Annotated in this window: 42 protein-coding genes (1 of these 42 running past the window's edge); 28 read left to right on the top strand and 14 right to left on the bottom strand. The window is 43.4% G+C overall.

Annotated elements, in window-relative coordinates:
* The first annotated feature begins 20 nt into the window (after window positions 1-20).
* Genes DV872_RS04235 through DV872_RS04170 form a run of 14 tightly spaced genes read left to right on the top strand, consistent with a single transcriptional unit; the run spans window position 21 to window position 16,167 of the window.
* A complete protein-coding gene (locus DV872_RS04235) occupies window positions 21-1,583 on the top strand; it encodes a glycosyltransferase (RefSeq protein ID WP_114628598.1) in 1,563 nt (520 codons plus the stop codon).
* Between the two features lie 4 nt (window positions 1,584-1,587).
* A complete protein-coding gene (locus tag DV872_RS04230) occupies window positions 1,588-3,828 on the top strand; it encodes a glycosyltransferase (protein ID WP_114628597.1) in 2,241 nt (746 codons plus the stop codon).
* Window positions 3,829-3,845: 17 nt separating this feature from the next.
* Window positions 3,846-4,841, top strand: a complete 996-nt coding sequence (locus DV872_RS04225; protein WP_199563425.1) for an SIS domain-containing protein — start codon at window positions 3,846-3,848, stop codon at window positions 4,839-4,841.
* A gap of 25 nt (window positions 4,842-4,866) precedes the next feature.
* On the top strand, window positions 4,867-5,700 hold the full coding sequence (locus DV872_RS04220) for a 3-deoxy-manno-octulosonate cytidylyltransferase (protein ID WP_114628596.1): 834 nt from the start codon (window positions 4,867-4,869) through the stop codon (window positions 5,698-5,700).
* Window positions 5,700-6,338 (top strand): histidine phosphatase family protein, encoded by a 639-nt coding sequence (locus DV872_RS04215; RefSeq protein ID WP_114628595.1) that lies wholly within the window; start codon window positions 5,700-5,702, stop codon window positions 6,336-6,338. The genes DV872_RS04220 and DV872_RS04215 overlap by 1 nt, the downstream gene beginning before the upstream one ends.
* Before the next feature lie 34 nt (window positions 6,339-6,372).
* Window positions 6,373-7,158: a 3-deoxy-8-phosphooctulonate synthase gene (gene kdsA, locus DV872_RS04210; RefSeq protein ID WP_114628594.1), complete on the top strand. Its 786-nt coding sequence runs from the start codon at window positions 6,373-6,375 to the stop codon at window positions 7,156-7,158.
* Between the two features lie 25 nt (window positions 7,159-7,183).
* Window positions 7,184-7,876 (top strand): ABC transporter ATP-binding protein, encoded by a 693-nt coding sequence (locus tag DV872_RS04205; protein ID WP_114628593.1) that lies wholly within the window; start codon window positions 7,184-7,186, stop codon window positions 7,874-7,876.
* Window positions 7,873-9,324 carry an ABC transporter permease gene (locus DV872_RS04200; RefSeq protein ID WP_114628592.1) on the top strand — a complete coding sequence of 484 codons (1,452 nt, stop codon included), beginning with the start codon at window positions 7,873-7,875 and terminating at the stop codon, window positions 9,322-9,324. Before DV872_RS04205 ends, DV872_RS04200 begins: the two co-directional genes overlap by 4 nt.
* A gap of 1 nt (window position 9,325) precedes the next feature.
* Complete coding sequence (locus DV872_RS04195; protein ID WP_114628591.1) at window positions 9,326-10,615, top strand: FtsX-like permease family protein; 1,290 nt, start codon at window positions 9,326-9,328, stop codon at window positions 10,613-10,615.
* 34 nt (window positions 10,616-10,649) lie between these two features.
* Entirely contained in the window at window positions 10,650-11,633 is a 984-nt protein-coding gene (locus DV872_RS04190; RefSeq protein WP_114628590.1) for a hypothetical protein, read from the top strand.
* An 18-nt stretch (window positions 11,634-11,651) separates the two neighbouring features.
* Window positions 11,652-12,389, top strand: a complete 738-nt coding sequence (locus tag DV872_RS04185) for an outer membrane lipoprotein-sorting protein (protein ID WP_114628589.1) — start codon at window positions 11,652-11,654, stop codon at window positions 12,387-12,389.
* Between the two features lie 9 nt (window positions 12,390-12,398).
* The gene (locus DV872_RS04180) at window positions 12,399-13,190 is read left to right on the top strand and encodes a hypothetical protein (protein ID WP_114628588.1); all 792 of its coding nucleotides are present in this window, start codon (window positions 12,399-12,401) and stop codon (window positions 13,188-13,190) included.
* A complete protein-coding gene (locus DV872_RS04175) occupies window positions 13,187-14,605 on the top strand; it encodes a hypothetical protein (RefSeq protein ID WP_114628587.1) in 1,419 nt (472 codons plus the stop codon). Before DV872_RS04180 ends, DV872_RS04175 begins: the two co-directional genes overlap by 4 nt.
* 32 nt (window positions 14,606-14,637) lie before the next feature.
* Window positions 14,638-16,167 carry an MAC/perforin domain-containing protein gene (locus tag DV872_RS04170; RefSeq protein ID WP_147283094.1) on the top strand — a complete coding sequence of 510 codons (1,530 nt, stop codon included), beginning with the start codon at window positions 14,638-14,640 and terminating at the stop codon, window positions 16,165-16,167.
* A gap of 13 nt (window positions 16,168-16,180) precedes the next feature.
* Here the strand turns inward: DV872_RS04170 and DV872_RS04165 are convergent, their stop codons facing one another.
* Together DV872_RS04165 and DV872_RS04160 are read right to left on the bottom strand one after the other, a co-directional pair.
* Window positions 16,181-16,885: a hypothetical protein gene (locus DV872_RS04165; protein WP_114628585.1), complete on the bottom strand. Its 705-nt coding sequence runs from the start codon at window positions 16,883-16,885 to the stop codon at window positions 16,181-16,183.
* A 12-nt stretch (window positions 16,886-16,897) separates the two neighbouring features.
* A complete protein-coding gene (locus DV872_RS04160; RefSeq protein WP_114628584.1) occupies window positions 16,898-17,659 on the bottom strand; it encodes a glycosyltransferase family A protein in 762 nt (253 codons plus the stop codon).
* A gap of 576 nt (window positions 17,660-18,235) precedes the next feature.
* Here DV872_RS04160 and DV872_RS26475 point away from each other — a divergent pair.
* The 6 genes from DV872_RS26475 (at window position 18,236) to aroE (ending at window position 23,480) form a co-directional block, all read left to right on the top strand.
* A complete protein-coding gene (locus DV872_RS26475) occupies window positions 18,236-18,928 on the top strand; it encodes a sensor histidine kinase (RefSeq protein WP_158546823.1) in 693 nt (230 codons plus the stop codon).
* Window positions 18,906-19,523 (top strand): response regulator transcription factor, encoded by a 618-nt coding sequence (locus tag DV872_RS04150; RefSeq protein ID WP_114628582.1) that lies wholly within the window; start codon window positions 18,906-18,908, stop codon window positions 19,521-19,523. The genes DV872_RS26475 and DV872_RS04150 overlap by 23 nt, the downstream gene beginning before the upstream one ends.
* A gap of 145 nt (window positions 19,524-19,668) precedes the next feature.
* Window positions 19,669-20,082 carry a MarR family winged helix-turn-helix transcriptional regulator gene (locus DV872_RS04145; RefSeq protein ID WP_114628581.1) on the top strand — a complete coding sequence of 138 codons (414 nt, stop codon included), beginning with the start codon at window positions 19,669-19,671 and terminating at the stop codon, window positions 20,080-20,082.
* Window positions 20,075-21,481, top strand: coding sequence for an MATE family efflux transporter (locus DV872_RS04140; protein WP_199563424.1), 1,407 nt, complete (start codon window positions 20,075-20,077; stop codon window positions 21,479-21,481). Before DV872_RS04145 ends, DV872_RS04140 begins: the two co-directional genes overlap by 8 nt.
* Window positions 21,482-21,533: 52 nt before the next feature.
* Window positions 21,534-22,025, top strand: coding sequence for a hypothetical protein (locus DV872_RS04135; RefSeq protein ID WP_114628580.1), 492 nt, complete (start codon window positions 21,534-21,536; stop codon window positions 22,023-22,025).
* Window positions 22,026-23,480: a shikimate dehydrogenase gene (aroE, locus tag DV872_RS04130; protein ID WP_114628579.1), complete on the top strand. Its 1,455-nt coding sequence runs from the start codon at window positions 22,026-22,028 to the stop codon at window positions 23,478-23,480.
* Between the two features lie 6 nt (window positions 23,481-23,486).
* Here the strand turns inward: aroE and DV872_RS26470 are convergent, their stop codons facing one another.
* Complete coding sequence (locus DV872_RS26470) at window positions 23,487-23,651, bottom strand: hypothetical protein (RefSeq protein WP_158546822.1); 165 nt, start codon at window positions 23,649-23,651, stop codon at window positions 23,487-23,489.
* Window positions 23,652-23,893: 242 nt separating this feature from the next.
* Here DV872_RS26470 and gcvT point away from each other — a divergent pair, with 242 nt between their 5' ends.
* From gcvT to gcvPB, 4 genes are all read left to right on the top strand, one after another.
* Window positions 23,894-24,994 (top strand): glycine cleavage system aminomethyltransferase GcvT, encoded by a 1,101-nt coding sequence (gene gcvT, locus DV872_RS04125; RefSeq protein ID WP_114628578.1) that lies wholly within the window; start codon window positions 23,894-23,896, stop codon window positions 24,992-24,994.
* An 87-nt stretch (window positions 24,995-25,081) separates the two neighbouring features.
* Entirely contained in the window at window positions 25,082-25,456 is a 375-nt protein-coding gene (gene gcvH / locus DV872_RS04120; RefSeq protein ID WP_114628577.1) for a glycine cleavage system protein GcvH, read from the top strand.
* A 46-nt stretch (window positions 25,457-25,502) separates the two neighbouring features.
* Window positions 25,503-26,831 (top strand): aminomethyl-transferring glycine dehydrogenase subunit GcvPA, encoded by a 1,329-nt coding sequence (gcvPA, locus tag DV872_RS04115; RefSeq protein ID WP_114628576.1) that lies wholly within the window; start codon window positions 25,503-25,505, stop codon window positions 26,829-26,831.
* Window positions 26,831-28,285: an aminomethyl-transferring glycine dehydrogenase subunit GcvPB gene (gcvPB, locus tag DV872_RS04110; RefSeq protein WP_114628575.1), complete on the top strand. Its 1,455-nt coding sequence runs from the start codon at window positions 26,831-26,833 to the stop codon at window positions 28,283-28,285. The genes gcvPA and gcvPB overlap by 1 nt, the downstream gene beginning before the upstream one ends.
* Window positions 28,286-28,295: 10 nt before the next feature.
* Here gcvPB and DV872_RS04105 read toward each other — a convergent pair whose 3' ends face one another.
* The 8 genes from DV872_RS04105 to DV872_RS04075 all read right to left on the bottom strand — a co-directional run bounded on the left by DV872_RS04105 (window position 28,296) and on the right by DV872_RS04075 (window position 40,110).
* Window positions 28,296-30,302, bottom strand: coding sequence for a hypothetical protein (locus DV872_RS04105; protein ID WP_114628574.1), 2,007 nt, complete (start codon window positions 30,300-30,302; stop codon window positions 28,296-28,298).
* Window positions 30,299-31,972: a DNA repair helicase XPB gene (locus tag DV872_RS04100; RefSeq protein ID WP_114628573.1), complete on the bottom strand. Its 1,674-nt coding sequence runs from the start codon at window positions 31,970-31,972 to the stop codon at window positions 30,299-30,301. Before DV872_RS04100 ends, DV872_RS04105 begins: the two co-directional genes overlap by 4 nt.
* A gap of 54 nt (window positions 31,973-32,026) precedes the next feature.
* Entirely contained in the window at window positions 32,027-33,016 is a 990-nt protein-coding gene (locus DV872_RS04095) for an ABC transporter ATP-binding protein (RefSeq protein ID WP_114628572.1), read from the bottom strand.
* Complete coding sequence (locus tag DV872_RS26920; protein WP_230391385.1) at window positions 33,013-34,029, bottom strand: ABC transporter ATP-binding protein; 1,017 nt, start codon at window positions 34,027-34,029, stop codon at window positions 33,013-33,015. The genes DV872_RS04095 and DV872_RS26920 overlap by 4 nt, the downstream gene beginning before the upstream one ends.
* On the bottom strand, window positions 34,026-35,099 hold the full coding sequence (locus DV872_RS26915; protein ID WP_230391384.1) for an ABC transporter permease: 1,074 nt from the start codon (window positions 35,097-35,099) through the stop codon (window positions 34,026-34,028). Before DV872_RS26915 ends, DV872_RS26920 begins: the two co-directional genes overlap by 4 nt.
* On the bottom strand, window positions 35,096-36,175 hold the full coding sequence (locus tag DV872_RS04085; protein WP_114628571.1) for an ABC transporter permease: 1,080 nt from the start codon (window positions 36,173-36,175) through the stop codon (window positions 35,096-35,098). The genes DV872_RS26915 and DV872_RS04085 overlap by 4 nt, the downstream gene beginning before the upstream one ends.
* Window positions 36,172-38,019: an ABC transporter substrate-binding protein gene (locus DV872_RS04080; protein ID WP_114628570.1), complete on the bottom strand. Its 1,848-nt coding sequence runs from the start codon at window positions 38,017-38,019 to the stop codon at window positions 36,172-36,174. The genes DV872_RS04085 and DV872_RS04080 overlap by 4 nt, the downstream gene beginning before the upstream one ends.
* 63 nt (window positions 38,020-38,082) lie before the next feature.
* Window positions 38,083-40,110: a sensor histidine kinase gene (locus DV872_RS04075; protein ID WP_147283093.1), complete on the bottom strand. Its 2,028-nt coding sequence runs from the start codon at window positions 40,108-40,110 to the stop codon at window positions 38,083-38,085.
* Between the two features lie 89 nt (window positions 40,111-40,199).
* On the opposite strand from DV872_RS04075, the gene DV872_RS04070 reads away from it, so the two are divergent.
* Complete coding sequence (locus DV872_RS04070; protein ID WP_114628568.1) at window positions 40,200-41,522, top strand: UDP-glucose/GDP-mannose dehydrogenase family protein; 1,323 nt, start codon at window positions 40,200-40,202, stop codon at window positions 41,520-41,522.
* A 58-nt stretch (window positions 41,523-41,580) separates the two neighbouring features.
* Here DV872_RS04070 and DV872_RS04065 read toward each other — a convergent pair whose 3' ends face one another.
* Entirely contained in the window at window positions 41,581-43,524 is a 1,944-nt protein-coding gene (locus DV872_RS04065; RefSeq protein WP_114628567.1) for an ABC-F family ATP-binding cassette domain-containing protein, read from the bottom strand.
* A gap of 60 nt (window positions 43,525-43,584) precedes the next feature.
* Window positions 43,585-44,958, bottom strand: a complete 1,374-nt coding sequence (locus DV872_RS04060) for an SH3 domain-containing protein (protein WP_114628566.1) — start codon at window positions 44,956-44,958, stop codon at window positions 43,585-43,587.
* 107 nt (window positions 44,959-45,065) lie between these two features.
* Here DV872_RS04060 and DV872_RS04055 point away from each other — a divergent pair, with 107 nt between their 5' ends.
* From DV872_RS04055 to DV872_RS04045, 3 genes are all read left to right on the top strand, one after another.
* Complete coding sequence (locus tag DV872_RS04055) at window positions 45,066-46,181, top strand: ROK family protein (RefSeq protein WP_114628565.1); 1,116 nt, start codon at window positions 45,066-45,068, stop codon at window positions 46,179-46,181.
* 90 nt (window positions 46,182-46,271) lie between these two features.
* Entirely contained in the window at window positions 46,272-48,380 is a 2,109-nt protein-coding gene (locus DV872_RS04050; RefSeq protein ID WP_114628564.1) for an ankyrin repeat domain-containing protein, read from the top strand.
* 540 nt (window positions 48,381-48,920) lie between these two features.
* The gene (locus DV872_RS04045; RefSeq protein ID WP_114628563.1) at window positions 48,921-49,388 is read left to right on the top strand and encodes a toxin-antitoxin system HicB family antitoxin; all 468 of its coding nucleotides are present in this window, start codon (window positions 48,921-48,923) and stop codon (window positions 49,386-49,388) included.
* 4 nt (window positions 49,389-49,392) lie between these two features.
* Here DV872_RS04045 and galU read toward each other — a convergent pair whose 3' ends face one another.
* Window positions 49,393-49,892: the 3' portion of a UTP--glucose-1-phosphate uridylyltransferase GalU gene (galU, locus tag DV872_RS04040; RefSeq protein ID WP_199563423.1), read on the bottom strand. The gene runs 427 nt beyond the window's last position; the window shows 500 of its 927 coding nt (coding positions 428-927); the start codon falls outside the window, past its right edge; the stop codon is at window positions 49,393-49,395.

Genomic DNA, 49,892 nt, shown 5'->3' with positions numbered 1-49,892 from the left:
GATAATATCAGGAGTTTTAGTTGAAAAATTATATACATTGTCATCAAGGTTTTGATTTAAATAAGGGTGGTACTGTTGGGTATTTATCTAGCTTGTTTTCAGGTATGCAAGAAATAGAAAATTGCAGAGGTGACAATGATCTTCTTCATTCATTTCTATTTCCAGATATATTGCCTAATGAAAAATTGTCTAATCAACTTATTAAAGATTTAAAATATAATTCACCATTTGAAGAAATATATGATTACTTACCTAATGATACAAGGCCATTAATAACAGCAAAAAAGGATTGGTTTCATTCAATCATTCCAACACAAGAATTACTTAAGATCAATTTTTCACGAATAAGCTCAATTCATATACATGGAGCTTATAATTTTCTACCGATATATAACACTTTACGTATGTGTGGAATTGAAAATGATGTTTTGAAAATTCTAACAACACACAATCCTATTAAACCTGAATTAGAAGATATTGAATTGATGAAAAAATTTAATGTTCATACTGATGAGCAGATAGAGGAAATAAGATATTTCTATAGGATGAGAGATTATTATGCTTTTAAGTATGCAGATGTAATTTTTGCACCAACAGAAGAAAGTCTCAGTGCATATTACGAAGTAGATCCTGAGTTTACTAAATTATTAAAAAATAAACCGATATATTATTCATTGACTGGAACAGAGAAGTTAAATGTTAATTTATCTAATGAATTATTAAGAGCAAAGTATCATATTCCTTTGACTGCTAAAATCTTTATTCATTTAGGAAGATTTGCTAATGTTAGAGGTTATGATGTATATGTTGATGCTGCAAAAAAGATTTTAGCAAAAGAAGAGAATATTTATTTTTTCGCAATTGGTGAAACTCAGAAAGTTCCATCTATAAATCATCCTCATTGGATAGAAGTTGGTTATACTAAGAATCCAGGTGATTATATAAATATGGCTAATGCCAGTATTATTGCAAGTAGGCAGAACTATTTTGATTTAAGTATGATTGAAAATCTTTCATTAGGTTGTCCATTGATATGTTCAGCGGTAGGAGGTTTAAATTACCTTAAAGGAAAAACATCAGGGGTCCTTTATTTTGAACCTGAAAATTCAGATGATTTAGCAAAACAGATTATTAAAATGTATAATACTAGTGATAATGATATTAAAAAAATGAAAATGGAGAATATTGATTTATATAGAAATAAAATGACATCCAAATGTTTTGCTGCTGGTTATATAAAAACTATTAATAAAATATATAAAGACTTTAACATCAGTGATACTGATAGAAAAATAATTCGTGTTCCCATTTCTATAGATCCAGTATTTATTGAAAAAAAACTAGATCAAGCTTCCATTCCTGCAAAACCATTATTTAATGAAACAAAATTAGATGAAACACAGAAAAAATATGATAACAGAAATATTCGTCTTGGAGACTTAGGTTTAATCGATTTAATTTCTAAATATATAGAAGTAACAGATTTTAAGAAATGGCATCCGATATTATGTAATTCGCCAATATACTACTTTGGTAGACTTCTCTATAGAATGAGAAAGAAAAGAATAAATATTAGGAAATAATTTTATGAATATTAATAGTAAAATTTCTGTAATTATTCCTGTATTTAATGTTGAAAAATATGTTGAAAATGCATTGAATTCATTATTTAATCAATCTTATGATAAATTAGAAATAATAATAATAAATGATGGATCTACTGATAATTCATTAAATATTATTAATGAAGTAACAGTAGGTTTTCCTAATTGTAACATTATTACAACAAAAAATAGTGGTTATGGAAAGGCCTGTAATGTTGGTTTAAAGATAGCTACAGGAGATTATATCTCCATTTTTGAACCTGATGATATCCTTTTTAATGATTTTTATATAAAGCTTATTAACATAGCTATTGAAACAAATGTTGATATTGTTAAATATAATGGTCTCTATACTTATGAATCTATATCATTAACAAATAGAGGTCATTATATCTCTTCGGAATATTGTGATCGTTTAATTCAAGCCCCGGATATTCTTCTTGATCTTTGGAAAAAACACCCAGCCGTATTTAATGGTATATATAAAAGAGAGTGGATTGAAAAAAACAATATTCGATTCGTTGAAACACCAAGTGCATCATATCAGGATGCTCAGTTTCTTATCTCGCAATACTATTCAGTTAATAGCATGTATATTATTGATGAAACTCAATATTATTACAGGCAGCATGAAAACCAATCCGTAGCAGATGCAGATAATAAAATTGTTGCAATTATTGCCGGATGGAATCTTCAAATGGATTGGATGATAGTTCAAGAGAATAAAGACACTAGCTTCTTTATATTCAGTTCATTCAGGCAAATGCTTACATTAGTAGAAAGAAGACTAAACAAAAATATAAATAAATTACTACTCATGCAGGGTTTCAAAATCCTTCGCAAAAGGATAAAAAAAGAAAAACTACAATATAATCTAAAATATTTCTCTAGGAGAGAATATAGAATTTATATGGTTCTTATTATGAACCCAATACTGTTTCTTCTATTGTTTCCAATTTTTAAAGCAAAAAGAATTGGCATTGAGCATTTAAGTAATAATTTTTCTAAAATTAGTAATAGAGTGAAATCGTTTACAATAAGACTTATCAAAAAAAAATTAGTTAATTTTATCAACGAGTATAAATCTCTTCGAAATCTCAGTTTTGAAACTCAATTTAAAAGGAATACTGAACAAATACTTACAATTAGTTATATTTGGGATGGTCTTATAAATAAATCAAAATATCCATTAATCAGACTTTCAGATATGAATTCATTTTCAGTATTTTTCAAATCTGGGCGACTAATATCAGTATTTTCAGATGAATTTGAAAGAAGGTTACAAAAAACGGATCTGCTTTTATTCTGGGGACTTTTCCGGGATAAAAAAGTTCTTAGTATGCTTGATGAAGCTGTAATGCGTAATATCCCCCATTTATTTCTGGAAGATGGTTTTATACGTTCAATAACGCCAACGCCAGATAAAAAATATCCATCTTGTTATAAGCAGAGTTTATCCCTTTCTGCTGATTTTAAAACAACCTCTTTTGATGTCACTCGTCCATCAATGCTTGAAGATTTGCTTAATTCTGAAAAATACTTATCTGAACAGGAAATACATAGAGCAAAATTCCTTATTGAAAAGATTATTAGTAATCATTTAACAAAATATAATCATCAACCAATTATTACTCCGGTAATTGGGCGTAATGAGAAAAAAAAGATTCTTGTTGTTGATCAGGCGTATAATGATTGGTCAATTATTAAGGGTGCAGCAAATGACAATACATTTAAGATTATGCTTAATATTGCAATTTTAGAGAATCCTGATTCAGATATTATCATAAAAGTTCATCCAGATATGATTGCAGATAATAGTCGTGGAGGCAGTAATACAACCGGTTATTATGGGAATATTCTGGCTAATGAGAGTCTTTTTATTTGCAGTGAGAATATTAATCCTATCTCTATGATTAATTACGTTGATAAAGTCTATGTGTGCTCATCACAAATGGGTTTTGAAGCTTTGATGTGTAACAAAGATGTAGTAATTTTCGGTGCTCCATTTTATGCAGGATGGGGTGTAGGGGATGTTCGAAATGATAGCCCACATCTTCAGAGAAGAATAAAGAAAAGATCAGTAGAAGAAATATTCTATTTTATGTATTTGGAATATACAAGATATATAAATCCTGAATTGATGCAAGAATGCCAATTAGAAGAATTCCTAGATATTATGATTAAAAACAGAAACGATTTTTTCATTAAATATAATATTTCATAGACCACTAAGGAGAATACATGAGTAGTATAACTAATCAAGAAAGTTTTATTAGTATAATGAACATAGATTTGCTAAATCCTGTTTTAAGTAATGTTCGTGACGTTTTTGATTCAGAAATAAATAGTTTAATACTTGTAAAGGATAGACTGGATAATAGTATTGTGAATGCAGTTAAATTAATCAGTACAAAAACAGGTAAAGTGATTATTACTGGTATTGGTAAATCAGGAAGAATAGGTGAGAAAATAGCCGCAACACTTTCCAGTGTCGGGAGTAAAAGTGTTTTCATTCATTCGACAGAAGCAATTCATGGTGATATGGGTATTGTTAGTTCTGAAGATATTGTTCTGGCTATATCATATTCAGGAGAAACAGATGAAGTTCTTAGAGTAGTTTCATATTTGAATAAAAAAGTTGATGTAATATCAATAACAGGAAATCCGGAATCAACATTAGCAAAAAAATCACAGATCCACCTGAATATAAATGTTGGAAAAGAAGCATGCCCCCTAAACCTTGCCCCGACAAGTTCTACTACAGCTACATTAGTTCTTGGAGACGCTTTAGCCATAGCACTTATGAAGGAAAGAAAATTCCAGGATATTGATTATGCAGAATTTCACCCAGGGGGGAGTCTAGGACGTAAACTATTATGTCATGTTGCAGATGAGATGTATAAAAAAAATCTGCCTACAGTTACAAATGGAATATCTGTTTTGGAAGCATTACCTGTAATGAGTTCAGGAAAGTTAGGGCTTGTTTTACTTTTAGACGAGAATAATCGAGTTGAAGGCATTTTTACTGATGGTGATTTAAGACGTTTAATTGAATCAGGTAATTCTTTCCTGGATAAGAAAATCAGAGAAGTCGTTACTAGTACTCCGCGAAGTGTTAAAGCTGATATGAAAATGATTGATGCTGAAGAACTAATGAAAAGGCACAAAATAACATCATTGATTGTAGAAGGGGACAATGGTTTAGAAGGTATATTGCAAATATATAATATTAACTAAAACCGCGAGAATATGAGGAAAAGTAATGAGTAATAAAGTTGCAATAATTATTCCAGCTAGGTATGCATCAACAAGATTACCAGGAAAACCATTGGTAAAAATATTGGGTAAAGAAATGCTTTTACATGTATGGGAAATAGCCAATAGTATCCAAATTAACAACGATTATGTTAAAGCATTTGTAGCTACAGATGATGAAAGAATTCGTGTCTTTTGTCTGCAAAATAGTATTAATTGTATAATGACTTCTGAAACTTGTAATACAGGTACAGAGCGTGTAGCTGAAGCTGTTGAAAAGATATCTCATAATGGATTTACTCCCGAATTTATCATTAATCTACAAGGTGATAATCCCTTATGTCCAACCTGGTTTCTTCAGGAATTGATAAATGAGTTTAACAGAAATGAATCAATTGAAATTGCTACAACGGTTGTAAATCTTACCTGGGAAGATCTGGATACTATGAGAGACAATAAGGTTTCAACTCCTTTTAGCGGTACCTGTGTTGTTTTTGATGCAAATAGAAATGCAATGTATTTTTCAAAAAACATAATTCCTGCAATTAGAAAAGAAGAAAACGTCAGATTAAAAAGTTCATACTCCCCAGTATATCGACAACCAGGTTTGTATGGTTACAGTCTTAAATCACTAAGGAAAATCAAGATTTTAACTGATGGTTTTTATGAAAAATATGAGGGTTTGGAACAGTTGAATTTCCTAGAAAATGGTTTGAAGATCAAATGTGTTGAAGTTGATTATAAAGATTTCAATAAACTAAATTCAATCAGTGGTATTGATAGTCCAGAAGATGTAGTTCGGGCAGAAAATATTTTGAAAGAATATAAAAAGATTTATTAATGGCTATAAAATTAATAGTCGTAAGGCATGGAAATACTTTTAGATCTGGTGATGTTATTACTCGAGTTGGTGCTGGAACCGATCTTCCTTTGGTCGAAAAAGAAAAAGGACGAAATATCGGGAAGTACTTAAAATATAATAATTTGATTCCGGATGCTGTATTTTCTGGACCATTAACACGACATATACAAACTGCAAAACTTGCAATGGATGAAATGTCTATTCAGGGAGAGCCAATACTTTTGAACTCTTTTAATGAGATTGATTATGGTCCAGATGAAAATAAACCAGAGGATGAAGTAATTAAGAGAGTCGGGGAGAATGCAATTACTGAATGGGATGAAAAAGGAATTGTTCCTGATGGCTGGCTGGTTGATCCTGATCAATTAAAAGAGTCTTGGATTAATTTTAGCCATTTTTTGGAAGAGCAGTACAATAACCAAACTGTTCTAATTGTTTCAAGTAATGGAATCATTCGTTTTGCACCTTTTTTAACCTCTGATTTTGAGTCTTTTGCATATGGAAATGGATTAAAAGTTTCCACAGGATGTCTATGCATCTTTCAAAAGGAACTTAATGATCACTTTTGGGATTGTAAAGTATGGAATCTAAATCCTAAGAAATTATTAAATATCTAAATAGCAACAATGAATAAACCTAAAGGGAGTAAAGATGAACTCATATGAATTATATAATGAATTGAAGAAAAATAGATTTATTATTTCAGGACCTTGTGTTATTGAAAATGAGACAATGATTATGAAGCTAGCTGAAATCATTAAAAGAATATCAATAGAGCATGGTTTTATATATGTTTTTAAGGCTTCTTTTGATAAAGCTAATAGAACTTCATTAGATAGTTTCCGAGGACCTGGTATTGATGAAGGTTTAAAAATCCTAGAGAAAGTAAAAAAAGAATTTGAATTACCTATTACGACAGATATTCATGAATCATCCCAAGCTGCAGTTGTATCTGATGTTGTTGATATTATACAAATCCCAGCATTTTTATGCAGACAGACTGATTTATTGGTAGCTGCAGCAAAAACCGATCGAATTGTTAACATAAAGAAGGCACAATTCCTTGACGGTAAAGATATGCTTTATCCAATTAATAAAGTGAAGGACAGTGGTAATGATAAAATTATGCTGACTGAACGTGGTTCTATTTTTGGTATGGGGAATCTAGTTGTTGACTTCAGACAACTTATAGATATGAAAGATTTTGGGTATCCAGTAATAATGGACGTAACTCATTCAACGCAAAAACCAGGAGGACTTGGTGGAAAAAGCGGTGGTGACTCTTCATATAGTCCTTATATGGCAAAGTTAGCAAATGCTATTGATGTAAATGGCTTTTTCTTTGAGGTACATGAAGATCCAACAAAGGCTCTCAGCGATGGTCCTAATATGATTACTCCATCACAACTAGAAAGTATTTTAGATAAAATTAAGTAATCAAAAATTAGGATAATCAAATATTATGATCAAACTTAATAACATAAGCCGTACCTATCCCATGGGGAGTGTAGAGGTACATGCCTTGAAGGGTGTGAACCTGCATGTTTTGCAGGGTGACTTTGTGGCCGTGGTGGGGCCCTCTGGGGCTGGTAAGACTACCATTATGAATATAATAGGTCTTATTGATGATCCCTCATCCGGTGAGCTTTGTATCGGAGGGGAGTCTGTTGCGGGTTTGAACGACAGGCAGAAAACAAGGCTTCGCCGGGAGAGTCTCGGCTTTATCTTTCAGTCCTTTAACCTCTTGCCCGTGCTCTCTGTTGAAGAGAACATCGAACTGCCTCTGATGCTGGGGGCCAAACCCCCTGCCAGGGTGGAACGGAGGGATCGGGTGTCGGAACTGGTGGCTCAGGTCGGGCTTAAAGAGTGGCGGCACCATAAACCCTCAGAACTTTCCGGTGGACAGAGACAGAGAGTTGCCATTGCCCGGGCCCTAATCACCAGGCCCAAGATTGTCATTGCCGATGAACCCACAGCCAACCTGGACTCAGGAACATCCGATGACATATTGGGTTTGATGAAAGAGATCAATACCGTTTATAGAACCACCTTTATCTTCTCCACCCATGATCCTGTTATTCGGAATATGGCTAATCATGTGGTGTACCTGAAAGACGGCCTTATTCAGAATGAAGAGAGATATACCGGGAAATGATCGAAACCATCGCTTTTCGTAACATCATCAGAAAAAAGAAGCACTCTATCATCATCTTCTCCCTCTTTGCCCTCTTGATTGCTTTGTTCTTTATGGGGAATTCCCTGATTGCAGAGTCTGGGAATGGATTAAAGAGAAGTTACAGGGATAACTTCACGGGTGACCTGGTCATAAGGGCTCCCGGGACCATGGATGTCAGCCTTTTTGGTGCCTTAACACCCTCTTTTGAAGAGTTTTACACAATGCCTGTCTTGCAGAATGTAGATGAAATTCTCTCTATTATCGATGAATCCTCTGAGATCACTCATAGGACAGGACTGACCTACGGGGCTGCCTTATTGGAGATGAATGGGCAACGCATGCCAACACCACTGTTTGGAGTGGAAGGGGAGAACTATTTTTCTCTTTTTCCGGACCTCAACATCCTTGAAGGGGAGAGTCTCAAGTCAGGGGAACACGGTGTGATGCTCCCCCTGGAGCTTTATGAGAGGATTTCAAGAGAGAGCGGAAAGAGTATTTCTATTGCTGATCCCGTACTCCTCAGCATAGGAGGAACCAGAGGCTTTAAGATAAGGGAAGTCCCCTTGAGGGGAGTATTCTCCTATGATACGAAAGACCCTCAGCTGGACCGGATTGTAATCTGTGACATGCAGACAATACAGGCTCTCAACTCCCTGGCCCTTAGCGAAAGCAATACCGAAGATATAGAAGAGGAGGAGATGGAGTATCTGGATGAGGATCTGGAATCTCTATTCTCGGAAGACCTCTTTGTGAATGAAGATCTCTTTGAAGCGGATGAAAAGGTTTCGGTGGGGAATGTTATCGGGATGAGGGATGAACTTGATAATAGCGATGCTGCATCGGGGGATTGGCATTTTATCCTGATGAGGCTGGAAGAAAGTGTGAGTTTAAAGAGCTTTTCCTCCAGCCTTGGACATTTACTGGAAGACGCCGGGCTGGACCTGGTGATCATGGACTGGAAAGAGGCTGCCGGATTGTCCGCCAGGATGGTATTTTTACTGCAGATCCTCTACAACGCCGGTTTTGCCCTTGTTCTCCTCGCCGGGGGAATCGCCATAGTCAATATTCTCCTGATCTCTGTTTTCGACAGATATTCAGAACTGGGAACACTCCGGGCCATGGGCGCCGAAAAAATATGGATTTCATCTCTTGTGTTGATGGAAAATTTATTTCTTGCCTGCACCGGAGGCCTCAGCGGAATAGGGATAGCCGTTCTCATAATCAACTGGATCAACAGCCTCAATATAGGTATCGATAATGTACTCGTACAGACACTCTTTGGTATGACAGAGCTTCACATCGGCTTTCATTTAAACTGGGCCCTGGGCTCCCTGCTGGTTTCTTTTATCCTGGGACTCCTGGCCTCGTGGATACCCGTAAGAAAGGTTTTATCCATAGCACCCACAGCAGCACAGGAGAAGCATTGATATGGCAGCTCATCATACCCTCACGCTCTCCATCTCCTACTTCAAAAAGCACCTGAACAGATATATTTTTCTGCTTATCTCACTGAGCATCGGGTTTGCAGTTATTACCATAATGTCTTCCCTCTCCATGGGAATGACAGACACACTACACAACTCCGCCCGGGGTCATTACGGAGGAGACCTTTTTATTATCTCCTATGACAAAGACCACGGTAATAAGATGCACATGTCTGAACCTGAGCTGGTGAAAGACCTGCTGGAAAATACAGGCCTGGAATATGATCTGCTGCAAAAGAGGATCAACTATTACAGAGAAGGCATACTCTACTTCAATGGAGAAGGGGTAGGTCAGAAAAATGTGTATGGTGTGGAATGGGAAGATGAGGATTTTTCTGCACTGGATATTGTAGAAGGCTCTACAGATGATCTGATTCTCGATCAAAGCATAATGATATCAGAAACCGTTGCCTCTGAATTGGGATGTAAGATCGGAGACAGTATCATATTGCAGGGCAATACTCTCAGCGGGCAGAAGAATACAGTAAGCCTTGTGTTAAGGGCGGTATTTCGGGATACAAGCATATTTGGATATTACAAAAGTTATGTACCCTTGAAAGAACTGGCCTCTCTTTTGAGATTTTCTGAAGGAGATATCTCTTCTTATGGAATTTATAAACAGGAAGGTAGTTTTTCTTCTGAGGATATAAAAAGGGTTCATACTGCCTTGTCAGATAACCTTGATACGGCCCCCCTGCTGGAGAACAAAGAAGATCTTACCCGTCAGTTGGACCGTACTCAATGGACAGGTGAAAGGTACTTCATTATCCCTTTGAGCCTATACATCTCCCAGGTGGACGATCTTCTGACCGCCATAGACCTTGTCAGCTATTTCTTATACATCATGGTGGCCCTGATTATCCTTGTCTCTGTGGCAGTAAGTTATCAGATGGTTATCAGGGAACGGCTCTCAGAAATTGGAACACTTCGTGCCATAGGGATGAACCGGACCACCATCATGACCATACTCGTCCTGGAAGCCCTCTGGCTTTTCGGGCTCTCTCTTTTAATGGGGGCTCTCTTATCTATACCAGGATTTGGCATTCTTTCATTAATCGACTATTCCGCACTTCCCGGGTTTGAACTGTTTCTTCAGAAAGGGCGTCTTGTTCCTCTCTTTACAATAAAATCTGTGGTTCTCAATATTCTATTATTGGGACTCATTCTCATACCCGCTGCTGTCATACCATCTTATCGGGCTTCCCGCTATCCCCTGATTGAGGCTCTTACATAGAGTGAACTCACAATTATTAATAAAGGTTAAAAACATGAAACACTTTTACATCGTACTGCTTATATTATTATCAAGCTGCAGCCTATTTGAGCAGACCAAATCTGGAGAGGTTCAATTCGAAAGCGGATCTGATAACCGCAAGAGTAGGGCAGTAGTAAACTATTCGACTTATGAAGTAGATGAGAGTATGAATTCCATCGTTGATGGGTATACGGCTTATGGTAATAAAATAGGAGCTTATACACCTACAGAATTTTCAATTTCATTAAATCTTTTCCATTTCGTGAAGGCCCATCTGGATAATATGACAATTCCTGAAAGGTCTACTTCTATGTATATGGCAGTGTCCTTAGCAGAAGGAATGACTTATGACAAACGTGATAAACCTGAATTATTCACAGCCAATTTCATTGATGATGTGTCCCTGTATCCGGATGAGGATTTTCAGGTTCAGGTCTACGATGGGATCAACATTAATTTTCAGCAGCAGAGGATCAATTATTCTCCTTCAATATCCCAGAATAAAACTTATATAAGTAAAAGCGAGAGTATGATCACGGTCCATATCCCCGGTTATGAAAATGTATGGCCGGATCAGAGTTATCAAAATAAGGAAGAACTCATCGAACAGTTTAAAAGCTGGTCGGAATTCACTTTTGATGATTCTTCGGTCTTTGATGTTATCGATGAAACAAGACAGTTTATAAATAATGCGGATGGGTCCCTCTCTTTCGGACTGGAGCATCTTCAGGGCAGTTATGGTCTGTTCTTTGATATGTACTCCGATACGATTCAACTGGCGGAGAATCCATTGGGAGAAAAGGATATTATTGTTATTCCTTTTGAAGGACTTCATATCAACAAAGATACATCAGCTGTGATCATTAAAGTTATTTGGGATCTGGATAATATTATTGAACTCTATGATAACAATACCCCAGAGCTCTTAAGCGATGACATTCTTGTGCTGGCATCGGATTACTGGAAACGTCTTTCCGTTGAAATTACTGAACATTAAAAAATACAGGGAGACTCTATGAAATCTGTTTACTCAATACTTTTTATGCTTTTTATAATGGTTCCCGGCCTCTGGGCCGAAGACTACCAGGTCATCCTGGAAAAGGTAGATGCCCTGGCCAGCTATATGGATACAGACTTTGCTGCCGAATATACAATTGTTGAAGATAAACCCGGTGAAGACCGGGAAAAGACAGTGGCCATTGTTTTCAGACGGGACGCCGATGAAAAGTATGTCATTGTTATAATGGAGCCCCAGGTGAGTAAGGGGCAGGGTTACCTTAAGGTTGAGGATGCCCTGTGGTTCTACGACCCCGAGAGCAGGCGATTCAACTTTTCAAGTTCTAAAGACCGATTTCAGAATACCAATGCCAGGAATTCTGACTTTACCCGTTCCACATTGGCCAATGACTACGATGTGACCGGGGCTGAGACAGTAAAACTGGGGCGTTATGACTGCTGGAAACTGCATCTTGAAGCCAACAACGATGGGGTGACCTATCCCATAATGGATGTATGGGTGGATGAGGACTATCTGGTCCGCAAGACAGAAGACTACGGACTCTCCGGGGAGCTCTTGCGAACCACCGCCTTTCCCAGCTACCAGATGGTAGAGGGACGCTACATTCCTCATAAATTTCTTCTACTGGAAACTCTGAGCCGGGAGAAAACACAAATCTCCATTAACAAGGTCTCCTTCCGGGATATTCCCAATACCACCTTTTCCAAGCAGTTTTTGGAACAGGTAAACCGCTAGGATAATTCTATGAAATTAAAACAATTGCCTGTACTCATAGGGCTGGTTCTTATACTGGGGTCATGTGAATTCCTTTCAAATCAGGATGATGTGTATGTCCCTGTGAGGATCTCGGAGATCGGATCGGCCTATTATCAGGATGAGATAGAAGTGATTAAGCTTCCCTATATTGAACTATACAATTACGGAAATGAGGCGGTGGATATCTCCATTCTGACCCTACGCTGCAGCTCTTCCATCATGGGCTCCAATGAGCTATTCGATGGAGAATTTGAGCTTCCCTCATACAGTCTTCAGCCCGGGGCTTATATGCTTTTAAGGGCAGGGGTAGAGGCTCACGAATTCAATTTTGATGATTATAAGAGCTACTATGATAAAGATCCTAAATATGTTCCGAATTATGATCCGGATGTCGGACTCAGGCTGGAAGAAGTTTTCAGCCCAGAGGAGATAGAGCGGAATGATGATGCTGTAAAGGGTATCTTCTATTTGAACAGGGTCGGGTACTTTCCCTATTGGACCAATCAGGGCTTTGCCGAACTTATCACCCAGGGACAGTCCGTAGATTTTATCCGCTGGGGATCTTCTTCCATCGCCTATCCCTCATCAGGAACCTTTGATGGGACCTCTCCAGGTTCCTACTTTGGAGAAATTACATTTAATATTGACCCAACACTCAGAATCAACCACATACGCAGTGTTGGACGCATAGATGAGAATACTGACACCGACAGCGGACTGGACTGGAAATCTTATTATCCGGCTACCCCCGGCGGACCCAATGATGGAGCTTCATCATGATGCGCAGACTTTGTTACTCCTTTCTTTTTCTCCTCTTTATGACGGCTCCTCTTTTTGCAGAGGAAGCTTCTGAAGATCTGATGGATGAAGACATGAACCTGGATGCTCTCTTTGAAGAGGAGTCGGAGTTTCAGGATATAAGTGAAGAAGAAACCAAAGAAGTTGCCCGGCAGGCCGTACCTCAGGAGCAGTCGGGAGTCTCCAGTACGGACAAGGAAATTGACCTTTTAAACGATGTTATCAAGAAGAGCAGTTATTCTCTTATTGGAAATTTCCGTTTTGTAGGGGGCTATTCATCGGGGTGGAACTACATGCCCTGGAACCCGGGGATCAACGACAGTTCTGGACTGGATTCTATGGCTTTGATGGATATGAAATCTTCCATCAGTCTGAACTTTCAGATAGGTCCGGAATTCCGGGTTCTGCAAAAATATTCTCTCTCCTTTCCCGAGCTGGAAACAGAGGTTACAGAGTTTTTCTGTGATTTCAATGTGAAAAATTCTCTCTATGTCCGTATGGGGAGGCAGACTGTCACCTGGGGAATCTCAAGGAATTTTCCCTTTACCAATCTCACTGCCCGTGTTCCCGATGATTTTGGTGACAGGACCAATGATCCCTATCTTGATGAGGCGGATTCCTATGCTCTTAAATTGAATCTTCCTCTGGGGATCGGGGGTATTGAGGGGCTTGTATTCACCAGAAATGGTTTTTTTGAAGACCCTCTCCAGCCCAGTGCCGATGAGATCGGCTATGGAGGCAATGTCAACCTTGCCACCAGGAATTTTGACCTTACCATGGGTACCTTCTACCATGCCCAGATGAATCTCCGTGGGTTTTACTCTTTCAGTTCAACACTGTTCAAGAACATTGAAATATATCAGGAAGGGCTTATTTCCTATGACATACAGGGAGATGATATTCAACCGGACAGGGAAAATCGTTTTACGGCTATAGACGCCTATTATCAGTATCCTGTGACACGGGATGACTATGACTATGAGTCTACTTTATCCGATGCCTGGGACTTCTCTCTGAACCTGGGCTTCTATATGGATTTCTTTGATAAAAAACTGAAGCTCTCGGGGGAATACTTTTACTGCGGTGAGGAAACAGAGCTGGATGTGAAAAATACGCAGTTTCCTCTGCTCTGGGGACATAACCTTGCTGGAATGGTCTCCTATAAAACAGGTAAAAATAAGCTGAACCTCTTTACTCAGCTTAAGTACAATCCAAGTGAGAATTCGGGACTGGTTATTCCGGGTATTACCTGGGATGCGGTTCCTTACCTGACCATCAATATGGCGACCCCCATCGTCTGGGGTTCTCTGGACGGAGGGTATAACCAACACAATCCAGACAGGAAGGACAGGCCCGTGAGTTTTATCATTACGGCTGTTCTTTCAGGGAAAATTTGAAAAAATATGTTGATAATAAATTGGAGAAAATAGTGATATCCCTTAAAAAACCTTTGGTTCTGTTGATTCTTGTATCCTTTTTTTATCTGTCAGGCTGTGATCTTATCGGATCAGATGAGAACAAAGAGGATGCGAATCCTGTCAATCTTCAGACTGCAGGCTTAGATGTCATTGGCAAGGGTTACGATATTTTTGATCCTTATGCCGATCCGGAAGAGGTCAAAGATCCAATATTAGATGTGAATGCTCTTCTGGAACTCGGACTTATTGATATGCAGGATATAAATAAGGGAGATTTTACCAGCAGTTCCGGTGCTACTTATTCTGAATATTTTGAGAGCTTTAAAGAAAAAACAAAAATGAGCGGTAATTACAATTTTTACAGCGGCTCCGTCAATCAGAGTTTCGCCCGGGAAAGATTTGAATCAACAGCCTATAACTTTGCAACGATTCACAGTGATATTAAGAAGCATGCCCTTTTGATCAATGACAGGAGTAATGGTGATTTTTTGGTAGAATATCTTACTCCGGAATTTAAGACTGCCCTGGATAATCCGGATGATAATTCGGCTATGATTTTTGAAAATTATGGAACTCATCTGCTCACGGGGATTATAGTCGGAGCCCGGCTGGATTATAATTATTCGGCCAGGAAGAATACGTCTTCGGGAAGTGAAGATATAAAGCTTTCCGCCAAAGCCAGCTACAAGACCCTTTTCAAGTCGGCCACCCTGTCTGTGGATACATCCAGCCATTCCAATTGGGAAAGCTGGTATTCCGATGCAGAGTGGACCACCACTGTGATAGGCGGAAAACCCGAGTACGGTCAGGGAATTCAGAGTGATGGAGAGTATAAGGACTGGATAGACAGTATTGACAGTCATCCTGTATTTTCCAATGTTTATGATCGCGGTGTATTTCCCATTTGGGAGCTGGCACCAACTCCTGAGAAAAGGACACAGATGGAACAAGCCTACGATGTCTATGCTCAGGGGAAATCGGTCAATACAATCCCCACAGATCCTCCCAGACAATGCATCATCGATTTCTATATTCATTATGGAAAGCAGCGGGAATCTGTCATTGATATTAATAATAGAAAATACTATCTAGTCAATCAGGATTTGAATGAAGATGCAGGCGGGGAATGGACCTTCCTCTATGTCTGTTTCGGCAATGATGACGGAACATCCGGATTGGCTCCGATCACAGACATTGCCATCACCTACTCTGGAGGCGAAACTGCTGCCAAAAATGATGCAGGGGACTATGAAATTATCGGCCTGAGTGGTCCGCATAATGGTGACTTGAACAAGGGCACCGGGGGTGATTATCTGTATCTCTGTGTGTCTCGGGCATCAGGAGAGCCCCTGACAGATGTCTATACCAAAGATTCTGATGGTGACTATAGATATCCTTACTCCTTTGAATTCCCTGACTTAGGATATGACATTGTGAAACGCAGAGAATATAATCATTCTACTGATGTGGATGCGGATCTGAATAAAGAAGCCGGCGGAGATGATATCTGGCTCTATTTTTCAAAGAGTCAATTGGACTAAGAGGGAAAGATTTTTAATAGATCAGTATCTCAAGAGAATCAGACACTATTGAAACATCCTTAACAGTCAGGCTGTCCGGAAAGATGATTATAAAACTGTCCGAACTTGTTCTGCCGGGGATATTATTTCTTATGGCATGGATTGACTCGTCTGAACTTCCATCTGTGAAGTCTACTCTTACTTTAAACTTCATGGTGTCTATTACTCTGCCGCTTGTATTGTCAAAGTCACAGAGAACTGAAACTTTATCATTCTCTGTGTCAATAATCTCTATGGGAGTGTACTTTGTGATGTTGAGGCAGTCTGCCAATGAACTCACATCGTATAAGATACTGCCTGTGGTGGACAATCCATTTTTATCTGCAATGATGTATTCCAGGGTCCATTGACCCTCAGGACCTGAGAGAGTCTGTTCAAAGCTGATATGGAAATCTGCCGTTTCCTGATACTGCTGCACCGGCTCATTCTGTTGGTAGACTGTTTCACCCTTGTAGATGTGTTTCAAAGTAATGTCAGATATGTTTGCGTCCTCATCTGATAATTCAAGATATAGCTGAGGTGTTTCTCCCATAAAGAGCTGGCTTTCTACTATATCGATGCGTCCGCTGTCTACAATCCTGGAAAGCAGAACTTCGGGAGCAGAGCCTTTGACCGCCGGAAACTTGCAGGCTCCCAGTATTGTTAGAATGATGACTGTCAGGATGTATGATTTTTTCATTTTTCTGCCGTTTTAGAAGATATATTTAATGGTGCCCACAATGGCATAGTGAGTGAAATAATATGCGGCCTGTACTGTGTTCAGCTTCAGATGTTTTCTGTACAGAGTCCATTGATTCTTAGCCTCTTTAAGTTTATTACCCGTCCATGAATCGGTATGTATTCTTAATCGTGCCAGATCTTCTTTCAGACCATAGGCATGGCCCACTTTATTAAGAATCCTAAGCCAGAAATGGAGGTCATCCTTACAGTTCACCGACGTGTCCTGCAGTATTCTGCCTGTCTTCTCTGTATCGAACATGGCGGAGGAGGCCATAATGCTGCATGTTTTCTTTAATCTGTGTGAGTTAACTCTCTTAGGGACAGGTACTGGGAAACGACTCAGAATATTCCCGTCAAGATCAATCTTTTTATACTCTGTATAACTGAGGCCCGCATCCATCCGTTCCATAAATGCCACTTGATTTTTTAGTTTATCCGGATGCCAGAGATCGTCTATATCAAAGAATGCAATATATCGGCCTACTGCCTTTTTCATGGCAACATTTCTTGCATTGACAGGGCCTTTGTTCGTATGAACTCTATATACCTTTATTTTATCATATTTTTGTGAAGCTTCATCGAGAAGAACGTGGGTTAAGTCTGTGGAACTGTCGTCGACAATCATCCATTCAAAATCTGTAAATGTTTGTGACATAATACTATTGACAGCAGCATCGATATATTGATATCCATTATATGCCGGTGTAATGATACTGACTTTTGGCTGACTCATTTTTCCTACTTTTGAGTATTGGATTTCTGGTTAAGATAAGTTCAGTTTCACATGGCAATTTAAAAATAAATATAGGAATATTTCTTAGTTTTCTCTTTGTTTAATTGTGGTACTTTTAATTAAAGAGGAAATGAAAAACATCGTATGTCAAGCAGCAAATTGTTAAAATTTCTCAAGCACAATAAATTCCTATACTTGGGTGTTTTTATTGGTATCCTCATCGGTACATTTTTTCTGCTGCAATACAGGCAATATACTGACTTACTTCAGTCTGACATTGAAAAAATTGAGGTTCTTTTAAATAAATTATTTCATGCTTCAATAAATGGGGAAGTCGATCATTCCAATGCCTTTTTAAAAGTGGATATGTTACAGTTTCTTGAAAATTCTATTTTGTATGAATCTCTGTCTGGTGATTTACTATTCTCAAACATTTTAGACAAATTTTTTCTGGAAAGCATCTTCGATTATCTTTTGGAATTAAGGCAATCGTATCTGCAGCAGCTCAATTTGCATCTGAGACTTTATTCATTTTTTCTGTGGTCTTTTCTTACTATCATAACTACCTTCATAGCTTTGTCTTTTCTGTCAGCCTTCACTAATCGTAATTCAATAAGAAACAGGGAATACAGGGATAATGTAAATGAGAATATGCTGGATATTCTGGAGAAAGACAGGAATATTATATCCTATGAACTCCATGATGATCTGGCACAGAAATTAGCTCAAATCAGTCAGTTTTTTAATCATCCGGATTTTGAAGAAGAATCATTTGCACTTTTAAAAAAGTATTCAGAGGAATCCATACAACAGGTTCGCCTTGTGTCTAACAGGCTGAAGACTCCCGCATTGAGTAAGTTGAATGTTCAAGATTCCTATGAGCAGCTTTTTTCTGACTATAAAATTCTCACAGGGATTAATCTGGATTATAAAATTATCGGGATGAAGAATCTTCAGATGGCCGAATCTCGAGTTATTCATATATTCCGAATCGTTCAGGAACTTTTAAACAATGCAATCAAGCACTCTCAGTCAGAACAAGTACAGATATCCATAATCTACAGCCATCCAGAGATCATAGTTAAATACAAAGATAATGGTATCGGTTATGATTATAAAAAGTCCATGAACACTGGACTGGGGCTGAGCAGTATACAGTTCAGGATGAATATGCTGGAAGCAAGATGGACTCAGATGGACACACAGTCTAACGGAGTTACACTGATATTCAAGGTGCCCGTAAAAAATGAAGAATATATTACTAATTGACGATCACAATCTGATCTATCAGGGCTTAAAACGACAATTAAGTGATGATTTGGAGATATTCTATGCAGCCAATACTGCAGAGGCAAAGGAAATTGTCCACTCCCATCAGATTGACATAGCTGTTATCGATATCTCTGTGGGCCGTGAGAACGGATTTGATATTGCTCCGGATATAAAGCCTTTTGTAAAGAAAATCTTTTTTCTTACCATGCATAAGTCTCAGATTTATGTAACGAAAGCTATGCACGAAGGATATGATGGTTATTTTTTAAAAGACGAACCTTTAGATCTGATGGAAGAAGCTTTTTCTCATCCTGATAATAAGAAATTCTGGATGACAGATCTGGTTGCTTCTGTCCTGGAAAGTGCCGGTGCAAATAAGTCGGAGTTATACGATAAACTCTCTCCCCGAGAACAGCAAATTCTACGGATGACTGCGGAGGGTGCGGGATATAGGGATATAGGCTCTAAACTGAATATCTCTGCCAAGACAGTGAATGTGCACAGGGCCAATGCCATGCGAAAAATCAATGTTGAAAGCCAGATTGAACTTGTTAAATATGCCCTGAAAATCGGAATTATCGAAATAGACTGAGTCTCATCTTGACAAATTTGTTCCTGATATCTATATTCTCAATACTTAGAAATCAAACTAATAGAAATTGAACTATTAGATTTAGAAGGAGTTTCCCCTGTATAGTGATGAGGAAATAGACTCAGTCAGTGCCATACCCCATTATATGATGAAATTCGGTCATCATCTGATGAAGAGTTTCAAGCATATGGCGGGTGAAAAGTACAATCTCAACAAGACACAGATGAGGACCCTGGTTATGCTCAGGCGCAGGGGAAGTCATACAATGAGTGATATTGTCGCTCATATGAATATTGAAAAGGGCTCCATGACTTCTGTTGTGGACAATTTGACTAAAGAGGGCCTTGTCCGCCGGGAGCGCGATGAGAATGACCGTAGAAAGGTCCTTATTTCTCTTCTGCCTCCGGGGCATACTATCGCCTGTCAGCTTGAAAAAGAGATGGAAGCTCATATCCAGGAGCAGTTGGATCTGCTGGGAGAGGAGAAGGTGAAATCCCTTCTGGAGTTGGTAGACGTAGTTAAAGAGAGCCTTCATATCTGGGAGAATAAATTTGAGTAAACAAGTACATGATCATAAGAAGACCTTCGAGTCTGATTCTATAGGAAAACTGTTATTGAAGATGTCCATTCCGGCCACAATCGGAATGATCGTAAATGCTCTCTACAACCTGGTGGACACCATTTTTGTCGGACAGGGTGTGGGGGCCATGGGGATTGCCGGCTTGACCATCGGTCTTCCCATTCAGATGATTATCGGGGCATTGGGGATGACCTTCGGAACCGGAGCGGCATCAATTATTTCGAGGCGTCTTGGAGAAAAGAAACCGGATGAGGCCGCTAAAACCGCAGTAAACGCCTTTGTTCTGGCATTTATATGCAGCATCTCCATCATGATTCTGGGAGAGATCTTTATGGATCCCCTTTTATTCATTTTCGGGGCAACCGAAACTGTTCTGCCCTATGCTCGTGAGTATATGCAGGTGATTCTGCTGGGCTCCTTTTTTCTCTCATTTGCGATGGTGGGGAATAATATCTCCAGAGCAGAGGGGCAGCCCAAAATTGCTATGGTGACCATGATTATCGGTGCAGGTCTGAATATTATCCTTGACCCCATCTTTATCTTTGGACTGGGAATGGGAATCAGAGGAGCGGCTATCGCTACTGTGATCAGTCAGTTCTGTTCCTTTGCTTTTATCATGCGTTTTATGATTGCCGGCAAGAGTCATCTTCCTTTGAAGTTGTCATATGTTAAATTGGATACTGCAATTGTAAAAGATATTAATACCCTTGGTCTGCCCACTCTGGTTCGCCAGGGAGGGATGAGTGCACTTGCTCTTGTAATCAACAATGTACTGCGTCATTACGGCGGAGACTTCGGCATTGCTACCTACGGCATGATGAACCGTCTTTTTATGTTCACCCTGATGCCCATATTCGGTATAGTTCACGGTTATCAGCCCATTGCCGGTTACAGTTACGGGGCAAAGCTGTTTGACCGTCTTAGAGAAGTGAATATAAAGGCCATGATGACAACCAGTTTTATGTCCTTTGTGGGTTTTCTATTCCTTCAGTTCTTTGCAGAATTTCTGATCCGGATGTTCACCCATGATGAGACACTTGTACAGATGGCTGTACCCGCCTTGAGAATCAGCTCTTCAGCCATTTTCTTACTTGGACTACAGGTTATCTGCTCCACGTATTTTATGACCGTGGGCAAGGCATTCCCGGCCTTCTTTCTCAGCCTCTCCCGTCAGTTTATCTTCCTTATTCCTCTTGTACTGATACTGCCGACTTTTTACGGGCTCAACGGGGTCTGGTATGCTCTGCCTCTTGCAGATGTACTCTCTGCAATTGTTACGGTTACCTGGTTTTCCATCAGCTGGCGAAAAACAAGGATAGAGATGACAACCGGACTCACTCCTGATGCAGCTGCCGAAGCTGCGGCAGTTAAAGTCTGATTATTCCGGACTTTTGTTTTTCCGGATTCTGTTTTAAGATGGGGGCATGAAAATGCTCCCTTTTTTATTGTCATTCCTTCTCTGTATTTCCTACTTACATGCAGAACCCCTTTCTGATAACTCAGTGGATTCCGATGCATCGGAAACTGTTGCGGCAGAATTAAATACTCTGGCCGAACATCTGGGAAGGTCTCTTGAAGATGTTATTGCAAGGGACGGGCTTCCCGATGAGATGTATACCGTTCGCGGTCCATCTGATGGTCAGGATTCTGTAGTCTTTTTCTATAAAAACAGGATTTCAATGTTCTGGGCTGAGTCCCATGTCTGGCAGATCAGAGCCGACCGGGAATATCTGTCAGATCAGTATATTCTGCAGATGGGAATGAGCCGGGATGAGGTAATCTCTGTCCTTGGAAAAGCCGACCTGGACAAAGGTGAATATTATATCTACACCCTTCCTCAGAGAGGATATCCAGTCTCCTGTGCACTCTATTTTGAAGAAGACAAGCTGAGTGATCTTTATGTTTACAGGAGTGATTACTAGATGTCACGACTTTGCCTGACCCTGTGCCGATCAACACTGGCAGCAAACCTCGAGGATCTGGGGCAGAACTCTCCCGATCTGGCCGAGCTTCGGATCGATCTTCTCGATGCTTCTGAACTTGATAAAATCAGTGATTTTCCTGCTCAGGCGGGGACTCCTCTCATACTGACCTGCCGGAAGGTTATTGATGGTGGTAAATGGTCGGGTAGTGATGAAGAGAGAGAAGATCTCCTTCTTAAATCCATGGAAGGTGCATTTGCCTTTATAGATCTGGAGGAGGATGAATCTTCTGAAGTCCTGGCTGTTCATGCTGCGGGGAAGGGAATCCGGATTATCCGTTCATTCCATGATTTTGATCAGGTCCCCGGAGATCTTGCACAGAGGCTCCAAGAGATGTCCAGCCGGGGTGACCTGGTAAAGGCTGCTGTAATGCCTCAGGGAATTGCCGATGTTCTGGCTCTGTTCCGGATAGGTCAGGACTGGAAGAAGACTCATCCCGCCGAGGATAATCTAATCCTCCTGGGAATGGGTGCCTATGGAGTGGCAACCCGTATTCTGGCACAGAGGATGGGAAGTTTCCTGACCTTCTGTTCTCCCGGCGGCAGCGAGGCTGCTCCCGGGCATATGGACTGGGATACACTTCATAATCTATATAGGGTCAATGAAATAGATGATCAGACCGGGATATACGGAATAATCGGAAATCCTGTGCTCCATACACGATCTCCCCATATCCATAATCCCGGGTTTAAAGCCATCGGTGAGAATGCTGTCTACCTCCCTTTTACGGTGGATGATGTTCCGGCATTTTTTGAGCTGGCGGAACATCTTAAGATCAGAGGATTCTCTGTAACTGTACCTCATAAACTTGCAGTACGGAATCATCTAGACCGGGAAGACTCGGCGGTCACCGCCATCGCCTCATGTAATACTGTCGTGAGAACCGTAAATGGCTGGGAAGGTTATAATACGGATGTCGAAGGCTTTATCCGCCCTTTGATAGAGAACGCCGGAAACCTTAAAGGAAAAACTGCCGCAGTTATCGGAGCAGGAGGTGCCGCCCGGGCTGTTGTGTATGCACTCTTGAAGGAAGGCTGTGATGTGAGCATCTTTAACAGAACCGAAAGCCGTGCTGCCGCCCTTGCAGATGAGTTGGGAGGCCATGGTTATTCTCTTGTAAAGCTGAAGGCTGAGATGGATGAAGGAAAGTCTTACGATTTTCTGGTTCAGACAAGTTCTGTGGGTATGCACGGTGCTGAAGGTCCGACTAACCCCGTACCTTTTTACAAATTTACAGGGCGGGAACTGGTCTATGATATTATCTATACCCCCCCGCTTACCGATCTTATGCAGAAGGCAGCTGATGCGGGTGCACAGACTCTGGGAGGTATGCCCATGCTCCAGGAGCAGGCCAGAGCTCAGTTCAGACTGTTTACGGGAAAGGAACTCTTTTAATAGCTGTCAGTACTCGATGGAGTTCATCAGAACTATCATTATGGAACAGAAAAGAAATCCCCCGAAGGCCACAATAGAAGTTGTTGTGATAAGAACCTTGTCAGTTAAGGTAAAATCACTCACTTTTTTGGATCGTTCTTTTATATTATTCTTATTTATTACTTTCGCCATGGTTTATATCCTGCCTATTTGATAATCAAATCATTTTAGCGTATTTTTTATCTTGATGGAAAGTCTATTTCTCTCAAGTGGTGCAGTTATTTTCTCCATGACCCTTTGAGATTCTCTGCGGCTGTCCTGTTTTTTATGAAACAGAGACTTCACTATTGCAAGATACGGTAAAATGCAGTTAATGTATTGTTGAAATCATTAATCTGAGTTAAAATTATTGTTGATATATTAAGGGGTCAGACATGTTGAAGACTGTTATGAATTCTTTTCACGTAGAACAGGGTGCCAGGATGGTGGAGTACGCCGGATGGGAGATGCCTCTATTTTATGGCCCCGGGGCAACCGAAGAACACAGGATTGTCCGCAGAAGCGCCGGGATATTTGATGTCAGTCATATGGGGCGTTTCCGTATACAGGGACCCGGCAGTACGGATTACCTGAATCATCTTATTACAAGCAATGTAAAAGCACTGCAGCCCGGTCAGTCGGGTTATGGAATCCTTCTGAAAGAAGACGGTGGTATCATCGACGATATCTTCCTGTACAGAATGGGTGAAGAGGACTATTCCCTTGTGGTGAATGCCTCCAATCTGAATAAAGACTGGGAATGGCTGGAGCTGCACACAGGCCCCTTTGAAGTTACCCTAACAGATGAGTCTTCTCAGACTTCACTCTTTGCCCTTCAGGGACCTCAGGTAATACCCGTTCTCGAGAAACTCACATCCCTCTCCCTGCAGGATGAATGGGAACGATTCGGCATACGTGAGCTTAAGCTTAACAATATTACATTTCAGGCCGGGCGTACCGGCTATACCGGTGAAGACGGTGTTGAGATCTTTGTAGATAATGAAGCGGCCCTGGAGTTATGGAACAGTATTCTGGCTCTGTTTGCTGATCATTGTGAAATAAGCCCCTGCGGCCTTGCCTGCCGGGACAGTCTTCGATTCGAACCGGGATTTCCCCTCTATGGACATGAGCTGGGTGAAGATATTCTTCCCCCGGAAGCCTTACTTAAATGGGCCTGTGACATGCAGGGTGATTTTATCGGTAAAGAGGCTGTGGAAGCTCTTCTGGAAAAAGGGCTTGAGAGAAAACTGATAACCCTCTCCCTTACAGAAAAAGGAGTTCCCCGGGAGGGTTATGAAGTTCTTTCATCTGATGGAGAAGTGATAGGAGAGGTTGTAAGCGGGCTGTATGCACCTACAGTGGATAAGTATTGCGCCAACGCTTTTGTTTCTCCGGCCTATGCCAAGGCGGGAACGGAAATACAGGTCTCCCTCCGGGGACGAGTGAAGAAGGCCGTCGTTGAAAAGCGTCCCCTCTACAGGCCGAGTTATCGCTGACCCTTTCATTTAAGAATCCTGGTAGTGCAGACTGTTTAAATAACCTAAACTGTAGATCAGTTTAGAAAATACATAAGGAGTAAATCTATGGAAATCAGATACGCAAAATCCCATGAGTGGGCGGCAAAAGAGGGAGATCTCTACATCTGCGGTCTCAGTGAGTATGCCCAGGAAAAGGTCGGAGACATTGTATTTGTCGAGCTTCCTGAAACCGGAGCCGAGGTAGAGCAGGGTGCTCCCTTCGGTGTTATTGAATCTGTAAAGGCGGCCAATGATCTCTACGCTCCTCTTAACGGTGAAGTTGCAGAAGTTAACGAAGGGCTTGAAGATGAACCCGAACTGGTTAATTCATCGGCTCTGAAAGATGGTTGGATCTGCAAAATAAAAAGTGATGATGACAGCTTTTCCGCTCTTATGAGCGAGGAAGAGTATAAAGAATTCCTGAAAGGTCAGGATGAATAGAGGGTTCCGGGAACGGAATAATAATTAAATAATTCGAGGTTGGTAAATGAGTTATATTCCCCATACTGAGAGCGACCGGCTTAAGATGCTGGAGCAGATCGGGCTTGAAACGGTTGAAGAACTGTTTCAGGATATTCCCGAAAGTTGTCGTTATCCTGAACTGAACATTCCCGACGGATTGCCGGAAATGGTAGTGAAGAAGAGACTCAAGGATCTGTCAGATCGAAATCAGAGTTCAGATGATGCCCTGTGGTTTCTGGGAGGCGGTCTGTATAGACATTTTGTCCCTTCAGTAGTGGATGCAGTACTTTCCAGAGGGGAGTTCTTCACTGCCTATACTCCCTACCAGCCCGAGGTCTCCCAGGGTACTCTTCAGGCTTTGTTTGAATTCCAGACTATGATTGCCGAACTCTACGGAATGGAGGTGGTCAACGCTTCTCATTATGATGGTGCTGCAGCTATGGCCGAAGCTGCCCTGATGGCCCTGCGATGCAAGTCCGGCAGAAAAGAGATTGTTCTGGATGAGGGAATCCACCCCGAGTATATCGAGGTTATGGAGACCTACCTTGCCGGCAGTGATGCCCTTATGAGAAAAGGACGGCCAGATGATAATTCTGCCTGTTTTATCACAGCCAACCCCGCTTTTACCGGAGAGATTCGGGATCTTAAGGCCCTCGCGGAGGAGTGCCATGGTGTTGGAGCTCTTTTTATTGTTCATGCAGACCCTCTGGCCTGCGGGCTGCTGGAAAGTCCGGGAGTCTGCGGTGCTGATATCGTTACCGGTGAAGGCCAGCCTCTGGGTATACCCATGAGTTACGGCGGTCCCAGCCTGGGACTCTTTGCTACTACTAAGAAGCTGATCCGAAAAATGCCCGGCAGGGTTGTGGGGAGAACAATGGATGCCGGCGGACGTGCCGGATGTGTTCTTACTTTTTCTGCCAGAGAGCAGCATATCCGCCGTGAAAAAGCGACAAGTAATATCTGCTCCAACCAGGGACTGATGGCCCTGGCGGCTGCGGTGTATATGGCGGCCATGGGGAAACAGGGTATCAGAGAGACAGCCCGTCTTATCTATGACAAAACAGCCTATGCCTCTCTGACTTTAGGTCAACTTGAAGGATTCTCAGTGGATCAGGGCTCATCCTGTTTCAGGGAGTTTATACTGAGCTGTCCCTCTCCTGCAGCGGATATTGCGGATGCATTACAGAAGAAGGGAATTTTCCCCGGTCTGGCATTAAGCCGCTTTGAAGCTTCTGAATATCGTTCCGCCTATAGGGAAAATGATCTTCTGGTCTGTGTAACCGAGATGAATAGTAAAGATGAGATTGACCGGCTGGCAAAGGCTCTGACCGCAGCCGCCAAGGGGAACATGTAATGGATCAGAATAAAATATCCTCCCTCTGGGAGCTGAGTTCATCGGGCCGCAGGGCCGTAAGAGTGCCGGCCAGTGATGTTCCAAAAGCGGAACTTGACGAAAAACTGGCAAGAAAAGTGGAGCCCGAGCTGCCTGAAGTCAGCGAACTTGATCTGATCAGGCACTATACCCGTCTCTCAACCCTTAATTACAGTATTGATACCCGTTTTTATCCTCTGGGCTCATGTACTATGAAATACAATCCCAGGCTCAATGAGCAGACAGCCAGAATGGCCGGTTTTGCGGCCTCCCATCCCTATGCTCCTGAATCTCTTGTTCAGGGAAATCTTGAGCTTTTATATGAACTTCAGAATGGGCTGAGCGAACTGGCAGGATTCAAGGCAACCAGTCTGCAGCCTGCAGCAGGAGCCCATGGTGAACTTGCGGGTGTTCTGATGATCAAGAAATATCATGTATCCCGTGGTGATAAGGGGAGAACCCGTTTTCTTATCCCCGATTCGGCTCATGGAACCAACCCCGCATCCGTCGCCATGGGTGGATTTGAAGCCGTGGAACTTCCTTCCGACGGGAGAGGAAACATAGATCTTTCTAAATTGAAGGAACTCTGTGATGAGAGCATTGCAGGGATTATGATCACCAATCCCAACACCCTGGGGCTCTTTGAAGAGCAGATTATTGAAGTCATTGAGACCGTTCATGCCTGCGGCGGACTTGTCTACGGAGACGGAGCCAACCTTAATGCCATCATGGGGGTTGTAAAACCCGGTGAGCTCGGATTTGATGTGATGCACTACAACCTGCATAAGACCTTCAGTACTCCACATGGAGGAGGAGGTCCCGGTGCAGGCCCGGTGGGTGCTGCGGATTCTCTAAAAGATTTTCTCCCCGGTCCTATAGTTGTTGTCTCTGAGGATGACCCCGACTCCTATACTCTTGCAAAACCGGAAAAAAGTATCGGCCGCCTCAAGGGATTTAACGGAAACTTCGGCGTTCTTGTGAGAGCCTATACATACTTCCTCTCTCTGGGAGGAAACGGCCTGAGGGATGCTTCAGAAAGTGCTGTTCTTGGTGCAAATTACCTGATGTCAAAGGTGAAAGATATTCTTCCACCCTGGTATGACAGAATTTGTATGCATGAGTTTGTAAGTTCCGGTCAGAATCTGGCAGAAGGTGTTCATACAATGGATCTGGCCAAGCGGCTTATTGACTATGGATTCCACCCCCCTACGGTTTACTTTCCCCTCATCGTACCTGAGGCTCTGATGGTGGAACCCACCGAAACCGAGAGTCTGGAAATCCTTGATGCATTTGCTGATACTCTGCGAATCATTGTTAAAGAGAGTCAGGAGAATCCACAACTGCTCCATGACGCACCCCACAGGGAGATGGTCTCCCGTCTGGATGAGGTCATGGCGGTTAAAAAACCGGTGCTGCGGGATATCCTCAGACTTTAATTCGCTTTTCTTAGAAAAGAGATACCCGTATCTTTGAAATCTGACTGATCTTTCTGACAGGACATTGAAATGGCTTGTCCGGGAGTTCTGTACCTATAAGCAGGGCATCCGCCTCCTTCTGGTTTTCCAGTTTGAGGGGGACGATCCTGTGTGTTTTAATATCAAAATCTCCTTCGGGAAGATTAATATCCAGCTGCCAGGCTCTGTTGCCGATCACAGACTGTATCATCCTGAGTTTTCCCTGATAATCGAGACCCTTTACCTTACGGATTCCACTCTTCATCATAGTAGTGCTGAGCTGTTCTTCCATAAAGATAACACCCCGTCTGATTCTTTCACCCAGTTCCCGTTTGTCTTCTGAAGGCAGTCCTTCAAGGGCTTCGAGTTTTGTGATAAGAAGATCCATATGATCAGGGGCAATCTGGGGAAGCTCTTCGGCCTCACCGGGTTCATTATGATGAAACATAGGTTCTTTTACTGAGTCAAGAATTTTGAAATCCGCCTTGTTTCCGCTAGTCTCCGGTGCCTTGCGTACATGGGGTACCGTGCGGATTCCCAGGTTTTCAAGAATATCCTCCCACTCCGCCTTGTTTTCACGGCTCAGCAGAAAGATACCGGGAGCCGGATATCTGAGGATGTAGGGTTTGAGGGCAGCACTCTGTTCGAGTACATTCCGTCTGGATTCATCCACTTCCAGAACCAGAGCATCCCATATAAGACAGCTGTTATACTCTTTTTCCCAATCTTGTAATGAAAAATGGACATTCTGGGAGAGGGGTATAGAGAACCGCACTGTCAGTTCTTTTTCAAGTTCTTCCAGTTTCATCCCTGTCTTCAGATAGGATGCAAAGGATCGGTCTGTCATCTTCAGCTGTGCGAATGAATCGTAACGTTCGGCTTCCAGTGACAGGGCCATGGGGAGACTGAAGGGAGCTTCGGGAGTCAGGTTTACATCGAAGGTGGCATGAAAGAACACCGAACCGGCGGCCTGGGGTGCCGGAAAGGCTGTGAGCCTTGCCAGCATGGGATGCAGGTAGTAACAACCATCCCTGTATAAAAGGAGATTAAAGGTTTCAAAGCGTTTTATCATTGTCATCACAGGAAGGGGTGGAGGTCCGTTGTAGATAGAATCTCCCAGTATCCTGATCAGTGAGATCAGATCATCCTCTTCAATGCCTCTGTTGGCAGGCAGCTGATTCAGGAGTGATTCGGTAAAATCCATTCCTTTGTCGGGATTGGCTCTGTCTGTGGTGATGATCTGGCCCCAGAGGGTTAAAAGTTGTGTTCTTCTGTCCAGTGCCGAATAACGTTTAAGGTTTTCAAGGCGCAGAGACCAGCTTCCTCCCTGTTCCTTGAGAAGTTTCAGGGACTTCAGTGTATTGAGAAGGAGGTGGAGTTCTTCTGACTCGCCGTTTGTAAAAATCTTTATTGGATAGAGCTGACCCAGTTTCTGGAGAAATTTCTTTTTCAATGATCCGTCATTATTTCCAATCTGCTGCTCTCTATGAATCAGGGAGAGAAAACAGATAAGGAATGAGCCGTTTAACAGGGGCAGTGTCCCTGTCTCAGGCGGAAGTGAGGGGTGAAGTTCGTAGAGATGACCTGGATTCAGATCTTTCTTTATCTCTTCCGGAAGAAGAGGGCTGCAGCTGAGGCATAAACCTGAACTCTTTTTTGTATTGAAAATAAGAAGCCGCTCTTCAAGATTTGTTATAAGGTTCTGTATTTCGAAGGGTGAAAAACGGGAGGAGAAAAAATCCTTTAAAAAAAGAACATCGGGACATTGAAACCAGTCCACAGCGGATAGAATCAGAATATCCTCCCGGCTGGTCATGCTGGTCTGTCTCAGTACATATTCAGGACGGCTCAAACGGAAAGCCAGAGTATTGAGAAGGTCGGTTTTGTTATAGGGTGTGTCTACACCTCCCAGGTAGTTGTTCATGATTTCCATAAACACATCTTCCGGGAGTTCTCTTATCAGGGTATTCCACTCTTCCCTTTCTCTTTCGCTGCTCACAGTTCCTCCATTCCAAGGCTGATAGTATATTTATAGCCCTGCTCGGTCAGAAACTGCTGTCTGTTTGCAGCATACTGCTCTTCAACAGTATAACGGGTTACAAGTGAATAGAACCAGGAATCTCTGTCCTTGGGTCTCAGGATACGTCCCAGACGCTGGGCCTCCTCCTGTCTTGAACCGAAGGTTCCTGAAATTTGTATGGCCACCGAAGCATCGGGCAGGTCAATGGCAAAGTTTGCTACCTTGGACACGACTATGATCCTCGATTTTCCAATACGGAAATCGTCATAGATCTCCTCTCTCTGAGCATTGGGAGTCTTTCCTGTAATCAGAGGGGCATTTAAGATCTTCGCCATCTCCTGAAGCTGTTTTACATACTGTCCGATCACCAGGATGGAGTCGTCAGGGTGTTTTTCTATGAGTTTGAGAACCAGTTCCGGTTTCATGGGGTTTTCTGCGGCAATTCGGAATTTAAGCCTCTTGTCTGCAACGGCATAGCTGGTTCTGAGGTCTTCGGGAAGGTCCAGGCGCATCTCATGACACCATGCCGTGGCGATCCAGCCTCCGGCTTCAAGTTCCTTCCAGGGGACATCGTAGCGTTTAGGGCCTACCAGTGAGAATACATCTTCCTCTGCGCCGTCTTCTCTGACAAGGGTGGCTGTGAGACCAAGGCGGCGGACCGCCTGAATTTCTGCTGTTACTCTGAATACCGGGGCCGGCAGAAGATGGACTTCATCGTAGATGATAAGTCCCCAGTTACCCTTCCGGAAAAGAGAAAAATGCTCATAGGCACTCTCTTTATCCTTTCTCCATATGAGGATCTGGTAAGTACCGATGGTGACAGGTTTGATCTCTTTTCTTTCACCCGTGTATTCACCGATATCTTCTGCTCTGAGGTCGGTCTTATCAATAAGTTCTCTTTTCCACTGATGCACCGCAGCCACATTGGTGGTGAGGATCAGGGTTTTACACTGAATCCGGCTCATGGCTGTCATTCCGATAACCGTCTTGCCTCCCCCGCAGGGAACAACCACTGTACCGAATCCGGTTCCCGGCTTGTTGTTTCCAATGAAAGACCTTATGGCATCTTCCTGATAGTCCCGGATATTCAGTTCCTTGCCGCTGAGCATAATTTTTCTAAGGTTTATGGGACATGGGTCTCCAGACTTGAGAGGTGCCAGGTCCTCCACCGGGAATCCGGCTCTGATAAGGTGGAGCTTTATTGTTCCCCTGTCCATCAGTTTAAAGAAAAATCCATCTTCGGCGGCGGTGAGGTATTTTTTAAGATTCTTGAGGTGGGCAATCTCTGTAAGGATTGCGGGGTCTGTGGACTTCAGGTACAGAGTCTCTTCATCCTCGGTGGCATCGATCTTTATAAGACCGTAGCGGGAGAGGGTGGAACGGACAAAGTACAACACGTTTTCGGGTACGGGAAAACGGGAGTGTCTATTAAGGGCGACCAGTATGTCATCCTCACTGATTCCGGCGGAAGCGGCGTTCCACAGGGAGAGAGGTGTCATTCTGTAGGTATGTATATGTTCGGGAGATTTTACAAGCTCTGCAAAGGGGGATATATCAGCCCTGGCTTTATCAAAGCCCTGGTTGTGAACATCCAGCAGGAGAGAGTGGTCACCCTGTACTATTAGTGCAAGTTGGGAAGTATCAGTCATAACCAGCTATTATATCGATTTTAGAGGATGTTTTCAATAAGTGCCGGCTCCGGCTCAGATCTGTGGGAAATGGCAGGCCAGATATCTGTTTTCTAGGATTTCCTTAAACTCAGGAGCTTCCAGACATTTCTCCTGACGCTTTGGACATCTGTGGTAGAAGGGGCATCCCTCCAGAGCTCTGGTTGAGTCAAAGGGTTCATAGGCTTTAAGTTCCAGGGATTCATCCATTCTGCTGGGAATGCTGTCGTAAAGGAGTGACGTGTAGGGATGCAGTCTTTTTTCAGCCAGAGCCTGTGCAGATGCCTCTTCTACAATTTTCCCCCGGTACATTACTCCTATACGGTCACAGAAATAGGTGGTCACAGTCAGGTCATGGGCTATAAAAAGCATGGTGAGTTTAAATTTTTCCTTCAGTTCCAGCAGAAGGTTCAGAATCTGGCTCTGTATTGATACATCCAGTGCCGATACAACCTCATCACAGATCAGGAGCTCAGGCTTCATAATCAGCGCACGGGCGATGGATATTCTCTGTCTCTGTCCTCCCGAAAAGTCAGCGGGCCGGCGGTCCAGATCTTCGGCATTGAGTCCGACAGTCTCCATCATCTCCTCCGCCTCTTTCCGGGCAGCCTCATCCCCCGGCCAGGAGGGACTCTGTCTGTAGCCCGCAGTGAGTATGCTGTAGATATTCATTCTGGGGTTCAGGGAGCGGGCGGGGTCCTGAAATACATACTTGACCCGGCTTCTATAATCAAAGAGTTCCTTTTTATTCAGTTCATTCAGGCGATGTGACTTACCGTCCTGGCTGTGAAAAAGTACTTCTCCCTCATCGGCTTTATACATTTGCACCGCGAGGCGGGCCAGAGTCGTTTTTCCACAGCCTGATTCTCCCACCAGACCGTAAGTTTCACCTCTTTTAAGCTTGAGGCTGACTCCGTTCACAGCATAGACAAAGCGTCCGTACCGGGCAAACAGTCCAGCCTCCAGTGAGAATCTTATCTTAAGGTCATTAAGTTCCAGATGGCAGTCTGTGCATGGTGTACTCATGATTTCACCTCTTCTTCTGAAGCTGGACTTTCTGTTCTCACAAGAGGATTGAAACAGCGGAGCTTTTCACCTTCTGAGTTCATAATTTCCAATGGGGGAATTTCTTCTCTGCAGCGCTCCTGAGCTCTATCACAGCGGGGAGCAAAAGGGCATCCCGGTTCCGGATGAATCGGATTGGGTACGGTTCCGGGAATTGTATGCAGCCGGTCTGTAGTGTAATGGCTCCCAAAGGCAGGGAGAGCATGAAGCAGTCCCCGGCTGTAGGGGTGGGAAGGTCTGCTGTAGAGCTGTTCTGCTGCTGCTTCCTCCATTACCAGTCCTCCGTAGAGAACAAGTATTCTATCGGCAATTCGGGCAACCAGATCCAGATCATGGCTGATAAAGATGATTCCCATTTCCCTTTTTTTTCTCAGTTTAAGGAGAAGTTCAATGATCTGTGCCTGAATGGTAACATCAAGAGCAGTCGTCGGCTCATCGGCAATAAGGAGCCGGGGATTTCCGGCCAGTGCCAGGGCGATCATGACTCTCTGAAGCTGTCCCCCCGAAAACTGATGGGGGTAGCTGGTAAGACGCTCTTCGGGCTGAGGAATTTGTACTTCCTCCAGCAGATTTATGGCTCTTTTTTTTAATTTTTCATCTGTTTCTGAAGGATAGTGGAGCCTCAGGGTTTCTCTAAAGGTTTTCTCCATGCTGTAGAGTGGATCGAAGGATCGTCCCGGCTCCTGAAAAATCATGGCAGTTTTACTGCTTCTGAATCGGGGCAGTTCCTTTTTTTTGTCCAGAGCCTGCACATCCTGACCCTCAAAAAGAATTGTCCCTTCAATTTCTGTATAATCCGGGAGAAGACGCATCAGAGCCTGAACACTTACACTTTTACCGCTTCCGCTCTCACCTACAATCCCCAGTATTTCTCCGGTTTTTAATGTATAGGACATGCCTCTCAAAGCCTTGAGAGCACCTCGGCGGAGGGGAAAGGTTATATGGAGCTCTGTAATTTCTACGAGATTACTCATCTGAGACCTCCCTTATCTCTGTGATAGGGATCAAGGAAGTCACGGAGCAGGTCTCCCAGAAAGTTGAAGGCCAGTGTGGTGATCAGGAGAAAAAGACCGGGTATAAGGAACCAGGGAAAGTTCCGCAGGTTGCTCAGAGTCGATATTTCACGGTTGATCAGGCTTCCCCAGCTTACAGCCGGGTCAACAATACCCAGTCCAAGATAACTCAGCACTGTCTCTCCCAGAATGAAGCCCGGTATCCCCAGGGCAATGCTTACAATAATGATGGAGGACATCTGAGGAATGATCTGTTTGAAGATAATGCTCAGTGTAGGGATGCCTTCAAGTACTGCATTGGCTATAAAGTCTTCCCTTTTGATGCTGTGCACCATCCCCCTGATAAGCCTGGCACTCCCGGGCCATCCTACAAAGCTCAAAATGACTGTGATTATCATAAAGGATTGACCGCTGGTCATGCTTCTGGCCAGAATCGATCTTAAAAAAAGGATAAGGTAGAGGCCGGGAACCAGGATGAAAAACTCGGAAAACCGCATGATAAACCAGTCTATTTTTCCACCGTAGAATCCTGCCAGCCCACCGAATGTGATGGCCAGGGTCATTGAAATCGTTATCCCGATAAATCCGATTGTCAGACTGATGCGGCTGCCGTAGAGGATACGGGAAAAAAGATCTCTTCCCAGGTTGTCCGAGCCCATCAGGAAAACAGGTGTATCATCTTCTCCGGGAGCCATGCCGAAGAGGTGACGCTCTGCGGGGATAAGATTCCAGAGTTTATAGGGTTCTCCTTTAACAAAGAAACTGACAGGTTTACTTGTCCCTCTGATCCGGGCATATTTCCAGTTGATTTCATTTATTACCGCCCTTTCCTGTACCTGAGGACCAAAGCCCAGATCAGAGCTGTACCAGCTGACTGCGGGAGGATGAAAACTCTTCTCCGAGAAACTTGTTCCCGGATTGTATGGTGCGATGAATTCCGCAAAAATCATCATCAGATAGAGGAGTATAAGAACAATGACCGAAATCAGTGCCACCGGTCTGTATAAGAGGGCTTTCAGGAATCCTTTCATTTATTTGAGTACCTTATTCGGGGATCTACAACGGCAAGAAGAATGTCTGCCAGAACCATTCCCAGGAGTACCAGGAAGGATGTGAACATCAGGTTGGCAAGAACCAGATAGATATCCTCCTGCAGAACTGCTTCATACATCAGTCTTCCAATGCCCGGGTAGGAAAAGATAATTTCCAGTATAAGGGATCCTGAGAAGAGGCCGGCCAGAAGGTTTGCGCTACTGGTTATATAGGGATTCAGAGTATTACGGAAGGCATGAGCAAAGTAGACTCTCCCTTCGGAAATCCCCCTGGCTCTGAGAGCTGTGATATAGGGCTGACCCAGCTGATCCAGCATGGTAGCCCGGATCATCCTCATGGTACCTCCGATTCCACCCAGAAAGGCGCCGATCAGCGGCAGAGTGATATGATGCATATAGGAAAAGACAAAACGCCCGGGATCTTCAGCAAAAGGAAATCCCGGATATGCCGTCACGGGAAAGAGACCTGTCACCGCTGCAAAAAGCTGCAGCAGGATAAGGAGGAGCAGTCCGGGAAAGGAGTGGAGAAAGAGGGCTGTAAATGTTGCCGCCAGGTCTGTTCTTGTCCCCACTTTTGAGGAGAAGTAAATTCCCAGGGCAAAGGAGATAAAGGTCAGCATAAACAGGGATATCAGGTTCAACAGGATGGAATTGAATATCCTGGTTTTAATAAGGTAGAGAATCGGGGCCCGGCTTATCATAGACTTTCCCAGATCATGTTCAACAATTATCTGTTTCAACCAATGGAGGTATTGCATGTAAAAGGGTTTATCCAGTCCCAATTCCGCCCTCATATCGGCTATTTTTTCCTCCGAGTATTCAAGGTCGCTGGACATGGCATTTCCTATGCCGCTCCCCTCACTCATCAACTGTGCCTGTACATGCTTTTCGACAATATCACCCGGTGCCAGCTCCATCAATGCGAAAACGGCAAAGCCCAGAATGAAGAGGATCACAACCATGGAGACGAATCGGCCCAGTATGAAATGGAGAAGGGGGTGGGCCCCTTTGATTTTGAAAATAAGGCCCATTATTTTGAGATAAAACTGCTTCATTCAGAATCCTTCAGAAACAGTCTATTGGTATCCAGCCCTCCCAGATTGTCATAAAACACATTATCCCACTTATCTCTGATGGCATAAAAGCTGTTTTGGTGGACCAGGTAGTAAAGAGGGAGTTCCTCCAGAAGTATGGACTGGAACTCATCCCAGATTTCCTTGGCCGCTACGGGATCGGGGGTGAAGCTTCCTTCATTATAGAGGTAGTCCACCCGGGCTTCCCAATCTGTAGCAGGCTCTTTCTGCAGGGGATTCCACAGATGGAGATTTCCATCGGAAGACCACACATTGGAACCGCCTGTGGGCCAGTAGTTACCGCTTCCAAGGCTGATCAGGATGACGTGCCAGTCATATGTCGCCGTGAGCATTTCAATCATTTTTTGAAAATCAAGGGGAGTCAAATTGACCTTGATACCCACCTTGCCGCATTCATCGGCGAAGATACTTGCCGCATCCATCCGGATGTTATTGTCGGAGTTGGTAATGATATCGAACTCAATGGCTCTGCCTTCAGTATCTCTCATGGTTCCCTTTTCGTCCTGTTTTATTCCGATGGATTCCAGAAGCTTCAGTGCTTCTTCAGGGTTATAAGTATATACATTGCTGATACTCTCATCATAATAAGGATTGGCAATTGCATAGTGATGGAGGGCCGGAGTGGCCAGACCTCTATAGATCTGCTTCACCATTCTGTCTCTGTTAGTCAGACGGCTCATGGCCTGGCGGAATTCCTTCTGTGTAAACCAGCTGAGTACGGGTTCTTCAAGGCCCGATGGATTCTGGTTGAAACAGATAAAGTTCGAACCCATTGTAGCTCCACCGTCATAGATGCTGTAATCTTTGTTTTCTGTATTAATCAGGTCGTCCAGATCTTCCGCACGAACAGCATATCCATCTCTCTCTCCGTTTTTAAAAAGGAGGTAGTTGGTGTTCATATTGGGGACAATTTTGTTTATTGATTTTTCAAAGTAGGGGAGAGGATTGCCTTCTTTATCCTTATCCCAGTGATCATTGTTTCTTTCATACACCAGCCGTACACCGGGGGTGTATTCAGTCAGAAAGTAGGCTCCTGCACTGGGGAGGGTCTTTACATCTGTATCAATGGAGAGAATCTCTTTGACTCCCTGGACTCCACCCTCTCTGAGAGCCGGTTCGTATATAAAGCGGGGACCGAAGGTCATATTACTGGTGAGCAGAGGGTTGGCCACTATTCTGGGATAGTGAAAGACAACGGTCATATCATCCAGTTTTTCCATCTCTATCCGGACATCTGTTCCGTCGGACATAGTCATAAACTGTCCGCTATATGCTGTCATCTGAAGATCAGAGTTCCCGTATATTTCATCATACCAGAAGATCAAGTCGTCAGCTGTGATTTTGATCTTTTCATCAGAATCAAAAAAGGACCAGTACAGATCATCCCTCAGGGTAAACAGGACATCCATTCTGTCTTCATCTTCAAAAACTGTAATTTCAAAATCAGCACAGCCGGATTTCCACTCTTTTATATAGGGATCATATTGAACCAAACCTCCCGGGAGAAGGGTATTTATTACGGCTGAAGAATCACCGTCACTGTCCGCAATGATCAGGTTGAAGGTCTTTGGGTCTCCGGTCAGTGAACTGTTCCAGATCCCACCGGATTTTCCTATAGCATAGATATCTGTACCACCCGGCTTCTTAATAGTTCCTGCCAGAATCCCTGCCTGATTTTCTACTTTCAGAGCCTGGGCCTCTTCCAGGGTCATCTCTTCTTCCCTTGAGCAGGATGCCAGGGCAAACAGCAGAAATCCGCTAATAAAAATTGTGCACAGTAGAGTTGAAAATCGGTATGTCTTCATATGATACCTTCCTGTTTTAATCTATTTACTATAATTAAATCTCTAAAAATATGGGAAAAAATATCAGCCCTTGTCTATAGGTCTGTTAATGGGAAAGTATATGCGGAAGCATACACCCTCGTGGTCAGAGCCCTCTTCGGCAGGCATGAACTCAACGGCACCGCCCAGTTTTTCGTTCACAGTTTTGAAAATAATAAAAAGGCCCAGTCCGGTTTTCCCTTCGCTGCGGCTGCTTGTGGTAAAAGGCTCAAACATGTGGTCCTTTAAGTCCCGGGGGATGCCTTTTCCGTTATCTCTGTATTCAATCATTCCACTTTGCCCTTCAAGTTCGGTCAGGGTAATTGTGATTTTTTTGTTTTTTGATTTTTCATCATAACCATGAACCAGGCTGTTTAGGAGAAGGTTGTTCATTACATGATAGAAACTGCCCGGGTAGGAGCGGATGTTGATGGCATCTCCCGAGAGAGAAATTTTAATATTTTGATGATTGAACTGCATGATATGGGTTCTGATAATCTCTTCAAGGTATTCCAGGAGTTCAAAATCAAGACATTCACCACCGGTCTCATCAAAGGAGAGGTTTTTAAAGCTGTCTATAAGTTTTGCAGTTTTATTCAGATTTTTACTCAGCAGGCTGCTTCCCTGATTAATCCGTTCGATATACTCATCAAGGGCTTCCCTTGTGAGGGTATCGTTCTTCAGTTTAGATTGTAATTTCGAAGTCAGATCAATAATATAACTTGAAGTGGTGATTCCAACACCCAGGGGAGTATTCACTTCATGGGCTACCCCCGTTACAAGGGAACCAAGAGCGGCCAGCCTCTCTTTCTGGATCATCTGTTTCTGTGTGTTCTGTAACTTCTCCATGGCGTCTTCAAGTGATTGATTGCTGATCTTCAAGTCTCTGGTTCTGTTCTCAACTTTTTCATTGAGAGTCTCATTCAGGCTGTACAGAGCTGCTTCGCCGGCTTTCCTTTTCTGTATGTTTGCCTGGAGAAAAAATATAAGGATAAGGAGAAAAATAAAGGTTATCAGAATGATTGTTGTTTCCCAGTGGTACTGATAAAAAAGGGTTTCCGGGAGGTTTATGACTATACTGTTGCGGGGAAGCTCATCCATCCGGATTGAGTTAGTAAGCAGTTTCTCAAAATCGAACATATATTGATGGGGTGTTTCCCATATGATAGGGATAGAATCGGCATCCTCACCGCTGAGAATCCGTTTGGCCATAAGACCTGCTTCCCGTCCCTGTTCAATTGCGCTCACGATATATCCGCCGACGATGCCATAGGGGAACTGGAAATCCCAGGCACCGAAGACAGGTGCATTTGCGGCATTTCCTATCATCCCGTTACTGTGGTTGTACTCAAAGTACTCATCCTGATTATCCCTTTGAAACAGGATGTTGTAGATAATAAAATCATCTCCCAGGAGTTCCAGATCTCTCACAAGTTCTTTCATTGAGATATCAGACCAAATTTCTATCTGTTCGAATTCCTTTTCAAAATCGGGCATGGCTTTGTCCAGAGCTTTCCTTATTCCCAGTCCTGTAGCAGTCTGATCCAGAATACAGATGAGATTTTTTCTTTCGGGAAAAAGATTGCGCATCAGTTCCAGGGTTTTCTGGAAATCAATTTCTTCACTGATCCCGGTGATGTTGTGGATACCGGCAAGACTGTCGGTATTCACAGAATTGACTCCCGTAAATACAACAGGGATATCTCCGTAAATCTCTTCTCTATAAAGTTTCATGAATTCAAAGGCATTGTTGTCTGCTGCAATAATCAGATCAAAGTCGATAGACTCCGATTTAAACATCAGATAGTTTTTTATTTTCATCAGATATTCGGGGCTGTAGTATTTCTTGGTATCCATATATTCAATATGAACCTGTACTTCATCCTGCAGAATCTCCATAACTCCCCGTCCCAGCTCATCACTCCATTTATAACCCTGATGATAGGATTGAAGGAGCAGTACATTGGGGATTTTATCTCCGGGAGAAAGGGGGGATTCTTCTGTATATATAATTGCGGTAAAAACTGTAATAATTATGAGAACCATGCTGAAAAGTCTGGATGGTGAATACATGACTTTTATTATACACAAAGAATCACACTTGAGTGAAAAAATAAGCCCGGGTGTTGTCAATTTTTCGGCAGGGGTGTAATGTTCCGTTTATGAACATTTCAGTAATCGGAACAGGATACGTCGGACTCGTACAGGGGGTCATACTGGCAGACTTCGGTCTTCAGGTGATCTGTATGGATGTGGATCAGAACAAGATTGATAAACTCAATGCAGGAAAGGTTCCCATTTATGAACCTGGACTCTCAGAGCTGATGCATAAAAATGTGGAAGCCGGACGTTTGTCCTTCACTTCCGATATGAAAAAGGCCGTTGAAACAGCGGATTCAATATTTATTGCTGTAGGAACTCCTCCGGCGGATGACGGTTCTGCAGATCTCCGTTTTGTACTGGCTGTTGCTAAATCTGTGGGAGAGTATTTAAACGGCTATAAAGTTATTGTGGATAAATCCACAGTTCCTGTCGGTACTGCCCGGCTTGTAAAGGAAGCCATTCAGAAAGAACTTGATGCCAGAGCTGTTGATTATGAATTTGATGTGGCTTCCAACCCCGAATTTCTCAGAGAGGGTAAAGCGGTCAATGACTGTCAGAGACCTGACCGTGTTGTTCTGGGAACAGACTCGGAGAGAGCAAAAGATCTTCTGAAGAAGGTTTACAATGTACTCTACATTAACCAAACTCCCTTTCTATTTACTGAGATTGAAACAGCCGAGCTGATTAAATATGCTTCAAACGCCTTTCTGGCGGTGAAAATCTCATTTATCAATGAGATAGCTTTACTCTCGGAAAAAGTCGGAGCCAATGTGCAGGAAGTTGCCAGGGCTATGGGGATGGACGGTAGAATCAGCCCCAAATTTCTCCACGCCGGACCCGGATATGGGGGCAGCTGTTTTCCTAAGGACACCAAGGCTGTTGCAGATATTGCCAAAAAGCACGGGGTAGAGACCCTTGTTATTGAGGCTGCCATCAAAGCTAACGAAAAACAGAAAGCCAAGATGATCGAAAAGATCACTGTCTCCATGGGTGATGTTAAGGATAAAACCATCGCCATTCTGGGGCTCTCTTTCAAACCCGATACAGATGATATGCGTGACGCTCCGGCTCTTACCATTCTGGAAGGTCTGGCCGCACAGGGGGCACAGATCAAAGCATACTGTCCCCAGGGAATCGAAGAGTCCAAGTGGCGTCTTGATCAGATTGATAACCAGATTACCTATTGTCATGATGAGTATGAAGCAGCCAAGAATGCGGATGCCCTTGTGATTATGACCGAGTGGAATCAGTTTCGCGGCATTGATCTGGAAAGAATGAAAAAACTGATGAAAGGGGATTTTCTCTTTGATCTGCGTAATATCTTTGCCAAAGACGAGCAGGTAAGAGAACTCTTCCAGTACAGACCCGTCGGCAGAAGCTGAATTTTTAATAATACTCCCGCTTTTTGAAAGGGGAGCCTCATTTCTTCTTAAAACATTATCAGCCTATAAGGCCCGCCAGTTCTTCGGCGGCTTCTTCCCAGGCCTGTGTCAGTTCATGCTGCTTCCCTTCCAGTTCGGTAATCCTCTGACCAACAGCCTTGGCTTTTGCTGCATTCGAATAGACCTCCGGAGATGCAAGTTTTTCCTGCTCAGCAGTTATTGCTGTCTCACAGACATCCAGTTCCTCCATCAGCTGATCCTCTCTGCGCTCCAGTCTGCGGATATCAGCCTTGAGTTTCTTCTCCTCTTCCCGGCTCAGTTTTGCGGTAGCTGCAGATACCCCTGTCATAGGAGCGGAGCTCTGATCTGAACCAGCGGCTTCAGTGGCCCTTGTCTCTTTTTTCCAGCGATAGTAGGCATAATCACCGTCAAAGTACTCGGCTTTCCCCGGAGTGAGCTCCATAACAGAACCCGCCAGGGCTTCAATGAAATAGCGGTCATGGGAAACAAAGACCAGTGTGCCTTCATAGCTTTTCATGGCCTCTAGAAGAACATCCTTGGATGTCAGGTCAAGGTGATTTGTCGGCTCATCCATTACAAGAAGATTTACCGGTTCCAGAAGAAGCTTCAGCAGAGCCAGCCGGTTTTTTTCACCACCGCTGAGTACTGCACATTTTTTAAAGATATCATCATCTGAAAAAAGAAAGGCTCCCAGCATTCCCCTTAACTTGGGGATAAGCTCAGTGGGGGCATTTGCTTCAAGGGTTTCCAGTACCGACTTGGAAGGATCAAGAACAAGCTCCTGATCCTGACTGAAATATCCGATTTTTACATCCGTTCCCAGTCTCAGACTTCCTGTGTAGTTTTTATCTTCACCGCTGATAATTCTCATCAGTGTTGATTTCCCTGCACCGTTCATCCCTGCCAGGTTCAACCTGTCTCCCTTGGCAATCTCCAGGTTCACATCTTTTAAAACCTGATGATCTCCATAGGATTTACAGACAGCTTCCAGGCTCATTACTTTCCGGCCGGAGTGGGGGGGAGGTGGAAAATGGAAATGCATTCTTTTCATTGATGAGGGGATCTCAATCCTTTCCATTTTCTCCAGCATTTTCACACGACTCTGAGCCTGTGCTCCCTTGGTCGCTGAATAACGGAATCTGCGGATGAAATCCTCTATTCTGGCAATCTCCTCCTGCTGCTGTTTCCAGGCAGCTTCGAGCTGTACCAGTTCCAGTTTCCGTCTGGATTCGTATGCCGAATAGTTTCCCTTGTATATTTTCATTCCACCCTGAAAAAGTTCGGCGGTCTCTTTAGTCACCTTGTCCAGAAAGTAGCGGTCATGGGATACAACCAGCACTCCCCCGGGAAATCTCTGGAGGAAATCCTCCAGCCAGTCCCTGGCCTCCAGATCCAGATAATTGGTGGGTTCATCCAGCAGGAGAATATCGGGCATTTCAAGGAGAATTCGGGCCAGGGCAATACGCATCTGCCATCCGCCAGAAAAGCTGGAGGTTTCACGCTCCATATCTTCGGCCAGAAAACCAAGTCCTAAGAGGACCCGGTAGATCATTGCTTCACGCTCATAATAACCGCTTGAAGTTATCTGTTCCTGTATTTCGTGGTGACGCTCAGCCAGGTTATGGATGGTCTTTTCTTCCAGTGAGCTGTCGGCCATACGCTCGGCCAGTTGAACTGCCTCGGTTTCCAGTTCCTGAATATGCAGGTAGGCCTGTTCCACCTCTTCTCTCAGGCTTCTGTCTCTGAAACGCAGGCCCGACTGGGGTAGGTAACCGATCCGGGCATTCCGGCTCTGGGAGCGATCTCCTGTATCTGCGGAGATCTCTCCGCAGATTACTTTCATAAAGGTGGTTTTACCGCTTCCGTTGGCACCGGCCAGGGCAACCCTGGAGGAGTGGGAGAGATTGAGGTGAATATTTTTCAGGATGTCTCTGTCCCCGAAGGCCAGAGATACTCCGCTTAACTGTACAAATGCACTCATTTATTGGATTCCATTTTTATATAGGGTTTTTTCATTGCTTATTCTAAAAAATTGCTGGTTTCAGCCAGCTCCTTCAAGGGGTTCTTCCGCCGAGGGAGTCTCAGACTCTTCTGATTCCCCTTCCAGGGGCAGCAGCTCGGAGATCTTGTCGGGGAAAGTAAAGAACATCTGAATAGGGCTGAAGAACTGATCGTTTGTGACAATCCTTTCAATAATATAACGCTCATCCACATAGAGCAGACTTGCCCCTGCATCTCTCATGGTATAGAGAAAGTCTGCGGTCTCACCGCTTTCAAAGTTAAAAGTAATCACTCCGTCATATCGGCTGCGTATCTGATCGGAAGGAAAGTTTCTGAAGCTCACATAGCCGCTGTTGCCGGCACTTACAGTCAGAACCTGCTGGCTTATAAGAGAAGACTTCTCTATCCAGGTAAAACGCCCTGCATTTTCAAATAATATTGTGCCGTAAGCCTGGCTGCTCATCTCCGGACCCCTGTCTATAAAATCCTGAAGCATGGCTGTACGGCGCTCTTTCTCTCTACTGATAGTGGTATTTACATCTTCAGGAAGTTTAATAAAGGCCTGGCTGATCTCCAGTCCGTCATATTTGAACTGAACGGAAATGAAATACTCGGAGTTTATGGTTATACGGAAACTGGTGCCTGAAAAATCGTAGCGGTTTGCTCCGATACGGGTCACTTTATCAAAGGTTTCTGTTACTTCTTTATCTATGGTCTTGAGGCTTATGGTCATGTTTTCCAGGTCCGCATACAGGCCGTAATCCGGTCTGAAAAGAGCCAGGTCAATCTGACGGCGACTGATCATACCCTGATATGTATCGGGACGCCAGGCAGTTCCGAAAAAGGAATCCAGCAGAGGGTCACTCGTATCTTTCTGGTTCTGTACGATCATTTCCTGCTGGTCATTCAGGCTGTATACGGTTAAAAGTGCGTCAAAAACATACCCTTCCACTCCATCATCACTTAATACTGTGTACCAGAAGCCATCAAATCGGCCCACTTTTTCTTTTTCACCCCGGCCCAGAATCTTAATTTCCTGACCCTCCCGCAGCTTGTATATCCTCTCGCTGGAGGTACTGGCTTCTTCCCTCATGGGCAGGCCCTGTTTGTTGGAGTAGGCAAATACATGGATATATTCTTCATAAGAGGACGCAAACTTTTCGGCATCTGAAGATTTCTCAAAGAAGCGGACTCTCCATACAGGGATCTCAAAGCGGTCTTTTGTATCTTTCACCTCAAGAATATAGCTCTCTCTAATTCTTGATTCCTTAAGAATCTTAGTTAAAACACCGGTGTTCAGGCCGTCCTGATCGGACCACATGATTACACCGTAACCCAGTTTTCGTGAGCAGGACATGGTGGAAATCATCAATATAATTAGCAGAACAAGGAGTCCGCCTCTGTTTTTTTTCATTGTTAAACCTCTAAAAAGGGAGTTATTTACAGTCAGAGGCCAGTGTAGCCCAAGATGCTGAAATTGTCTATTTCCCTGCTTCTCTGCAGAGGCTATAATAACTGACTATGAATGCAGACAAATATTATGCGGCTCTTGATATCGGAGCCGGACGAGGCGCAAAAATAGCCTTTTTTTCATCAGATGGAACTATAGCAAGTGAAACTCTTCTCGGAGTAGAGGACTACAGTCTGGATTTCGATGATTTTTCATCCACTCTGGCCGGCAGAATCAGAAAAGCCGTACCGGATCATGGAAAGATTTTATCAATAGGCATCTCTTCTGCCGGTATCCTCAGTTCTGACGGAGGATTTCAGCTGTTTGCCAACTGTGCCCGCTATAATGGATATAATATCCGTAAGGCAATGGAGGAAAAGTTCAATCTTCCTGTTGCCATTGATAATGATGCCAATACCGGAGCCCTTGCGGAGTGGTCGGTTATCAAAATGGAGCTTTTATACTGGGTCTTTGGTGGAGGCTGGGGTGGTGCCTGGATCAGTGCAGAAGGTGATGTTCTTCATCCCTCCCATGACTGGGACGGCCGTGATTCATCTCTTCATTATACCAATGAGCCCGGTTATGCTATTCCTCTTTCAAAACACAGGCTCAAGCTCCTCTTTCTTGAAGTGGGAGCTTCTTATGAACTCTTTGAAAGGTATCTTTCGGAGGATCCTGACCTTCCCGAATCAGTATTGCTGGGACCCGGTGGGAATCCTGAAAGTCTCAGAGCCGAAGTCATACTTTCGGGTCCCGGACGCTGCCGTCTTTTTCGTGCCCTTGTGGGGGACGATACATTTTATGAACGATTTCTGGATATTCATGAGCTTAAACAGATTAATGATCCCAGTGTAGCGGGTCAGCATATCAGCAAGCTCTCTAATATGAGGGTTGAAACAGCCATCAATACGGACAGGCTTTACGGTAAAATACTTGCCGAAGCGGCCAAAATCATGCTTAGAACAGGGAGCTCTGACGGTTTGAGGGATGATCTTCCCATATTCCTGGGAGGAAAGCCCAGCTATGCTCTGCCTTACTTCGGCCCCTCCTGTCAGCGGGTTCTCGGTAAAATGGGAATTATGAGCTATCTCCGTCCCTCTGTTCTGGATGAGAAGAATTTGAATGCCAATCTTGTGGGTGCCTCGGTCCTTGCTCAAAGGGCTTATGCAATGCGTTCTACGGGCTGATTACAGATCCGGGAATCTTTTTAATGAGAAAAAACCACAGTTCTGTCTTAGAATCAAGAATGTGGTGATATCAGAAATTTGGAGAAATATATGAACAGAAAAAAGAGCATTTTATTTTTAGCAATTATATTATTAATAACACTCATAAGCGGCTGTGCCAGTGTTGAAGTCCGTGCTGCAAAAAAAGGAGATTTAGAATCTCTGCAGGACTTTATTGATAAAGGCGGAGATGTTAATGAGGCTCAGAGAGGTGGAACTACTCTTCTTATGTACGCATCTGAAGCCGGTCAGATTCAGGCAATTAACTTTCTACTTGATAACAGAGCCATCATAAGTCTGAAAGATAATAATGGACGTACAGCTTTTATCTATGCTGTTATCCCCGGGAAACAGGCTGCCGCAGAACTTCTTCTGCAGAGAGGCGCGGATGTGAATGTAACAATCCCCTCAGGTGATTCCGCCCTGACTCTTTCAGCATCTTCCCAGAATCAGGGAATGATGACAATGCTCCTGTCCAACGGTGCCGACCTGAATCATAAGAACAACGGCGGATGGTCTGCACTGACTCTCAGTCTCAGTAAGGATGCTCAGAAACCCTCAGGAATAAATCAGACCAGCAATATTCTGATAGAAAAAGGTGCCGCTCTGGATCGTAGTTCTACGAATGTAAGCAAGGTAGCCTTTACAGCCTCAGCATCGGGTAACAAAGAGGTCCTGAAATATCTGCTGAACAACGGATTTGAGCTGGAAACAAAATCAGATAAAGGGGAAACCCTTCTGTTTACTGCAGTCTCTGCCCAGAAAACAGAAATGGTTCGATTTCTCCTTGATAGGGGAGCCGACTGGTCAGTAAAGGATTCCTCCGGATGGTCAATCCTGATGAAGTCACTGTATAACAGTGCTGTCGCCGGGAAAGGACCGGACACCATTGCTAAACTTCTTATGGAAAAGGGAGCTCGTCCCGAAGCGGCTACTCCCCAGGGTGAAACTACCGGATATAAGGCCGCAGAAACAGGTGCCATTGAGATCCTTAATCTTCTTTTTGATAACGGACTCTCTTATCAAATAAGGGATGCCAAAGGAAACAACCTTCTTATTATCGGTATTGCTCACACTAAGATAGTCAAGTTAATGATAGATAAGGGGGTTCCTGTAGACAGTCGGAACGAGCAGAAATATACCCCTCTGATCATGGCCGCCGCCGGTGGACACAGAGATTCTCTGTCTCTCCTTCTGCAGGCCGGAGCTGAACCGGACCTGAAGGATGCCAGCGGACAGACCGCTCTCTTATATGCTGCCGGATCTTCAGATGTTGAAATGGTTCGAAAACTGCTGATTGCCGGAGCTTCCCCCCATAGTACAGATAAATCCGGAAATACGGCTCTGCACAAAGCAGCTGCAAAAGGTACTCCTGAAACTGTCCGTCTGCTGCTGACCTCCGGAATATATGTAGATTCTGCAAATGCAGATGGTGATACCCCATATATTCTCACACAGAAAAATCAGAAACACGGTGCAGCAATAAGAGAAATCCTGGCAGTGGCCGGAGCCAAAGTTCCAGTTCAGGAAGTGCAGGCAACTCCTGCTCCTCCAGCTAAAATAGCAGTCGAGCCTGAGACTGAAACTCAGACGGCCCCTGCAGTGGTTCCAGTTCCAAAACCTGCTACATCCAAGTCTGAACCGTCCCTCTTTGAAGAACCTGCGGCTACGGAAAAGCAGCCTTCTCCCCCAAGTACTCCTGCAGCTGTACCGGCAACCCCCACTGAGACAGCCCCTGTAGCAGATCCAACTCCTGTTGCAGAACCAACCCCCGTTCCGAAGCCTGCTCCACCTGCAGAACCCGAACCCGCCGTTCAGCCCGATTTGGCCGTTCGTTTCGGCTGGCCCTCTATCAATCCTTCAGCCGTAAGAGGCTGGAACAACAGTGATAAAATGACCGGAAAGGCTACACTGCAAATCGGCTACAGCTCAGAATCCTCCTGGTTTTATGAATACACCATGGACATCCCCAGGAAAGGTGTAAACGCCGACCGTTATGAAGCGGATCTTGATTTCGGTAATAGAACACTGGATGCCTGCAAAGCTGTTTTGACCATTCATACTAAAAAGGGTTATGCCCTGGTCAGTGAGCTTACTGCTCGTCCAGATCTTGATGGTAAAATGATTCTGTATTTTGAGAGTTTTAAATACAAAAAATAGAAATGTAATGATGTGGCCTAAGGGGTAATCAATTGTTTAGCTCTTAGGCCTCTCTGACTCTTTTGCCAGTTGGAGTTTAAGTCATCCTGGAAGTAACCCGCCCCGCTGATCCGGCTGGTCGCCAGGCAGGCAGGGAGCATCTCCACTGCAATCCCTCTTCGCCATTCGGTAAAATATAAAAACTTTGAATCAACAGATTACTTCTCGCAGTGATTAAAAGCAAAGGGATAGGAGGGCCTGGAAAGTGATATCACATACGATATCAGAATTGCCCGCATTCGAATGAGGCTGAAAGTGATATCACATATGATATCAGAATTGCCCGCATTCGAATGAGTCTGAAAGTGATATCACATACGATATCAGAATTGCCCGCATTCAAATGAGGCTGAAAGTGATATCACATATGATATCAGAATTGGCCGAATTCGAATGAGTCTGAAAGTGATATCACATATGATATCAGAATTGCCCGCATTCGAAAGAGGCTGAAAGTGCATGAAGGCCTGAGTATCTCATATTTTATTGAGGAGTAAATAAATGTCTGTTGATCTTCATCATAGTTATACAGTTAGAATCTACTGGTCTAAAGATATATTCTGTTATGAAGCAAGTTGCGTCGAAATCCCTTCTATACACGTCCAGGGGACAGACCGAAACTCGGTGCTTGATGCAGTAGATTCTCAGATTGAAGCAATAATTAAAAACTCCCTAAGCTCCAGGAGCGCTTTGAACGAGGCAGTTGCTGATAAAAGATACAGGGGTAAAATTCCATTGAGAATCGCACCTGCAATTCATCAGTCTCTTGCCAGGTTATCAGCTGAGGAGGGTATTTCTATGAACTGTCTTATTGGAAGTATTATTGAAACTAACCTGAGAAGTACAGGTCGGGAGGAGCATTGTTTGTTCCGGCTCGAATATGATGTTAAGGAGTTAAAAGTCATTAATAATAAGCTGTATAATGAGGTATACAGCTTATTACATACCTTGAGAGAAAATAAGATTTAACTGGTCAGTCCAGATCCAGATTTCGCATCCAGTCTTTTAAATCTTCGCCGAATTCCTTATGTCGCATTCCGTAAAGAATACTTGTTTTCAGGAAATCCAGTTTGTTTCCCATATCATGACGGACACCTTTGAATTTAACTCCGAACATTCTCCGTTCGTTAGCACTCTCATTGTTGAAGATAACTTTTCCATCTTCTACCGTACTCTGGCCCAGTATTATTTTTAAGGCATCTGTAAGCTGCACTTCATCATTTTTACCGGGAGGGGTCATTTCTAGAGCACTGAAAATTTCCGGTGGCAGTACGTAGCGGCTGGCTATTACCAGATTGGAAGGGGCTTCTTCCATGGATGGTTTCTCAATAAGTCCATCCAGCTCATACACATTCCCCTCCTGCAGGCTGCCGCTGATTACTCCATAACGGCTCACTTTTTCCATGGGAACCTCTTCCAGGGCCAGCACGGCTTCTTCGTGCTTTTCATATACATCCATCAGCTGTTTGATCA

The organism is Oceanispirochaeta sp. M1, assembly GCF_003346715.1.
GTDB lineage: Bacteria > Spirochaetota > Spirochaetia > DSM-2461 > DSM-2461 > Oceanispirochaeta.
Note: the sequence above shows the minus strand (reverse complement) of the source record. Positions and strands in the feature narration are given on the sequence as shown.

Coding starts and splice junctions, on each gene's coding strand:
- DV872_RS04230 (WP_114628597.1), top strand. CDS start 1,588: ATGAATATTAATAGTAAAATTTCTGTAATTATTCCTGTATTTAATGTT.
- DV872_RS04225 (WP_199563425.1), top strand. CDS start 3,846: ATGAGTAGTATAACTAATCAAGAAAGTTTTATTAGTATAATGAACATA.
- DV872_RS04220 (WP_114628596.1), top strand. CDS start 4,867: ATGAGTAATAAAGTTGCAATAATTATTCCAGCTAGGTATGCATCAACA.
- DV872_RS04215 (WP_114628595.1), top strand. CDS start 5,700: ATGGCTATAAAATTAATAGTCGTAAGGCATGGAAATACTTTTAGATCT.
- kdsA (WP_114628594.1), top strand. CDS start 6,373: ATGAACTCATATGAATTATATAATGAATTGAAGAAAAATAGATTTATT.
- DV872_RS04205 (WP_114628593.1), top strand. CDS start 7,184: ATGATCAAACTTAATAACATAAGCCGTACCTATCCCATGGGGAGTGTA.
- DV872_RS04200 (WP_114628592.1), top strand. CDS start 7,873: ATGATCGAAACCATCGCTTTTCGTAACATCATCAGAAAAAAGAAGCAC.
- DV872_RS04195 (WP_114628591.1), top strand. CDS start 9,326: ATGGCAGCTCATCATACCCTCACGCTCTCCATCTCCTACTTCAAAAAG.
- DV872_RS04190 (WP_114628590.1), top strand. CDS start 10,650: ATGAAACACTTTTACATCGTACTGCTTATATTATTATCAAGCTGCAGC.
- DV872_RS04185 (WP_114628589.1), top strand. CDS start 11,652: ATGAAATCTGTTTACTCAATACTTTTTATGCTTTTTATAATGGTTCCC.
- DV872_RS04180 (WP_114628588.1), top strand. CDS start 12,399: ATGAAATTAAAACAATTGCCTGTACTCATAGGGCTGGTTCTTATACTG.
- DV872_RS04175 (WP_114628587.1), top strand. CDS start 13,187: ATGATGCGCAGACTTTGTTACTCCTTTCTTTTTCTCCTCTTTATGACG.
- DV872_RS04165 (WP_114628585.1), bottom strand. CDS start 16,885: ATGAAAAAATCATACATCCTGACAGTCATCATTCTAACAATACTGGGA.
- DV872_RS04160 (WP_114628584.1), bottom strand. CDS start 17,659: ATGAGTCAGCCAAAAGTCAGTATCATTACACCGGCATATAATGGATAT.
- DV872_RS04150 (WP_114628582.1), top strand. CDS start 18,906: ATGAAGAATATATTACTAATTGACGATCACAATCTGATCTATCAGGGC.
- DV872_RS04145 (WP_114628581.1), top strand. CDS start 19,669: ATGATGAAATTCGGTCATCATCTGATGAAGAGTTTCAAGCATATGGCG.
- DV872_RS04135 (WP_114628580.1), top strand. CDS start 21,534: ATGCTCCCTTTTTTATTGTCATTCCTTCTCTGTATTTCCTACTTACAT.
- aroE (WP_114628579.1), top strand. CDS start 22,026: ATGTCACGACTTTGCCTGACCCTGTGCCGATCAACACTGGCAGCAAAC.
- DV872_RS26470 (WP_158546822.1), bottom strand. CDS start 23,651: ATGGCGAAAGTAATAAATAAGAATAATATAAAAGAACGATCCAAAAAA.
- gcvT (WP_114628578.1), top strand. CDS start 23,894: ATGTTGAAGACTGTTATGAATTCTTTTCACGTAGAACAGGGTGCCAGG.
- gcvH (WP_114628577.1), top strand. CDS start 25,082: ATGGAAATCAGATACGCAAAATCCCATGAGTGGGCGGCAAAAGAGGGA.
- gcvPA (WP_114628576.1), top strand. CDS start 25,503: ATGAGTTATATTCCCCATACTGAGAGCGACCGGCTTAAGATGCTGGAG.
- gcvPB (WP_114628575.1), top strand. CDS start 26,831: ATGGATCAGAATAAAATATCCTCCCTCTGGGAGCTGAGTTCATCGGGC.
- DV872_RS04100 (WP_114628573.1), bottom strand. CDS start 31,972: ATGACTGATACTTCCCAACTTGCACTAATAGTACAGGGTGACCACTCT.
- DV872_RS04095 (WP_114628572.1), bottom strand. CDS start 33,016: ATGAGTACACCATGCACAGACTGCCATCTGGAACTTAATGACCTTAAG.
- DV872_RS26920 (WP_230391385.1), bottom strand. CDS start 34,029: ATGAGTAATCTCGTAGAAATTACAGAGCTCCATATAACCTTTCCCCTC.
- DV872_RS26915 (WP_230391384.1), bottom strand. CDS start 35,099: ATGAAAGGATTCCTGAAAGCCCTCTTATACAGACCGGTGGCACTGATT.
- DV872_RS04085 (WP_114628571.1), bottom strand. CDS start 36,175: ATGAAGCAGTTTTATCTCAAAATAATGGGCCTTATTTTCAAAATCAAA.
- DV872_RS04080 (WP_114628570.1), bottom strand. CDS start 38,019: ATGAAGACATACCGATTTTCAACTCTACTGTGCACAATTTTTATTAGC.
- DV872_RS04075 (WP_147283093.1), bottom strand. CDS start 40,110: ATGTATTCACCATCCAGACTTTTCAGCATGGTTCTCATAATTATTACA.
- DV872_RS04070 (WP_114628568.1), top strand. CDS start 40,200: ATGAACATTTCAGTAATCGGAACAGGATACGTCGGACTCGTACAGGGG.
- DV872_RS04065 (WP_114628567.1), bottom strand. CDS start 43,524: ATGAGTGCATTTGTACAGTTAAGCGGAGTATCTCTGGCCTTCGGGGAC.
- DV872_RS04060 (WP_114628566.1), bottom strand. CDS start 44,958: ATGAAAAAAAACAGAGGCGGACTCCTTGTTCTGCTAATTATATTGATG.
- DV872_RS04055 (WP_114628565.1), top strand. CDS start 45,066: ATGAATGCAGACAAATATTATGCGGCTCTTGATATCGGAGCCGGACGA.
- DV872_RS04050 (WP_114628564.1), top strand. CDS start 46,272: ATGAACAGAAAAAAGAGCATTTTATTTTTAGCAATTATATTATTAATA.
- DV872_RS04045 (WP_114628563.1), top strand. CDS start 48,921: ATGTCTGTTGATCTTCATCATAGTTATACAGTTAGAATCTACTGGTCT.